General features: G+C 60.7%; 34 protein-coding genes and 7 pseudogenes (1 of these 41 cut by a window edge). 26 read left to right on the top strand and 15 right to left on the bottom strand.

Annotated features, from left to right (window positions below):
* On the bottom strand, window positions 1–100 hold the 5' end (the start) of the coding sequence (locus BKA23_RS16770; RefSeq protein WP_145230648.1) for a hypothetical protein. It extends 212 nt beyond the left edge of the window; the window shows 100 of its 312 coding nt (coding positions 1–100); its start codon is at window positions 98–100; the stop codon falls past the left edge of the window.
* Window positions 101–158: 58 nt separating this feature from the next.
* Here BKA23_RS16770 and BKA23_RS16775 point away from each other — a divergent pair, with 58 nt between their 5' ends.
* Window positions 159–581, top strand: coding sequence for an N-acetyltransferase (locus tag BKA23_RS16775; RefSeq protein WP_145230650.1), 423 nt, complete (start codon window positions 159–161; stop codon window positions 579–581).
* A 923-nt stretch (window positions 582–1,504) separates the two neighbouring features.
* Here BKA23_RS16775 and glf read toward each other — a convergent pair.
* Window positions 1,505–2,788 carry a UDP-galactopyranose mutase gene (gene glf / locus BKA23_RS16780; RefSeq protein ID WP_425473786.1) on the bottom strand — a complete coding sequence of 428 codons (1,284 nt, stop codon included), beginning with the start codon at window positions 2,786–2,788 and terminating at the stop codon, window positions 1,505–1,507.
* Between the two features lie 262 nt (window positions 2,789–3,050).
* Window positions 3,051–3,170, bottom strand: a complete 120-nt coding sequence (locus tag BKA23_RS16785; RefSeq protein ID WP_145230655.1) for a helix-turn-helix domain-containing protein — start codon at window positions 3,168–3,170, stop codon at window positions 3,051–3,053.
* 99 nt (window positions 3,171–3,269) lie between these two features.
* Here BKA23_RS16785 and BKA23_RS16790 point away from each other — a divergent pair, with 99 nt between their 5' ends.
* The 5 genes from BKA23_RS16790 (at window position 3,270) to BKA23_RS16810 (ending at window position 8,541) form a co-directional block, all read left to right on the top strand.
* Entirely contained in the window at window positions 3,270–3,911 is a 642-nt protein-coding gene (locus tag BKA23_RS16790) for an HAD family hydrolase (RefSeq protein ID WP_145230656.1), read from the top strand.
* A gap of 633 nt (window positions 3,912–4,544) precedes the next feature.
* Window positions 4,545–5,531, top strand: coding sequence for a hypothetical protein (locus BKA23_RS16795; protein ID WP_145230658.1), 987 nt, complete (start codon window positions 4,545–4,547; stop codon window positions 5,529–5,531).
* Between the two features lie 85 nt (window positions 5,532–5,616).
* A complete protein-coding gene (locus BKA23_RS16800) occupies window positions 5,617–6,672 on the top strand; it encodes a hypothetical protein (RefSeq protein ID WP_145230660.1) in 1,056 nt (351 codons plus the stop codon).
* Window positions 6,669–6,899: an acyl carrier protein gene (locus BKA23_RS16805; RefSeq protein WP_145230662.1), complete on the top strand. Its 231-nt coding sequence runs from the start codon at window positions 6,669–6,671 to the stop codon at window positions 6,897–6,899. Before BKA23_RS16800 ends, BKA23_RS16805 begins: the two co-directional genes overlap by 4 nt.
* A gap of 106 nt (window positions 6,900–7,005) precedes the next feature.
* Window positions 7,006–8,541, top strand: a complete 1,536-nt coding sequence (locus BKA23_RS16810) for an AMP-binding protein (protein ID WP_145230664.1) — start codon at window positions 7,006–7,008, stop codon at window positions 8,539–8,541.
* A gap of 100 nt (window positions 8,542–8,641) precedes the next feature.
* On the opposite strand, the gene BKA23_RS16815 is transcribed toward BKA23_RS16810, so the two are convergent.
* Window positions 8,642–9,451, bottom strand: a complete 810-nt coding sequence (locus tag BKA23_RS16815) for a thioesterase domain-containing protein (RefSeq protein ID WP_145230666.1) — start codon at window positions 9,449–9,451, stop codon at window positions 8,642–8,644.
* A gap of 768 nt (window positions 9,452–10,219) precedes the next feature.
* Here BKA23_RS16815 and BKA23_RS16820 point away from each other — a divergent pair.
* From BKA23_RS16820 to BKA23_RS18040, 4 genes and pseudogenes are all read left to right on the top strand, one after another.
* Window positions 10,220–10,996, top strand: a complete 777-nt coding sequence (locus tag BKA23_RS16820) for a class I SAM-dependent methyltransferase (protein ID WP_145230668.1) — start codon at window positions 10,220–10,222, stop codon at window positions 10,994–10,996.
* A 155-nt stretch (window positions 10,997–11,151) separates the two neighbouring features.
* On the top strand, window positions 11,152–12,213 hold the full coding sequence (locus tag BKA23_RS16825) for a glycosyltransferase family 4 protein (protein WP_145230670.1): 1,062 nt from the start codon (window positions 11,152–11,154) through the stop codon (window positions 12,211–12,213).
* A 311-nt stretch (window positions 12,214–12,524) separates the two neighbouring features.
* Window positions 12,525–13,133, top strand: coding sequence for a D-sedoheptulose-7-phosphate isomerase (locus BKA23_RS16830; protein WP_246104714.1), 609 nt, complete (start codon window positions 12,525–12,527; stop codon window positions 13,131–13,133).
* A gap of 135 nt (window positions 13,134–13,268) precedes the next feature.
* Window positions 13,269–13,745: pseudogene (locus BKA23_RS18040) on the top strand (ISL3 family transposase); the annotation flags it as partial.
* Here BKA23_RS18040 and BKA23_RS16835 read toward each other — a convergent pair.
* Window positions 13,729–14,991 (bottom strand): MFS transporter, encoded by a 1,263-nt coding sequence (locus tag BKA23_RS16835; protein ID WP_145230675.1) that lies wholly within the window; start codon window positions 14,989–14,991, stop codon window positions 13,729–13,731. The pseudogene BKA23_RS18040 and the gene BKA23_RS16835 overlap by 17 nt on opposite strands.
* A 228-nt stretch (window positions 14,992–15,219) precedes the next feature.
* Between BKA23_RS16835 and BKA23_RS16840 the strand changes: the two genes are divergently transcribed.
* Window positions 15,220–16,797: a condensation domain-containing protein gene (locus tag BKA23_RS16840; protein ID WP_170226665.1), complete on the top strand. Its 1,578-nt coding sequence runs from the start codon at window positions 15,220–15,222 to the stop codon at window positions 16,795–16,797.
* Window positions 16,798–17,487: 690 nt separating this feature from the next.
* On the opposite strand, the pseudogene BKA23_RS16845 reads toward BKA23_RS16840, so the two are convergent.
* Window positions 17,488–17,618: pseudogene (locus BKA23_RS16845) on the bottom strand (IS256 family transposase); the annotation flags it as partial.
* Between the two features lie 59 nt (window positions 17,619–17,677).
* Window positions 17,678–18,541: a sugar phosphate isomerase/epimerase family protein gene (locus BKA23_RS16850; protein ID WP_145230679.1), complete on the bottom strand. Its 864-nt coding sequence runs from the start codon at window positions 18,539–18,541 to the stop codon at window positions 17,678–17,680.
* Between the two features lie 604 nt (window positions 18,542–19,145).
* Here BKA23_RS16850 and BKA23_RS16855 point away from each other — a divergent pair.
* The 5 genes and pseudogenes from BKA23_RS16855 to BKA23_RS16880 all read left to right on the top strand — a co-directional run.
* Window positions 19,146–19,440, top strand: a pseudogene (locus BKA23_RS16855) (transposase); the annotation flags it as partial.
* A gap of 241 nt (window positions 19,441–19,681) precedes the next feature.
* Window positions 19,682–20,908, top strand: a complete 1,227-nt coding sequence (locus BKA23_RS16860) for an IS110 family RNA-guided transposase (RefSeq protein WP_145225232.1) — start codon at window positions 19,682–19,684, stop codon at window positions 20,906–20,908.
* Window positions 20,839–21,345 (top strand): annotated as a pseudogene (locus BKA23_RS18275) (transposase). Before BKA23_RS16860 ends, BKA23_RS18275 begins: the two are co-directional and overlap by 70 nt.
* Window positions 21,346–21,724: 379 nt before the next feature.
* The gene (locus BKA23_RS16875) at window positions 21,725–22,531 is read left to right on the top strand and encodes a TylF/MycF/NovP-related O-methyltransferase (protein WP_145230685.1); all 807 of its coding nucleotides are present in this window, start codon (window positions 21,725–21,727) and stop codon (window positions 22,529–22,531) included.
* A 183-nt stretch (window positions 22,532–22,714) separates the two neighbouring features.
* Window positions 22,715–23,767 (top strand): phosphotransferase, encoded by a 1,053-nt coding sequence (locus BKA23_RS16880; RefSeq protein ID WP_211841780.1) that lies wholly within the window; start codon window positions 22,715–22,717, stop codon window positions 23,765–23,767.
* Between the two features lie 73 nt (window positions 23,768–23,840).
* On the opposite strand, the pseudogene BKA23_RS16885 reads toward BKA23_RS16880, so the two are convergent.
* The 3 genes and pseudogenes from BKA23_RS16885 to BKA23_RS16895 form a co-directional block, all read right to left on the bottom strand.
* A pseudogene (locus BKA23_RS16885) lies at window positions 23,841–24,703 on the bottom strand (transposase).
* Between the two features lie 170 nt (window positions 24,704–24,873).
* Window positions 24,874–26,268 (bottom strand): glycosyltransferase family 9 protein, encoded by a 1,395-nt coding sequence (locus BKA23_RS16890; RefSeq protein WP_170226667.1) that lies wholly within the window; start codon window positions 26,266–26,268, stop codon window positions 24,874–24,876.
* A 29-nt stretch (window positions 26,269–26,297) separates the two neighbouring features.
* The gene (locus BKA23_RS16895; protein ID WP_170226678.1) at window positions 26,298–27,062 is read right to left on the bottom strand and encodes a phosphotransferase; all 765 of its coding nucleotides are present in this window, start codon (window positions 27,060–27,062) and stop codon (window positions 26,298–26,300) included.
* Window positions 27,063–27,250: 188 nt separating this feature from the next.
* On the opposite strand from BKA23_RS16895, the pseudogene BKA23_RS16900 reads away from it, so the two are divergent.
* The 5 genes and pseudogenes from BKA23_RS16900 to BKA23_RS16920 all read left to right on the top strand — a co-directional run.
* Window positions 27,251–27,642: pseudogene (locus BKA23_RS16900) on the top strand (transposase); the annotation flags it as partial.
* Between the two features lie 516 nt (window positions 27,643–28,158).
* Window positions 28,159–29,337 (top strand): FAD-dependent oxidoreductase, encoded by a 1,179-nt coding sequence (locus BKA23_RS16905; RefSeq protein ID WP_145230691.1) that lies wholly within the window; start codon window positions 28,159–28,161, stop codon window positions 29,335–29,337.
* Complete coding sequence (locus tag BKA23_RS16910) at window positions 29,319–30,080, top strand: aldo/keto reductase (RefSeq protein WP_170226680.1); 762 nt, start codon at window positions 29,319–29,321, stop codon at window positions 30,078–30,080. The genes BKA23_RS16905 and BKA23_RS16910 overlap by 19 nt, the downstream gene beginning before the upstream one ends.
* Window positions 30,080–31,540: a D-glycero-beta-D-manno-heptose-7-phosphate kinase gene (rfaE1, locus tag BKA23_RS16915; protein ID WP_145230695.1), complete on the top strand. Its 1,461-nt coding sequence runs from the start codon at window positions 30,080–30,082 to the stop codon at window positions 31,538–31,540. Before BKA23_RS16910 ends, rfaE1 begins: the two co-directional genes overlap by 1 nt.
* Before the next feature lie 106 nt (window positions 31,541–31,646).
* The gene (locus BKA23_RS16920; protein WP_170226683.1) at window positions 31,647–32,837 is read left to right on the top strand and encodes a 3-dehydroquinate synthase family protein; all 1,191 of its coding nucleotides are present in this window, start codon (window positions 31,647–31,649) and stop codon (window positions 32,835–32,837) included.
* Between the two features lie 164 nt (window positions 32,838–33,001).
* On the opposite strand, the gene BKA23_RS18280 is transcribed toward BKA23_RS16920, so the two are convergent.
* Entirely contained in the window at window positions 33,002–34,057 is a 1,056-nt protein-coding gene (locus tag BKA23_RS18280; RefSeq protein WP_145230699.1) for a Gfo/Idh/MocA family protein, read from the bottom strand.
* Between the two features lie 210 nt (window positions 34,058–34,267).
* On the bottom strand, window positions 34,268–35,281 hold the full coding sequence (locus tag BKA23_RS16930) for a Gfo/Idh/MocA family oxidoreductase (protein WP_145230701.1): 1,014 nt from the start codon (window positions 35,279–35,281) through the stop codon (window positions 34,268–34,270).
* Between the two features lie 444 nt (window positions 35,282–35,725).
* Between BKA23_RS16930 and BKA23_RS16935 the strand changes: the two are divergent.
* The 3 genes and pseudogenes from BKA23_RS16935 to BKA23_RS16945 form a co-directional block, all read left to right on the top strand.
* Window positions 35,726–36,154 (top strand): annotated as a pseudogene (locus tag BKA23_RS16935) (ISL3 family transposase); the annotation flags it as partial.
* An 80-nt stretch (window positions 36,155–36,234) separates the two neighbouring features.
* A complete protein-coding gene (locus BKA23_RS16940) occupies window positions 36,235–38,919 on the top strand; it encodes an ATP-binding protein (protein WP_145230703.1) in 2,685 nt (894 codons plus the stop codon).
* A complete protein-coding gene (locus tag BKA23_RS16945) occupies window positions 38,919–40,076 on the top strand; it encodes a TRM11 family methyltransferase (RefSeq protein WP_145230705.1) in 1,158 nt (385 codons plus the stop codon). Before BKA23_RS16940 ends, BKA23_RS16945 begins: the two co-directional genes overlap by 1 nt.
* 104 nt (window positions 40,077–40,180) lie before the next feature.
* On the opposite strand, the gene BKA23_RS16950 is transcribed toward BKA23_RS16945, so the two are convergent.
* The 3 genes from BKA23_RS16950 to BKA23_RS16960 are packed head-to-tail and all read right to left on the bottom strand — an operon-like array spanning window position 40,181 to window position 44,167.
* Window positions 40,181–41,197, bottom strand: coding sequence for a hypothetical protein (locus tag BKA23_RS16950; protein ID WP_145230707.1), 1,017 nt, complete (start codon window positions 41,195–41,197; stop codon window positions 40,181–40,183).
* Window positions 41,198–41,231: 34 nt separating this feature from the next.
* The gene (locus tag BKA23_RS16955; protein WP_145230709.1) at window positions 41,232–42,446 is read right to left on the bottom strand and encodes a site-specific integrase; all 1,215 of its coding nucleotides are present in this window, start codon (window positions 42,444–42,446) and stop codon (window positions 41,232–41,234) included.
* A 50-nt stretch (window positions 42,447–42,496) separates the two neighbouring features.
* Entirely contained in the window at window positions 42,497–44,167 is a 1,671-nt protein-coding gene (locus BKA23_RS16960; RefSeq protein WP_145230711.1) for an AAA family ATPase, read from the bottom strand.
* A 684-nt stretch (window positions 44,168–44,851) separates the two neighbouring features.
* Here BKA23_RS16960 and BKA23_RS16965 point away from each other — a divergent pair.
* The gene (locus BKA23_RS16965; protein ID WP_145230714.1) at window positions 44,852–45,427 is read left to right on the top strand and encodes a hypothetical protein; all 576 of its coding nucleotides are present in this window, start codon (window positions 44,852–44,854) and stop codon (window positions 45,425–45,427) included.
* A gap of 273 nt (window positions 45,428–45,700) precedes the next feature.
* Window positions 45,701–45,979, top strand: a complete 279-nt coding sequence (locus BKA23_RS16970; protein WP_145230716.1) for a hypothetical protein — start codon at window positions 45,701–45,703, stop codon at window positions 45,977–45,979.
* Window positions 45,980–46,218 lie beyond the last annotated feature (239 nt).

Genomic DNA, 46,218 nt, shown 5'->3' on the forward strand with positions numbered 1-46,218 from the left:
CGCTGCCGAGGTGGTGCTGGTCAGCCTCCAGGACGGTCTCGCGGCGGCGTTCTTGGAGGCCGACGGGATCGACGGTGACCTCGCCACTCCCCTGGAGCACCTACGCCACCGAGGCGACGACACCACCCTGGCCAGGGAACTCCCCTGGGATGAGCCACGTGCTGATCCTCGACCAGATCGTGGTGCCCGAGCAGCTCCGCGGCCGCGGCTACGGCACAACCATGATCCGCCAGATCGCCGCACACTTCGACTACCTCCTGCCGGCCGCCGTCGTGCTGGCATGGCCCTCCCCCACCAACCTCAACGACCTAGACCCCTTCACCACCCGAGCAGCTATGAGGCGGACGGAAACCGTGCTGAACAACGTGGGAATGCAGCGGCTGGACGATTCCCCCATCTGGTGCGCCACCCTGAGCGCCGCCGGCGGCGGCACGACCCGCACCCTAGGTGTCGATGCCGCGGCGCAGACGTTCCAGCGCTGTACGCGCGTCGTCTTCGCCCATGGTCGTCCCAACGGTGGTGGGTGGTCGATCCCCACCAATCTCATCAAGAACCTCGGGTTGCTCCACAAGTTCCGATAGGACGGGCTGCATCCGCTGGTTGCGCCGGTCGACCGCCTCGACCAACCGCCGGTAGGCATCCGTAGTAGCGGGTGTGAGGTTGCCGGTCATCGCGTCCAGGACATCGCCGTCGATATGCTGGCTTTGATGTGGCAGATCCTGTCCGCAGGTGCCCCACCGCACACTGACCCCGGCCGCGGTGACCTAGTGGTAGGCGTTGACGATGGCAGCAGTGTCGTTCAGTTCGTACATCCACAAGTCGACGGGAACGGCGGCAGCTCATCGACGTGCTCCCTCGGTGCGGGTTGTGGCGCGCAGGAGGCTGACGATGGCCTATGGACGTCGCCGACTGCACCGCGGGTGGTGGAGCTCCAGGTCGGGTCGTCCTGGTCGGCAGACCCGACGTAGAGTTCGGCCAGGGTCAGCGGTCGAACGCTGGTCGGGCGAGTAACAGCAGGGTCCGGCAGCGACTGCCCATTCGCCGTTGGGGCGGGTGCCTACGTAGGCGCATCCTTCTCCGACGCTCGTGTGAAAGGTGTCAGCCCTGGTGAGGATGCCGGGTCGCCGTCGAATCCGGCTCCTTCGCCGATGTATTCGCGCACGATCCGCCCTTGGGCGTCACGGTCCATGCTCCAGGCCAGCTAGGTTCCGGTGGTGGGGTGACAGGGGGGGGTGATTTGGCCGGTGTAGGTGAGGCCGGTGGGTTGGTTCAGTTCGTTAGTGACGGTGGTGGCGGTGATTTTGCCGGGCAAGTTCTGGGTGACCAGGGCTCCTGCTTCGTCGTAGGCGCCGGTGTACACCAGGTTTCCACCGGTCCCGGGACCGGTGACGGTGGTGACCAGGCCACGGCGTTGGGTGTTCCCGTCGGCGGCGGTGGCGTCACCGACTGGAGCGGATCGAGAGCGATCAACGCGGCGCCGATCCGGACCCGGCCGGCCTCGGTGTTATTCCTGCGCCAGCAGCGCTGGGATCCGGTCGCGGGCGCGGATGGCGCGCTGCATGATGTTGGCGGCGTCCAGCGCGTCGGCGATCGTGACGTCCATATCCAGGTAGCGGTACGTGCCCAGCCGTCCCGCAAACGTCACCCGGGGCTCCTGCCCGGCGGCGTCGAGGTACGTCTGGAGAAGTGACTTGTCCTGCGCCAGCCGGACCGGGTAATAGGGAATGTCGTCCTCGCCTGCCAGCCGGGAGAACTCCCGGAATGCCACGGTCTTGTCGTGCTGCTCCCATGGCGCGAAGTGTTTGTGCTCGGAGATCCGGGTGAACGGCACGTCGAGGTCGCCGTAATTCATGACCGCGCAGCCCTGCAGGTCGCCCTCCGCGCGAATCTCCTCGAAATCCAAGGTGCGGTAGCCGAGCCTGCCGAAGCGGTGCCCGAACCACGCGTCCAGCGGACCGGTCCAGATCGTGTGGTCGAACCGGTCATGCTGGTCCGGGTCGAACGGACTGCTCAGGTGCACCTCGATGCGGGGGTCATCCAGCATGCGCTCGACGATCGCGGTGTAACCCTCCCGTGGAATCGCCTGGTAGGGGTGAGCGAAGTATGAGTCCTCGTACGTGAAGCGCAGCGGCAGCCGCCGCAGCACCGAAGCCGGGATCTGCGTGGGCTCCAATCCCCACTGCTTGCGCGTGTATCCGAGGAAGAACGTCTCGTACAGTGGGCGGCCCATCATCGACAGCGCCTGCTCCTCGAAGTTGCGCGGGTCGGTGATCGAGGAGTCCGACTGCTCGCTGATAAAGTCTCTCGCCTGCTCCGGATCGAGGGTTCGCCCGAAGAGCTGGTTGATGGTCAGCAGGTTGACCGGCAGCGAGTAAACCTTCCCGCCGATGGTGCTGAATACCCGGTGGTTGTAGGGCTGCATCGTGCCGAAGTCATTGATGTACTTCCAGACACGTTCATTGCCGGTGTGGAAGATGTGTGGCCCGTACCGGTGCACCATGATGCCCGTGTCTGGGTCGCGCTCGGTGTGGCAGTTGCCTCCGACGTGGCCGCGGGACTCGTGCACGGTCACCTGATGCCCCGCCTGCGCAAGTTCTCGTGCCATAACGGCTCCGCTGAAGCCTGCTCCTGCGATACCGAACTGCATTCTCGCGCCGCTCCTCGTCGTCTGTGGATCTGCCACGCGATCCCGCGGTGGGTCGACCCCATCCGGTGGATATCGGATTGAGCGTACGGGGTCCAGACAGATCCCGAGTTCCCTCAGTTTCTCGCGGGGCATGGCATACATATAGGAGTACACAGCTTCGTGAGACACCACCCGAGCGTTCCCGCACCGGGACTGGGCGCCACACCCAACGGGTCATCCTGGCGGGCTTTGGCAGCGGGTCGGCCCGCGGATCTGCTGCGTTTCGGGTCCGTCAGCACCCGCTCTGTCAGGATCTCATCACCGGCGATCTTGCTGACCTGCGAGCGTGCCCGACGGCGCTCGGAGCGCACGTCCGCGGTGACCATCCGTAGCCCAACGTTCGGGTCGAGTTCCTGCGTATCTCTCAGTTGATCACCGACGGCGAACGACGCAGATGGCCCGCGATCGCCCGAATCGGCCACTCCGCCTTCAACCCCGTCGTGATCTCGATCCGATCGCCCGCCGTCACCATCCGCCGCTGCACCAGCCCATCCTGATCAACCCAGATCAGCCGCTGCCGACCAGCGCTATTGCGACAACGCAATGACTCCGCCACGCAACACAAGCCTGATATAACTGCGGCGTGCGTCAACTGGCCATGTTTGATCTGGATGACACCTTGGTGGATCACACCGGTGCAATCGATCGTGTGTTCATTGCTCTAGCAGAGGAGCGCTCGTGGGGGGCGGAGGGCCTGGCCTTCCTCAGGGCGGAGCAGGCGCGACCAGTCGACAACATCGAGTCCTTAAATCTCATCATCGAGAAGTACGGGACGGGCGAGACCCCTGACCAGCTTGCGGATCTATTGAACGATCGGGTACTTGACGCCTCGATAATGTTTGACGGCGTACTCACGGCTCTAGCTCGTCTCCGTGACGCAGGTTGGGCTCTGGCATTGGTTACCAACGGATACGAGGTGTCGCAACGGCGAAAGCTTCGGGACGGTCTGCTCGAACTGTTCGACACTCTGTGCTTCTCAGGGACGCAGGGCGTATGGAAACCCGATCCTAGGATCTTTGTCGCCGCGGCTGCAAACGCGGGCTTCCCTCCTGAGAGTGCTTGGGTAGTAGGCGATTCATGGGGGAACGACGTGGCTGGCGCGGCCGCGGTCGGGGCACGGTCGATCTGGGTTTCTCATGGACGGACGCCACCTACTAGCCCCTTCGCGGCCGACGTTATCGTTCCAACAGCTGTTGATGCCTGTGACTACCTCTGGAGCCTTTAGGCCGCTCCAACCACACAGTCTCGCTCGAAAGAAGTCTCTCTCGACCTGGCCGACAGCGCGCCACCTCGCGCACCGCCGGTTGAGTCCACTGCCAGACAAACTTCAGGCCGTCACCCGGCGCCACGGTTTCCTTCTCGTGTCGCCAGCGCTCGCTCCTTCCGCTGCGTCGTTCGAACCCTGCTCTCCCTATGCCCATACCCCCTGACTCTCGACCGCCGGCAGGCGGTCCTTTCACAAATTCAGGTGTGGAACAACCCACATCCGGCCCACCGAAACCGAGCTTCCTTGGGACGGTCATGAACTTCCTATGTACGTTCCGAGAACCCGCCCAAACGAGACCCGCACCCCCACAGTTGCGAGCCCTAGTCCTGGCGATTCACGAGCGTGGCGGATGTCGGCTCGATCCGGGCTAGTCGCCACTGGTCGCGCCGACGAGAGGCAGTGCGCGACGGGATTGACCCGCTCTGTCCGCGAGAGGGCTTGACAGCGCGACTGGCAGAAGTTGATGGGGATCTCGCACTCGAGGCGACGTCGTCACGGCGTGCTGATACGGGCGGCGCCATCAACGCTTGGAACACCAGTTCCGCGGAAGTGAAACCTAGCCCGATAAGCCCGGATACATATACTACGTAAGTGACCGCAGAGATCTTGACGACTGACTCGGCATCTGCGACAGACTCTCTGACACTTGCCGATGAAGAAGCGGTGTGTTCGCTCGACTCGAGGAATCAGTTCTCCACAATCCAGGTCGATGGTTCACTGGCGATAGTCACATCAAATAGGATCGAGGCGTTCAGCCCGAGCTACCGAACGCTCCTTGGCATTCCGGGCGAGTCAGGCAGACGCCTCTTCATCGGTGGGGGTTTCGCGCGGATGCGCCCTGCCCATCAGTTCGGCAGTCTCAGCGCCGCCAACCGCAGGAGCGCTCTCTCAAAGATGGTGAGACTCGCATTAGAACGGGCGCGAGACGAGGATCGCGTCGCGGTCGCCCCGTTCATCGCCACGGACGACCTTCCAGCATTTGTTGCTGCAGCAGACGGTCTCGACCTCGGCCTTGATGTCGTCAAGAGGGAGAGCTGGTGCTACCTGGAACTCACCGAGGCTTGTGACATGGAATCATTTGTCGCGTCCCGGGACCGTAAGGTGCGACAGACGTGGAACAGAGACATCAGGGACGCCGCAGAGCTCGGGTTCGAGTACGAGGTCGTCCCGTTCGATGAAGACGTGACCCACGAAGCCGCCCCCTTCATTTCCGAGGTGGTGTCGAATAACGGCTTCACAGAAACCCCTTCATTAACCGAGTGGAGAATGAATTCATATCGTAGGCGTCCTGGGGGCCACTTCTATCTCCGAATCTCGATCGATGGCACGCCTGTCGCATACACGGCATGTCGAAAGTGGTCTAATGTACTCGACGTACATACGGTTGGTGTCAAAAATGACTTACCGAGTCGGCGGGCTGCCTATCATTACGCTGGCTACGTTGCGCCGACCCTTATAGCTATCTCGATTGGTTCTGCGCGAGTGGATTTCGGGTACGCACACTCGGCACCGAAAATAGCGAGGGGATGTCAGCAGATTGAGCTGAACATGGTCCGGTTGGAGGGAATATTAAGCTGAATCCCATCGTCGCCGCCTTCCGCGTCGAGGGCCCTCGACCTGAGGGATTTAGCTCGTATCCGACACTTGCGTAACCGGAGGAAACGTGAATCTCAACTTCTCGCTAGCCAACTCGGTCGAAGATTTCAGTCGGAACAGTTTCGAATCGCTTGGCGGGACCGCGGCGGTAACGGACTGCTACGGACGACTGAAACAGATCGAGAAGGATCCGAGATGGCGCGTCGCCTATCTGGAGGGAAGTGCTAGCGGAGAGTTGGTATGTGCGACACCGCTCTTCGCCTGTCAAACCAGCCGCTGGCCGAACCCAGACTTATTCGAGGGGTCGAACCCGATCGCCACGGATACCTTAGTGGTGGGCAGTACGGCCGCGCACCGGACAACCCTCTACGTCGACCCCGAGCGCACCGATCCCCGCGCATACGCGCACCAGGTCTTTTCGTTCGTTAGAGATACTGATCGGACGACTGTTGCCTTCCCGTTTCAGGAGAGCGCCGCGGCCAGTTGGTTGAATTTCGCGTTCGAGTCCCGCATTACCTGGGTCGAGACAGAACCGACCGCGATGTACGAATCTCTCGACGCTCCGAATACGAAGCAGGTACGCAAGTACCTGCGCAGAGACAGCAGACTCCTTGACGACATGTCAATCGAGTACAGCGTCAATGACTGGCAGGACGTGGCGAGGCGGGCGAGCACGATGATCGCAGGACACGCTCGCGCTAAAGGGGGACGTGACGTCCCTGAGCTGGCTGAGTGGCGCTTCGATCAGTGGGCAAAATGCGAGGGAGTCCGTGTCGTTGTCTTCCAAAGCAAGAGTTTGGCAGCGGAGGCTGTGTCGGTCGGCCTCATCCACGGCTCGGCCCTCACTCTCTCCGAAGTCGGTCTCCCCGACCCCTCTGAGTGCGGTGAGGGCGAACGCCTTGCGCTATACGTAGCCGTCGTATCACAGGCGCCACAGGAGTTTGCTCGGCAGAACAGTTTGATCTCCATTGATGTCGGCCGCGGGGCGATTGATTTCAAAAAGCGTAGGGGAGCGACAGTCACGAGAACGTGGACAGGAATCGTGAGTCTGCCGGGCCTGACGACGCTCGAGTCTAACGACCAACGCACGACACAAAAGAAGGACGAGGTGAGAACTCGATGAGTTCGGGGAATGAAACGAACGACATCATCAGAGAAAAATGGTGTTCGATACTAGGTGTTGATTCGGCCGGGCCAGAGCAGAACTTCTTCGAGCAGGGTGGCGATTCGCTCTCAGCTGTAGAGTTTGTAAGCAGCCTCGCCGGAAGGTGTGGAATCGAGATTCCGTTAGATGTCATGTTCACCGACGGCACCCTCCAAGGAGTCCTGGATGCCGCCGCGACGAACTGACACCGACTCTGCTGCTGTCTGCCATGCATGTCTGTGAACGCAGCTACGTAGCCCGTTCCTCCCACACGGCAGCACCTGTGATCACGAGCCGAAGGAGTAGCAAAACATGTCAGGGTCAGAGGACTTGTGGGATATCTTCGAATCTAGCGTCGGCGCGTTCGGGGACGTCACGGCTTTAGATGCGGGCAATCGCACATGGAGTTACGGAACTCTGCACGACCAAGCCATTGCGGTCAGACAGCGGCTATGCGGATCGATCGGACTCCCGGCGGTGCTTGTCGTCTGGGGTCAGAATGGTGCGGACGCGATCGTCGCGTACTTGGTTGGGACGTCTATGGGCAGCACGATTGTCCCTATCGACGGTCAACTGCCGGTCGAGCGGGTCATGAGCATGTTGAGTGCACTCGGGGGCGGCGTAATCCTCACGGACCGCGAAAACGAACTGCGTGACCGAATCGATGGCCGATGGTCTATAGGCACCCTCGACGGGCGAATCGACCGGCTCGGTGCGAAGTCCCGCGCCGGCGAGGAACCTGACGCTGCCTACATATTATTTACCTCAGGCACTACTGGAGAACCGAAAGGTGTCCCGATCCTCGGCGAATCCGTACGTGCTTACGTAGACCACGTGCGCCCCATAGTCGGCATGATACCCGGCGATAGACATTCGCAAAATTTCTCTCTATCTTTCGACCTGTCGGTCCACGACATGTTTATCACGTGGGCCAGTGGTGCAACACTCGTTTTGCGCGAGGACCGATCCCATCTGCTGATCGACGTGTACATCCGCGATCGTCAGCTAACTCACTGGTTCTCGGTGCCATCGGCTTTAACATTCACAACGCATCGTGAACACGAGCCGCTGGACACGAACCTTCGCTGGGCGGGCTTCTGTGGCGAGGCGCTCACCTATGATCAAGTAGCCAGTGTGCGAGCCTGGTTTCCCAACAGTGAGATCGTCAACTTATACGGCCCGACGGAACTCACGATCGCATGCTCCGCTTACAAACTTCCTCCGCGGGTCGCGGATGAAGTTGCAACATCCAACGGAACCGTCCCCATCGGAAGGGTATTTCCACACCTCGAGTGGCGGACGGCGAAGGCAGAGCATGGCGACATGGACTTCCAAGAACTACTGCTTCGTGGTGTGCAGCGGTTCAAGGGATATGTTCAGCAGGAATCGAACGTGAAGGCTTTCCGTGCCGGAGACGATCGTACTCTGCTGGGACATGTGCGCGACGAAGATTGGTATAGGACCGGTGATGTCGTCGAGATCGCTGAGGGTGAGATGTTGATCCATCACGGTCGGTTGGACGATCAGGTAAAAGTGGCTGGGCACCGAATCGAGATTGCGGATGTGGAAGAGAACCTTCGGCGCATCGACGTCCTGGGAGGCGTCGCGGTCGTAGTGCTCAGAAGTCCTGAGGCGCGACTAGAGGGTATGGCGACGTTGTGCGCCTTCTACACTGCGCCGGACGTAGATGTCCGAATCGCGCGGCAGAGCTTGCAAGAGAGATTGCCTGCTTACATGATCCCCCATGATTTCAGACACGTGAAGTCGATCCCGCTAAACGCAAACGGTAAAATAGATCGAGCAGCTCTGGTCGCTGTGTGTGCCGAACCTGGGCATTCTGGCAATTGACTGTCGTGGCAGACGTCGAATTCGGCATCGGATTTAGTGCGTCCGCTCTGACTCTGCTTTTCCAGTGTACGTCAGGGTCCCGAGCGGACGCAATCTGCCATCAAACGGATGCTAGCTCGTTTTGCAGTGCCACGCGGAACGACTTAGTTCGATAGAGGAGCCCTGCCGCTCCCGGGAGAATTCGCACAGTCGCCCGGTCGTTATCCGTCAGACCCCATGTCTCCCGCAACGCAGTGGTCTGCAATTCGACCGACATGTTGCGTTGCTTAGAGCTGATCACACAGACGGGCATAGTGCTTGAGGTCGGAGGGGTATACACATTACCAGCGAGGGTCAGGTGAGCCCACCTCACAAAGTGGCCCTCAATTTCGTCCCGAGTGAGCGACCCCTCAATCGAGTCCGTCAGGCGAAGATAATCGGTCATTTCCACGAGTCCAGTACCGCGACCTAGGAGCTCGACTCGGTAGTCGATCTCGGCCAAGCGTTGAGTTGCGAGCTCGTCAGTCGAAGGGGCGTCAGCGCTAGTCTTCAACGGAAGTACATCTAAAAGACCAACAAATTCTACTTTATGGCCCGCGTCCTGAAGGATTGTTGCAAGCTCTAATGCGATCGCGGCACCTGCGCAATACCCGGCGATACGGTAGGGGCCGGCCGGCCGGCCAGACAGAACAAGATCGGCGTAACGAAGTGCGAGCTCGTTTGCGGTCGTGTCGGGTTCGACGACGTGCGCAGCTTGGATGCCCCAGATCGCGAACTCCTCGGGCTGCTCACAGTAACGACGCAGGAATGCCAGGTTGCCATGTGCAGAATGCACGCAGATGAGCGGTCTATCAGCTTCGTGTCGTTTCCCGCCTGCGATCTGGTAAATCGCAGCGCCCGTCGCCTCTTGCCTAAGCGGGTGTGCTTCCATGCTGGTATTCTAAGGGCTCCAGCACACTGGCCCCTCGTCGTACGTGCTCTTCCGCCGTAGCGGAGTCATTGCGTTGTCGCAATAGCGCTGGTCGGCAGCGGCTGATCTGGGTTGATCAGGATGGGCTGGTGCAGCGGCGGATGGTGACGGCGGGCGATCGGATCGAGATCACGACGGGGTTGAAGGCGGGGTGGCCGATTCGGGCGATCACCGCCCACCAGCCCTTCCTCGACGCCATCGCCGACGAGATCAACAAACTGCCCCTGGAACGCCTAGGCTGGCTCACATCTTGCAAGAATACAAACACTTCCTCGCTGGCAAGCCGCTCCCTGTTACTTCCACGCCTTGACACCGCTAAGCCACCTGCAAGTCTTCGCCACGTCGAATTCGCCGTCCCCATAATCAGAACCTGCTGCTGATCGGCGAGCGAGCGCTAGGCAGGGGCTAGTGGAGTCGGCGGCCGAACAATCGGTGCGCCTGTCGATCGGAACGCACACGCGCTCGTTGTCCAGCCGTCGACCGCAGCAAATTCCTACTCCGGCAGTCGCCTGAGCAGGAATCGGGCGCCAGTTGCGTGCATGATGGGCTCGACCCCCGGTATCGTCGCTACACGCACGGCAGGGAAGGAGCCGGACCCGACAGAATGTCGACGACATGAGGTACGGCACGAAGGTGAGCAACTATCCGAAACAAGCTATCCCATGATGTGCAATCGTGAGTCCTTTATCGACAGACCTCACCCGCAGCAGTTGAGAACGAAAGGCATTCGTGACACCTACCAATTCATCTTCGCGAAGAGCGGGTCGCAAAAGATCCATCGCCTACCGTATTCGGCGCTATCTACGTGCCAAGCTGCGACGGCGCGTCGGCGCACCCGACCTATATGACCTCTTGGGCGCCTCCGGACGACGTCTCGCCGAACCCGAAGACTTCGTCCGACGTCTCGCCAATGCGGCCATTCCCGAAGAGGTCATTTCAGAGTTTGCCGACCTGAAGAAAGAGTTCGAGGATCGACGCAAATCCACATCCGTCCCCTACGAGCTCTTTCACGACATTGAGTCAGCTTCCATGCTGCTGTGCTACGCACTTACTCGCACTCTGAAGCCAGAGATAATTGTGGAAACGGGCGTCGGAAACGGCGCCTCGACGTTCTTCTTCCTGCGGGCGCTGGCGAAGAATAACCGCGGCACACTGCACAGTTTCGACATTAGCGACGATGTCGGAGTTTACCTATCAGGGGAGAACCAGAGGTCGTGGGTCCTCCACGTACTCGATGCACGATCGCCCCTCGAAGACCTGAAGCGTGAAATCAAGACACTGCCCCCGATCGATGTTTTCATTCACGATAGTCATCACAGATATAAATACATGACCGCAGAACTAAAAATCGCAGAGACCCATCTCAGCAGTCGTGGAGTAATTCTTTGCGACGACGCCGAGAGCACATTCGCGTTCGAAGAGTTCTGTCGTGTACGTAATATGGATCCGATATACGTCTTTGATCGGACCAAATTCTTCGGCGGGACCTCGCTCGCACAAGCATGAATACTGCACTCAAATGCAAATTTGACGATGAGTTGAGAAAAAGCTTTTCCCGCGCAGCACACTTTCCGAAAAACGTCAGCAGCCTTGATATACCTTGAGTTTTCTCCGTTCTCTTCGAACGTAGACGACTTTCACGACCAGGAGGACCCATTCCGATGAATGCCAGCAACAAGCTTAAGTCATTACGAATTGCCCAGATCGCTCCGCCTTGGCTTCGTGTACCACCCGACGGATACGGAGGGGTTGAGCGCATGGTGGGCAATCTCAGCGAAGGACTGGTGAACCGCGGCCACGATGTGACGCTCTTCGCGCCGACTGGCTCTCGAACCAAGGGCCGCCTGATCAGTCCCCTAGAACAGACGCCGGTGCACAAGGGTCCCGGTGCTGCCGACGCCGACATGATCCACATGGTCACACCCTATTTGATGGCTGACGAATTCGATGTCATCCACGACCACACCACTTCTCGCATCGGCCCAGCGCTGGGAGCCATGCTGGGTGGGCGTCCGCCGGTGGTGCACACCCTTCACATGCCCTGGACTGATGTCAGGAGGAGGTTCTTCAGCCGCGTCGACAACCGCATCCACCTCGTCGCGAGCAGCCCTTCCCAAGCCGCATTGAACCCAGAAATCTCCTACACGGCGACGATATACGCGGGAATCGATCTCGAAATGCACCCACTCGGTAATCAAAAGGAGGACTATCTAGCGTTCGTCGGCAGGTGTTGCTCAGAAAAGGGAACTGACATCGCTCTCGACATCTCGCGGGCCGTCGACAAGCCTTTGGTGATGATCTTGAAGCACGACGATTCCTCAGAACGCGAGTTTTTCGACGAAGTTGTACGGCCCAAGATGCGCAACTGTGACCAAGTGTTCGAGCAACCGCCGCATGCCGAGAAAATCCAGTTGATGCAGGCGGCTTCCGCAACGCTGTTCCCTATTCGTTGGGATGAGCCTTTCGGGCAAGTGATGGCCGAATCGTTGGCCTGCGGGACCCCGGTGATTGCAATGCGCAGAGGCGCGGCGAAAGACCTGATCGTTGATGGTGAAACCGGATTTCTCTGCGATTCCGTTGAGGGTATGATCGATGCCGTCGGGAGGGTAGGTGACCTTGCGCCGCAGGTTTGCCGGCAACGAGTGGTCGACCATTTCTCGGCCGAGGCGATGATCGACGGGTACGAGAACCTCTATCGTTCGCTACTTGAGCAGTCTGCCTAAATACGGTGTAAGTTTCCCCTCCCCGAGTCGATATAACTGTGTTTGCGAGGATCGGGCGATCTAGATGTGCGGTTCTGAATCTGCCCCCAATTTTGTTCTCCGGCCGGGCGGAAATCTGGTCGACCTGTGCCTGTAACCGGAGCTCCAGAATTCGACTTCCGCTGAAGATGGCAGCAATATGGTCTCTATCGTCCTATCGGCTGCGAGTGTCTGACACTTACTGACAATGCCCTCCACGATTTTTCAGCGGTCGCTCCGCGCAGAACAAGAGCGAGGTGCGATGCAACGAGACGAGCATGATAGGGAATGCGATGCATAACGCAACCACAGAACAATGCAGTTCGGCTATAAGTAATCGTCGTCAAAAATCACTCTCCGAATGGGCGCTACTATCGGTTGCCCTCGCCGAGCCCAAACTCGTGGCGCAGGTGGACGCTGCAGGCATGGAACTGCTCGGCTGCCTAGCGGGTGGCGGCACCCTACTCGTCGCCGGGAACGGCGGGTCGGCAGCGATCGCTAGCCACGTCGCCGCTGAGTTGGTCGGGAAGTGCATTTTCGACCGCTCTCCCCTCCCTGCGATCAACCTCGGGGAGTCACTGAGCGCAGTCACTGCGGTCGCCAATGACTACGGATACGAAGAAATTTTCGCACGTGGTGTTAGGGCGCACGGACGCACGGGGGACGTCCTGCTGGCAATGAGTACCAGCGGCTCTAGCCGGAACATCCTACGCGCACTCGACGTCGCTCACGCGCGCAATCTGCTGACAATCGCCTTGACAGGTGAACGCGGCCGCGACCTGGCGGAGCGCGCCGACCACCTGCTGGTCGCCCCCTCGCAAGAGACGCCACGCATCCAGGAAGTCCACATGTTATGGGCACACATGTGGTGCGAAGCCGTCGACTCGGTATGTGCATCCTGATGACCAGTTTTTCTCACAACGCACACTGATAACAGGCTCTACACAGTTGCCGGTGTAGTCGGGGCGGCTGCGGGATAGGGATCGAGGTCTCCCGAAGATAGCAACTCTCACACTGACCATCTGGAAGACCTCGACATGCCTGACGCTACCTGCCCGGTTGCCCTAACCACGTTCGCCCGCCTGGATGGGCTTGGTGTGGTCGTGACCGGTCAACGGCTGGACCCGGACCGGGCGGTGCTGGCGTGCCGGGTTGTGCATCCGGATGAGTGGTGTCGCCCCCCCCTGCGGGTCCGCAGGGTTCCCCCGCGGCACACATTACGCGCCGGTTGGCGTATGAATCGTTGGAGTGGCGCCCACGATGTTGTTGGTCACGGTGCCCCGCTACCGGTGCACCGGGTGCGGCATGTGTGGCGTCAAGACACCACCGCGGCGGTGGAGCCGAAAGCGAAGCCGTCTCGGGGTGGCCTGCCGGTGGGTCCTGGAAGGGATCTTGGTCCAGCACGTGAGCGTAGCCAGGGTCACCGAGGGACTGGGGTGGCGTGGAACACCGCTCACGACGCGATCCCGGCCGAAGGGCGGCGCGGTCGCGCGCAGGTCATCTTGCCTGATCCCCGAGTTCGGATATCAGAGGTATGTGGCGAATATGCTTGTTTGCAGTAAGTAGCACTGGACCAATCGCCAAAATTAGGACGAGGACAAGCATTGTTCGTCCGGCGCCGAGATACTCTAAACCGGTACCGCCTAGAAATGCTGCAAATGGCATGAGGATCATTACCATGAAACCGCCAGCATTCTGCACGCGCCCCTGAAATGCATCAGGAGTAACCAGCATCGTGTAGGAGTTCAGGCCAGCATTCAGTGCAGGCACCATGAATAATGCAATGAAGACCAAGAAAATCTGCGCATACAGCGACTCCCGCAGCAAGGCCATGATCGAGTAAGTCGTCAGCAGTACCCATCCCAAGAAAATCGAGATCTTTCCTGTCGGAATGCGTTTGATGACCCTCGGAGCGACAGCGGCCCCGAGAAATACTCCCGCACCCGCGGACGCGCTGATGAAACCGATCTCTGCGGCAGTTTCGCCCCGGATTTTCAGATTCAGAATGATTGTGAGGTCGATCGCTGTGATCCCGAAGTTCAGTATGGCGGAGACAATGAAGATATCACGCATCGCGGGCCTCGACCAGACGAAGCGTAGCCCCGCCGCGATACTAGCAACTATAGAGGTCGGTTTCGCGTCCTCCGTTTGCTCCGCCTTGCCTAAGGGGTACCGGATGGTGCAAACCCCAATCAAGGAGGCAACGAACGAAAGTGCGTTGAAAAAGAACGGAAACATAATGTTCAGACCGAACAACAGGCCCCCGAGCGGACCACCGATCAAGCTCGCAGCGGCCTGACGTCCTTCATTTACTGCCATCGCCGTCGGCAACTGCTCAGGGGTTACTACTTTGCGGACCGATGCACCTTCGGCCGGGCTGAAGAACGTCTCCGCTACGTTCGACAGGAATGCGGCCACGATGAGATATGTCAGGGTCAGATCATGTAGAAGTCCCGCGACTCCGATCGCTGCCCAAATAGCCGCGCGGACGGCGCTGCTGATGAGCATGACACGTCTGCGGTGCCACCGATCGACGAGGGCCCCCGCGGGCAGAATGAAAAGTACCGTCCCGAGAGTGGCAGCACCTCCGACCACCCCAGCTTGAGCTGCGGAGCCAGTCAGTGCGACCGTCACCAGCGGTAGGACGAACACTGACATTGACGATCCGAGCTGGCTTATGCTCTCGCCAACGGTCAACCGGACGAAGTCGCCGTTGCCCCGCAGGCGACGGCCCTCATTGTGCGCAGTGGTTGCTGTCACGCCCCGAGTGAATCACAGACGAGCCGGAAGGACCGACCACCGGCCCAGGCGCGGGGCCAACCCCGTACGGGACCCGCGACGCGGCGTTGCGGTCTCCGTTCGCGAGACGACTCGGACGTAGGAAAGGCGTCGACCTCGTTCGCTTGTGTACCAGCAACATGCCGAGTCCCTGTGCTAACGTTTCCCTTAATTTGTGATTCCGCACTCTAATTGTGAAAGCTAAAAATGTTGCCCGATGCGGATAATCTTAACCAAGACTCCACCTCTTCATCGGCGAGCTCGGTACTTCTGGCCGCGCTCACTCTGCTCCTCGACGGCACCGACGTTTCAGCGATAGACAATTTCTATGAGATCGGGGGCGATTCGCTCGTCGCAGTCGAACTCTTGGGTCGATTGCAGAGCGAAGGGTGGCACGTCGCTGTTAGAGATGTATTTGATGCCCCATCCCTAGCCGACACGATCGCCAAGATGCGACGGATAGAACAGATAGATTTTGCAGAAAATAAAATCCCCGCATTCTCGCGCTTCCCCCTATCCCCTCCACAGCGTGACGCTTTCGAGTCAGTTACTTTCAATCCGGACAGATTCAATCTGGCGGCTATCGTCCACGTCCCAGAAGAAGCCAACCCCGAGCTAATCGAGAATGCGATCAGCGCGGTGCTCGAAACACATGAGATGCTGCGAGTCCGATTCGACAAGGACGAGACGGGCGTGAATCAACAGGTGGTTCCGACAGCGGCTCTAATGGACGCCGTGGCAGTCGAAGCTGTGGGCCACGATGACCGAGACGGAATTCACAAGGTCGCAGACCGTGCCCATTCGCGAATAGCGCTCGACCAGGGTCATGTTTGTTCCTTCACTACACTCACGAACGATGCTGGCGCATGGGGCGTCATGGTGATCGCTAACCATATGGTGACCGATGCCATCGGATGGAAGGTGCTGATGGAGGACTTGACTTCGACCATCGATGCTGCAGCACGGGGAGAAAATTTTTCGCCGGTTAAGACTTCATCGTTTAGGAGTTGGGTCGAGTACCTGCACGGGTTGGCACTGAGCGCGGACGCACGGCGCGCAGTGGATGGTCTAATTGACGTACTTTCCATCGACCCGCAGCACGAACAAAACCCTCTTCGTCAACATCTCGACTCAGTCCGCCGTGCCGACACCACCAGGGTCCAGCGCCTCTATGAGGTCGCGCAGGCGGAGTCATTTCAGAAGTTGTGTGCACAACACGGGGCTGACGTGCTTGCGCTGTCGTGCCTTCACTACGCGCTGCGCGGGCTGGCAGTCGGAGGTTCCGTCCCAGTCAGCATGTTCACCAGCGGGCGTCACCTGGGCCCGTCGTCGTTGGAGTTCTCCAGAACGGTTGGTTGGTTCGCAGACAAGTACCCCGTCATCCTTGACCTGGGCAGTTCGTCGTCACCTGAGGGTCTCCTTCAGGAGTCCGCGGCCGCCGTCTCGGCGGCCCTTGGACTTCAACTCACCTATGGAGCGGTGCGTTACCTGCATCCCGATGCGGAGCTCCGAGATTTCGTAGCGCAGGTCACGTCAGCGAAGGTGGCACTTAACTATCGGGGGACGGTCGCGACGAGCGAGACCATCCCGTATACGGATCACGATTTGGGGGATATGCATGACGAACTGGAGTTCTTCGGTTACAACATCTCCCTTGCGTGCGACCTCGAACCGACCGGTTTCGCGGTAAGTTGGCGATTCCCTTCGCAACTGGAGAGACTGGTCGTGCCGGCCGTAGATAGCTTCGGCATCGGGTTGGCTGCCATTGTCGCGGCGGCCTCGGACTGAAGCGGAAAACGCGGCGCAGCAGGTAGCGCGTGCAGAAGCCTTTTGTGGCGGGCTCGTGCACCGTGGTCGCCAAATACCCTCACCGTGATGAGACAGCATCGACGGCCGCATCCGGCTTCGTGAGTCGCGTCATGGGAGGTGTCGTTTGAGCACACGAAGTGCTTCCATGCCGCCATCGCCGTTGTTCTTGCGTCGCTGGAGTAGTTCTCGGGCTCCGGGGTGGCAACGGGCCTGAGCCAGCGCGATGCGGTGTAGCGCCGTGTTCAGCTGACATACGCCGACGGTCCTCGATCGCCCACAGCAACGGGCTCTTGGCCTGCTGGTTCGCGGCCCCAAGCCAGCAAACTCAGGTGTTGGTCGGTAATCGTGCCCACCGTCTTGGTACCTACTTGCCTCATCGGCCAACACGGCAGTGTGCGTCCGCTTGTGTGCGTCGATCCGATCACCATCATGGTCTGTGTCCTTCAGCAACGGATTGGCACAGGCCGGCTGGTCGGCACATCGCAATCAGGGGCGATGCCACGGTCCTCTCAAGCCAGATCGGTCGGCCTGCAAGGGTCGACGAAGCCGCACTACGGACAATGGCCACCAACGGCAAAACGGTGGAGCGAACCCCGTCGACCTTCATCAAAACGTGACACTGGGCTTTTCGGTGTTTCTGGTTCTGTGGATTAGTATTTCGGCGGTGGGCTAGAGGCCTTCGGAAGTGGTCGCGAACACGTTGACTGCTGGTTTCCATCGCGTGGTCCATCGTGCCTGCCCGCGGCCGGTGGGGTCCAGGGACCTGGTACCAGGTAGAGACATTTCAGCGCGGCGTGCTCGCCCGCGGAAGCCGCACGATCGGCACGGCGCACCAGGCAGCCATTAATGTCGCGATCTTCTAGGCGAGCGATCGCCGTGCCGTCTGATAGGCCCTAGTAAGCGCCACCGATACCTCTGCGTGGCGGTGCTCGTGTGAGAGAATCTCCACGCCCCAGGGGCCGCGCCAGCCGGTCGTGCGGATCGCGTCGATGAACGACTTAAGGTCGAAGTCACCGTCACCGCAATAGCGGCGGTCGTTGATTGTGTCCGAGTAGAGATCACCGAGCGGTTGGGCGGCGGCATCGTTGAGTTCGACGCCGCTGATCAGACTCAGCGGGAGTTCTAACAATTCTAGGGTAGAGCTTCGTGATCGCTCCATATGCCACACGTCGATGACAAGGCCAGCATTGGGATGACAAGCCGCCTTGACGAGGTGCACGCCACTACGCAAGTTGTGGATATTCGACCAAGGGAGGAATTCGAGTCCTACACGTGCCTGAACGTCCCCCGCTAGGTCCGCGAACGCAGCGAGTCGTGCAGCCCAGAGTTCTGAGTCCCAAGCGCGGTTCTGATGGTCGGGGTTGAGCTTGATGTGACGTGCGCCGATCGCACCCGCAGCGTCCAATATGCTGCGTGCTTCGTAGTTATTCCTTGGTTCGTCCATCCACCAGGCGTCGATGCCTTCGACTTCCACATCAACGATGCCATGGCCATCGAGCAGTGACCGCACATGCGAGACGCCGTGGCGTCGGATTGAGTCCATTAGGTCGACCGCATGTATCCCGAAGCCTTGGAACCCAGCCGAAGCCACAAACTCGATGCGGTGCTGCAATTCGACTTGACTCCGGATGTCCGCGTGGTCCGGGGCGGCACTTCCAGCGCTCGTCCAACACGTCGCCAGGAGTCTTTCGGTCGACCGACTAGGTGCGGTTGCATTGGTCATACCGTCCTCATCATATCGTCCGCGGATCTAATATCAACATGTGGCCCCACCTCCAAGAACGCTCGATAGGCTCAGGGTGTTCGCTGTACAGGGCATCCTCCCGCCATCTTGCACGCTGCATGTACTTAGGCCGACCCGAAGCCATAGCTGCCTCAGTCGTGAATCGCGCCGCACTAGTTGCAAACCCGATGCCGTACTAGTCAACAGCCGCGGTTTCCGAGTACGGTGCCCGGCCAGTTGCGGTCTCGGCTTTGACCCACCTGCCCCGGGATGTGCTGGCGCCGCAGAACGCGGCTATTCAGGTTGTCGGCTCCATCGACGGGCACGGTGTGTTCCGGCACCCCCGCTGGCTACCGAACCCGCCGCGTTTCACCGCAGTTTCCGACGGTCCTGTCAGTCGATCCGATCCGGCCGCCTGCGCAGGTGCTTCGGCTGGCGAGGGACTATCGCAGTTTAGGTGTTCCCCTGGTCCGTGACACGCCCACTGCTGTGGACGCGATCGGAGTAGGCACGCATGACACTGCAGGACATGAACCAGGAACAGTCCGGCCCGGACGAGGACCACTCGCGGCGTAAGGCGCCGCGGAACCGGCGGCCGAAGAAGTACTCGGAGATCTTCGTGGACGCGATCGTGGTCAAGGTCCGCGATGGTCAGGTCGCGAACCGGCCGTCTTACGCAGCGGTCGGTGTCAGCGTCGACGGCGTAAAGACGTGCTTGGGTTGTGGGCCGGCACCCCGGGCCAGGGTCAGAGAGCGAAGTACTGGCTCACAGTCCTGACCGACCTACGCAACCGGGGCATCACCGACACGACGTTCGTGGTCTGTGACGACTTGAAGGGCTGCCTGATGTCGTCGAATTGGTGTGGCCGGACGCGATCGTGCAAACCTCATCTATGCACCATGGGTGTGGCGGGATAGTCCCGCTGGTTGTCTGCGCCGTCGCGGGTAGGACCGATTCAAACGAGTTGCCCTCGAGGTCCACACGCAGACCCGTCCGCCCGTGGCGGGGCAGGCTCGACATGATTGGCCAGCGGGAGCAGCGCCTACCCGTTCCGGGTTGAGCGCCGAGATGAGGTTCCGAACAGTCGAGCCCGCCGCGCATACGGCATCAGGCGACCCGAAGTTCCCGGAAGGAGCAGCATGGTCACCACCGAAGCAGAACATCCGCACGCGATGTTCGCCGGCATCGATTGGGGCGGCACCCACCACCAGATCTGCGTCGTCGACCACACGGGCACGATCCAGGTCCAACGAAGAATCGAACACACGGTAACCGGGTTCACCGAAATCGACCGGCTTCTGGACGCTTTCGCATCTCGAGGAGTCCTACGGGTATCCATCGAACGGGCCGAGGGAATCCTGGTCGAGCACCTCCTTGACCGTGGTGAGAGCGTGTTTTGCATCTCGCCGAAGATCTCCGCTCGGGCCCGGGAACGATACCGGGTTGCCAACACCAAATCCGACGCCTTCGACGCGTTCGTCCTGGCCGACACCCTGCGCCATGAACACGTGCACTGGCGGCCCCTGAGCCGGCCATCCGCGCTGACCGCTCAGATCGCAGCGTTGTCCCGGGACCGAGAACGAGTCATCGTGATGCAACGCGCCGTGGAGTCACGGCTCCGCGCCGCGTTGGAGGCCTACCACCCCGCGCCGTTGCACCTGTTCTCTTCCCTGGACCGCGACATCACCCTGGCGTTCATCCGCGACTACCCCACCCCCGCGGCAGCCGCCCGGGTCACCGAAGACCGGATGCGACGATTCTGCGCCCGACACGGCTACACCGGCCGCGTCGAGCCAGCAGCCCTGTGCGACCGGTTACGTCCGCACCTACTCACCGCAACTGACGGCACGATCACGGGAAAGCACACGGCAGCCTTGATGCTGGTCGATCAACTCGAACTGCTCAACACCAACATCCGCACGTACAACGCGATGTTGACCCCGCTGGTCAGCGCACACCCTGACGGGCCAGTCTTCACCAGCTTCCCCGGCATCGCCACCGTGATCGCCGCGACCATGATCGGGGAAATGGGCGACGACAGAGCCCGATTCCCCACCGCCGCAACCCTGCTGGCCGAAGCAGGCCTGGCCCCGGTCACCCGCGCATCCGGACGCACCCGCCAAGTCCGCTTCCGGTACGCCGCGAACAAACGACTACGGCATAGCATCGACTGGTGGATGACCGTCGCCGCCCGCGAAGACCCCTGGTCAGGCGACGTCTATGAACACGCCCGCAACGCAGGCCAGGGCCGCTACCGCGCCTACCGCGGCCTGGGCGCACGCTGGACCCGGATCCTGTGGCGCGCTTGGACCGACCACGAACCGTTCGACCCCACCCGCGTCCACCACCAAGCACCCGCGGCATAACCCCACCAGCACCACCAACCGGCAAGACAACCCCAGCCTCGCCGGCGCCCCCACCTGCCCACTACCCACCACCGCCACACCCACCCAGGTTGACAGCGGGAGTCTGTGTCATCCACTTAATGCGCAACAGTTTCTGCCTCACCTCACCCAAGTATTCGGGCCAGATCGCCAAGCAACTGCGCTCGGTGTACACCGCACCCAGCGCCGATGCCGCGCGAGGGCAGTTCGAGCAGGTCAGCAACCAGTGAGGCCAGCAGTACCCGGCGTTGATCCGATTGTGGGAAACGCGTGGAAGGAAATTCACCCCATTCCTGGCCTATGATGTCGAGATCCGGCAAATCTTGTTCTCCACGAACGCGATCGAGTCACTGAACGCCCGCTACCGGCGCGCGGTCCGCGCACATGGTCAACTTCCGCGGGCGAGCACGCCGCGCTGAAATGTCTCTACCTGGTACCAGGTCCCTGGACCCCACCGGCCGCGGGCAGGCACGATGGACCACGCGATGGAAACCAGCAGTCAACGTGTTCGCGACCACTTCCGAAGGCCTCTAGCCCACCGCCGAAATACTAATCCAGTGAACCAGAAACACCGATATTCGTACACTCCCGTACGCCCAATTCCGCCTATTTTGGGCCGATCCGCAGTGCCTGACGATCCGCCGCCGACCAGGCGCCTTATACCGAGCCAGCTGCACGGCCGTCGCCCCAGAACCAGGTCAGATCTAGCGCCCTCGCTGCCGCTTACCAACGGCGCATGAAATTTCGGAGTAAACTGCTATATGCTTACGCTGAGTCGCGCTAAGGAAGGAAGTCCAAATGGACCGCCACTTTTCCGTTCGAAGGTTTGTGAGAAGTTTTGGCTACGACATTGTCCGAAGTCGCAGCCGGCATCCTCAAATCGATATTGACGGTATTCCGCCGGACATCTCTATTGATGATCGAGAGACATGGGAGATGGTTCGGGAATATACAATGACCTCTCCGGAACGTGTTTCTTCATTATGTGCTGCGGTTCGATACGTGATCAATAATAATATTTCGGGTGCAATCGTTGAGTGTGGTGTTTGGAAGGGAGGTAGTATGATGGCAGCCGCTCGGACACTTATGAATCATTCGATACTCGATCGTGACCTTTTCTTGTTCGATACGTTTACGCAGATGCCCCCACCGAACAAGAATGACATCGATTTTATGGGGCGCTCGGCTGACACTCTCATGGCTGGCGCAAAGTCGAATTCCTGGCTTTGGGCGAGGAACAGTTTCCAAGCGACGCGATCAAATTTGCTCAGCGTTGGATACCCGGAACAGCGAATACATCTTGTCCAAGGCCTAGTAGAAGAAACAATCCCACATCAGGCTCCTTCAGATATCGCCATACTGCGTCTTGACACCGATTGGTATTCATCTACGAAACACGAGCTGGAGCATCTTTTTCCTCGTGTGGCCCCGTATGGTGTCATTATCATAGATGACTACGGTCACTGGCTAGGAGCTAAACGGGCTGTCGACGAGTACTTCGAAAACCATCGAATTCAGCCACTTCTTCACCGAATCGACTACACCGGGCGAATAGCCATCAAATTACCTAATTCTAAAGACTCAGCACAATTTCTACCGAGCTAGGCACAGATCCTCACGCCGTGTCCGCTCTTGTATATTTTAGTGCGGTTATGGGGTTTCGTTACCTTGCGCGTTACGGCCGTCCTCGCAGGGCAGTAACGATGCTAGCTTGCGTCTCTAGCTCCTCGGTCGGATGGACGTACTCGACGCGATTGAAAAACTTTGAATTATTAGGGAATATCGGAGATGCTTTCGCAATTACTTTCATGGCTCGCAGCCAGCGGTCGTGAATATAATTTGCGCAGATACATAGCCTTCGAGCAACTGCCATCTCAGTCATTTTGCAAGTCGATGGGTAGAATTGAGCGTTTACTCATGAGACATTTTCTCATTGAAGACGTCCTAGCGGACATCAAAAGTGTTACAGGCCAAGATGTAGAGCTAATTGGCCCCCTAGTAGGTGGCTTCAATAGCGGTGCGATTCACGTTGGGTTAGGCCCCGATGCGCGCGACGCTGTTCTCAAAGTTGAACAGCGTACTACGGTCGACCAGCCCGCGGGGGTCCTGCGTGCAAGCAGAATTGTGCATCACATGCGCGAAATGGGCTATCCTACTCCCGCCTGGCTAGGCGTGGGTTTCTCTGAAGACTACGTCTGGCACCTTACCGAATTCGTGGACGCCGCGCCCGCGTTAGTGCTGAATGATGACCTCATCGAGCAGTTGTTAAGAATTATAGAGTTGCAATCTTGCAACGGTTCCGAGAATTATGATCATTGGAGATATTCTTGGAATTTGGCGACTGAAGCTCACCCAATTTCACGGTTGGATTTGAGCGAGACAGCCGAGCAATGTGAGCTGCGCAAATCGGTAGCTACACTTCCCCGTCATTCAACGGCAGTAGCAGCCCTTGTAGCTCGAGTTCGATCTATGTGCACCGGTACCACTCCTCCGCAATGTGCGCCGGACATGGTCCATGCAGATCTCAATCCAAGTAACGTACTGGTCAAGGATGGTAGCGTTGTGGCGGTTGTTGACATTGCAAATGCAGGACGAGGAACTCGAGCTACTGATCTTGTCACTCTTCAATGGCATTTGTTTGATCATCGATTTGATATTAAGCGCCAACAGCTGTGGGTACGAGTTCTGGACATCGTTGGATGGCAACAAACGGCTGTTCTTCTGGCAACGCAAATCCTCTTGCAGATAGAGTGGCGAGTCCGCACGGGCCGTGACGCTATGCTTCCTGCAGTCCTCGAGCGCGGACATCGGGCAGTCGACGAGCTCTATGATTTTCGTTAGTTCAAAATTATTTGGGTCGTTTATATTATCTGCTGAGAGTGTCCGATAAACGGTGGGTGAGAATCTGGCGTTTCTAGTTGCTCGAGGGGCTGATGCGCCCATCGAAGGTGATCGCGAACGCGTTGAGCGCTCCTTTCCATCGGATGACCCATCGTGCCCTGCCCCGGCCGGTGGGGTCCAGAGACCGGGTCACCAAGTAGAGACATTTCAGCGCGGCGTGTTCGTTGGGGAAGTGCCCGCGGGCACGGACCGCTCGCCGGTACCTGGCATTCAGAGACTCGATCGCATTCGTCGTGCAGCTGATCTTGCGTATCTCGACGGCGTCATCCAGGAACGGCACTACGTCGTTCTACGCGTTGCGCCACAACCGGATCGCGGCCGGGCAGGTGTCACCCCACCGGTCCGCGAACTCACCCAACCTGGCCGCGGCCTGCTCGGCGTTGACCGCGGTGTACACCGGTCTGATTTTTTTCCTTGGAGACCTTTGCGCCGTAGACCTCGGCAAAATGCGCGGCGATTTCGCCGGTCGTCAGCCCGCGCGCGTTCAGCGACAGCACGAGCTGGTCGACGCCGTCGAGGCGGCGTTGTCGTTTCCGGACGATCTTCGGTTCGAAGCTGCCATCGCGATCGCGCGGGACGTCGATCGTGACCGGCCCGACGTGTGTCATCACGGTCTTGGGTCGAGTGCCATTGCGCTCATTCGCACCAGTCGTCACGGATTTGCCGTCACGGTCGGAGTGCTCATAAGCCAGGTGCTCGGTCAACTCGCCGTCCAGTGCCGTTTCCAAGCACCCGTGTGGTCAACCCGGTCAGCAGCCCGTCCGGGCCGACCAGATCCACGCCCTCGGCCCGGGCCTGGGCGACCAGTCGCTGCGCGACCTGCTGCTCATCGTCCTGCTCATCGATTCGTCCCACGGGATCGATCGTGTCGGTCATCATGCCTGCCTCCCGCCAAGCCACTGCCCGGCGTGTCAGGCCAGACCCCACCCACCGTTATCCGAACACTCCCCTAGGAGGGTGTTGCGATGAACTCTCCAGCCTAAGCGGCATCACGGGTCAGTATTCAGACGGCATCGACATTCAGAACGACCGGTGCAGCAGAGCCGTCAACCAGCTGGGCATCTGCCCTCAGCGGTTGTGTGTAAGCGGATTGCGCGATCGGCCTCGAAGAAAGCTTGCTCAGGCGAAATGGCTACCATCTCCGCGCAATTTTGACGAAGTAGGTGCGGATTCTTTCCTAAACACCGGTAAACACCGCACATCTCGCGACACGCGCTATGCGTACCCAGGAGTGAAGTCAACGAAGCATAGCGATGTTGGTGGATGGGGTTGCGGCTCCGGAACAGACCGACCGTCGGGCGGCCCAGGGTGCCCGCGATATGCAGCGGTCCGGAGTCCGTCGTGATGACAATTGGGGCCACGTCAATGAGGGCGACAAGTTCGCTTAGCGAAAGTCGTCCGGTTGTGTTCGTCAGGTAATTGCTGGTTGCGAGGTCGGATTTATCGGCGGCGATCCACAGCGACTTCCAGCCGTGCCTGCCGTGGATGCGTTTCGCCAGTGCGTCGGAGTACTCATCTGGCCACCGTCGCGCTGGCGATCGGGCGGAGGTATGAAGAATCACGAAGCGTCCGTCGGCTACACCCCACTCCTCCAAGAGTGCATCGACGCTGAGCGCCGCAATGGAGTCGACCCATAGCTCTGGCCGGCCTGGGGTTGTGACGTCCAGACCTAAGTCGCGCAGCATCTCGGGGCTGAGCGTCGGGTCGGCGAAACGCATCTCCAGTGAGCCGCTCGGGATCGGGTGCGTGAGACAGGGCCGTAGCGCCCGCTCGACGCGGTACATAGGCGCGCGCCCGATGCGCACAGGAACTTCCGCGCGAGCTGTTAGATACATCGCCGTATCGTTTTGCGCCGCGACGGCTACGTCGTAGTTCTCAGACGCGAGGTCTTCAATCAGTGTCTTAGCTGACTTGCGCGCCCTCCTCGCCAGGAAGACCGCAGAACCCGAAGTTAACGACGGCAGCGAGATGGTTCTAGACGAGTGCACCTTCGGCATGTCGAGGCAGCGACGGACGTAGGGGAAACACGAGAACAGTTCAGGTCGATTGGTGAGCACGTCGATCTGCGCTCCAGGCCATGCTTCGTGGACTGCCGCGAGGGATCGGGTTGCCATGACGCAGTCGCCCAAGTTCCCGTCGATCACGACGAGGGCTTTGCCGGGGCTCAGTAAAGTTAGAGAGGTCGCAGGTTCTCGACCTGCGGTACGTTGCAGCGCGTAGCGCGTCGCAATGCTCGCCACCTTGAGATTGAAGAGTAGATGATGGCCAGCGGCCAGAGTGCCAAGGACCGCTGTCGGAAGTCGTCTCACTGGATGAGGAGATTCCCTGAGCGTCCGAACCGAACGCGCGACGCGGTCGCTGATGATCGTGTCAAAGTCGGCCCTCGCGCGCGATCGCCTGCTCATCACCCGACCGGCATTCGCGCCCACATGTGCACTCATGCCCCTCGTACGGCCACGCAACGTCATGCTCACCCACCCACCTGACTGAGCCATGCGGTAATCCGTTGGCTGATGTTCTGCGTTGCAGCTCTCCAGTCCTTTGCGTGGCCCTTCTTCTCGACGGCGATGTAACCGGGATGCCCTTCCCGGGCAAGCCGCTCAATCATCTCGGCGTTGATGCGGGTCCTCGTCGGGACAAGACTTAATACGTCAGCCAGCCGGACCGAATTGAGGCCCGCCCCTTCACCAAACGATCTGATGCGCCCCACCATCTCGGCATCCGTTAAGTGGAGTGCCGGTTCCACAACGAACGTGTAGAGCGCGTAGGCCGCCTCCCAATCAAAACGCCCAGGTCCCGCGAAGTCCCAGTCGATGACTGACAGTTGTTCTCCGCTCGCAATTACGTTCCACGGAGCCAGGTCATTGTGGATGATTCTCGTCGCTGCATGGGGATCGCGCGAGCCGTCCCACCATTCAGCATCGTCCGGCGGCTCAAAACTTTCCATTGATGCCGCCAGGATGGACACCAGATTGCCGGCTCGGAATAGGATTTCCGCCGAGTCGAGGGCTCCAGGAATAAAAGCAAGACAATCGCCTTCGATATACGTGAGGACCTCTCGTCCTTTGTCGTCGATTCCGAGGACTCTAGGTGCACCTTGAAATTGGCGATTTTCGAGATGCCGCAAAAGCGCGTGGACGGCTGGCGTCCACTTGCCTACGGGCCGGCGCACTGTTTGCCCGACTCGGACCACACCAGCCGAGATGTTGCCACCGGCAAGCGGAACTTCCTCCATTGTTGCAATGGTGTCAGTGTCGGCTCCCCCTTGCAATCGCAGCAGGTGGCTAAGTGGGGCCGCTCGTGCCCGACTCCAGAGTTGAGTCCCGCATACTGGTGCAGCGCGGTCGCCGTGATCGTCATGGTGGTGGGGCGGAGTCATAGCGTCGTAGCAACAGCGCTGGTCAGCAGCGGCCGGTCTGGGTTGATCAGCCCGAGGCAGCCAGCGTGCACGCTCAGTTCGACCGGCTCATGGACGACGTGGCCGAGAAGTTGCCAGACATGCACGCCCGCCTCGATGCTGATCGCGCCGACATCCTGGCGTTCACCCATTTCCTAAAGACGTGTGGACCTCAGATTTGGTCGAACAACCCGACCGAATGGCTCAACCGTGAGATCCGCTGTCGCACCGACTCGGTCGGCATCTTCCCATCCAGTGCAGCGGTCGCGCGCCTCGACGGAGCCGTGTTGGCCGAGCAACCGACGAATGGGCCGAAGGCCGCCACCACCTCAGACTCGACGTCCTGACCGATGCCGCGTCAACCTCCTCACGACCACCGAAAGCCGAGATCGGAACAGATAAACTACCCGAACTGACCGCCTGCAACCTCGCCAAGGAGAGTGCAGCCGGCTACACCACCGACAAGGACTTGACCAGCCCACCCACAGTCTCGAATGCAGGACTGCGGCTGCCTGTTTATCGCTCCGGCGCACCAGCGATTTCGGCTCATGCGCCGAGCCAACGTATGTATTGGCCGGACGTTGAGCTCGCTGGCTCGACCAACGAGGCGGCACAGGAGCTCCGCCGGACGCTCAATGATCACGTCTACTCCGGATTTCGAGCGGGGGGGCCTCGTTCGAGTTCGGCGGAGATTGCCGGATCCACTGCAGACGCTGCCGATCGACCACCTGCTGATAGGGTGATGGTACCGGCATTCGGAGAACCGACTGGGAGGCGCGTTCATGTTTCTCGGTAACCAGTCTGCATGCCTTGAATCTGCAAACATGATTTACGGGGCCAATTATCCGACAATCGCCCGCCCGGCGAGATCGGCAAGTCGGCCCTCGTGGCGTCCTGGGTGTAGCAGCGCGAATAAAAATAGCGTGCCTCCGACGTGAGCCGTCCACGCGAGATTGACGTCCTCATAATCGGCGGAGGGGTTGCCGGACTTTGGATTCTAAACGTGCTGTGCGATGCCGGTTACTGGGCTGTGCTGATTGAAAAGAGCGCCCTGGGGCAAGGCCAGACCATGTGGTCACAGGGAATCGTTCACAGTGGCGCAAAGTATGGCCTAACGACTCAACATGAAACGGCTTTGACTCGATCATTACAAGCGATGCCATCACGGTGGCGCGCATCGATCCAAGGAGAAGCGCCCCCGGATCTGCGCACAGTTTCGCTCCGATCCCGCTCTCTCCTCGCATGGGTCCCTCGCACCGAATCGCTCCGACCAGCAGGGAACGCCACCCCGATACCACTGACCGCGGGTCGTGCGCTTCCCTCGGCAGTATGGCCCAAATTGCTGCAGACTGACGCCTCTGAGGTCAGAGAGCTTGACGAGTTGGTGCTGGACATGAGCTCGCTCGTCTCGTCTCTCTACCGGCCATACCGCGCCCACGTCGTACGAGCATCGCAAGTCCAGATACGACTCGACGACGGAGTGGTTGCTGTCGATGACGAGATATTCCGTCCCAAAGGGATCGTCCTTGCCGCGGGCGCCGGAAACGGGGAACTGTTACAGGCTGCTGGTGTGCGGGCCACCAAGATGCAGACCCGGCCACTATCGATGCTGATGCTTCGCGGACCGTTGCCCGAGATTTACGGTCACTGCGTTCTGGATGGAGATCCTCATCTCACCGTCACCACGGTGCGCCTAGAGTCCGGAAGCGTAGTTTGGCAGGTCGGTGGCCGACTTGCGGAGACAACGCTGCAGGCCGATGATCCGGTCGCATTTCGCTTGTTAGCGATCGCTGCGATCCGGTGTGCCTTTCCGAGCTTGGATCTCCGTGGCGTCGAGGTCTCTACCTATCACGCAATCCGTGCAGAACCGGTGACTATCGACGGGCGTCGACCGGCCGGCGCCCATGTGGAAGTCGCTGCCGACCAGCCGCTCGTCATGGCCGTCTGGCCGACCAAGTTCGCGTTGACTCCTCTGCTGGCAGATGAAGTTCTCACCTACATGCGATCCGCCGTGCCTGGATCCAGCCATCCCGCGTTATCCGCCCATCCGGTGCCGAAGGTGGCGGTCGCCGAACCGCCGTGGAAGGAGGCGAAGTGGTTCCGCGTCGACTAGGCAACACCGGTATCCAGGTGTCCCCCATCGGCCTCGGTACAGTCAAGCTCGGCCGCAAGACTGGAGTGAAGTACCCCGCACGTTACGAGCTCCCGACCGACGATGAGGTGCAAGCCTTGCTCAGTCACGCTCTCGGATTGGGTGTGACCTTGTTCGATACCGCGCCTGCATATGGATCGAGCGAGCGTCGGATCGCCGCGTTTGTGAAGGACCATCGCGACGAACTGGTGCTGTCGACCAAGTGCGGTGAGGTGTTCGAGGGAACCACTTCGAGCTGGGACTTCAGTCGCGCCGCCCTTGAAAGGCAGATCGCTAAGAGTCTGTCGCGCATGCAGACAGATCACGTAGATGTCCTCCTGCTGCACGCCGGCGGTGTTGATGAGGACTCCCTGCTTCGGGACACGGACGCAATTCCGACTCTGTTGGATGCCCGGGAGCGAGGCCAGGCGAGATCAATCGGGATCTCGGCCAAGACGAGGGCCGGAGTCCTAGGGGTGATCGAAAGTCTCGACGTCGTCATGGCTCCACTCAATGTCTCGGATCAGTCACTTGTGCCCGCACTCAAGACGGCCCATACCGCCGGTCTAGCGGTTCTCGCCATCAAAGTCTTGCGTCAGGGCCATACCAGTGACCCATCTGCTGATCTACGCTGGGTGACGAGTCAGCCGTTCGTCGACTCAGTCATCGTCGGTACATTGAGCGCAAGCCATCTGTCCGATGCCGTTCGATTGGTCAGCTGCTGATGGCACGGCTCGCAGAGGTTCTTGACATCCTCGGCAACCCTCGGGTCCTCGTCATGGGCGATCTCATAGTCGACGAGTACCTGTGGGGTGTTGTCGATCGGGTGTCCCCTGAGGCACCTGTCCCCGTGCTCCGTGTGGAGCGCGCCGAGAACCGTCCCGGGGGAGCTGCAAACGTCGCGATGAACCTGGAAGCGCTCGGCGCCACCACGCTCTGCGCAGGCGTCGTTGGAGACGATACTGCGGGCCAGAATCTGACTGACACTCTTCGAGACCATGGCATCGACACCAGCGCGGTCGTCATCGACAACACGAAAAAGACCACCGTCAAGACACGCTGCATCGGCGGCTCGCAGCAGATGCTGCGAATTGACAATGAAAACACGCGGCCGATGCAGAACTATTGTGAACAGTTCCTTTTCGAATCGGTCATGCAGCACATCGAGACCGTCGATCTACTCATCGTCAGTGACTATCAAAAGGGTACCCTCACTCAGCGTTTGCTCAGCGCCGTCAATTCGTTGTGCCGCGAGCGGGGAGTGCCGGTGCTGATCGGCCCGAAGGGAAAGGACTACTCGAAGTACCGCGGCTGCACCGCTGTCATGCCGAACCTCCGCGAGCTTGCGCTTGCAACCTCCATGCCAGTCACCACCGACGCCGAAGTCTGCGCTGCAGGTCAGGCAATCCTGGGCCTCGTCGATTGCGACTTCGTGGTTGTGACTCGAGGTGAACTCGGGATGACTCTGATCCAGCCAAATCTTGCTCCTGTACAGATCCGAGGTCACCTTAGAGAGGTATTCGACGTGACAGGCGCTGGGGACACTGCCCTGGCGACACTCGGAGTGACGTTCGCGACCACCGGTGTACCGCTCGTCGACGCTGTCAGTCTCGCGAACGTCGCCGGAGGCTTGTCCGTCACGAGTGTCGGTGCCGCGACTGTCAGCCCTGAACGACTTCGCTACAACATCGACGGATCCTCCGAAAAGTCTCCGAAAATCGTGGGCTTGGACGAACTTGTCTTGCGTATGAGGCATCACAGCGAAATGCACGAATCAGTGGTCTTGACGAACGGGTGCTTCGACATGTTCCACGTCGGTCACCTCGAAACGATCCGATATGCGAAGTCACAGGGAGACGTGTTGGTGGTAGCCATCAACAGCGACTCGAGTACTACACGGCTCAAAGGCCCGCGGCGCCCCATCGTCAAGCAAGAAGAACGATCTGATGTCATAGCGGCACTCGAGCACGTGGACTACGTCGTGGTGTTCGACGATGACACGCCGACACGACTATTGAACGCTCTCAGGCCGGACGTACTGGTCAAGGGCGGAGACTATGAGGTCGACGACGTCGTAGGCGTAGAGGTCATGGCGAAGTGGGGAGGCCGTGTGGCCATCGCGCCGACGAGAGTGGGAGCGTCAACGACCCAACTGGTCGCCCGTATTGTCGACGACCAGACTTGAGGTGGTGTGAGTGGTCGGCCGGTCCAAACGATCGGATCGGCAAACCCGAAGACTCACAGATTGTGGCGATGCGTTCGGCAACGAGATAAACGAGACGAGCAGAAGTGTGGAAGAAGGACAAGACGTGCAAGCCCTAGCAAATGACATCGACGCGGCTCTTACCGAGAACGGCAATATTCTAGAGTTGCGCTCTTCCCGAGAGTCGTCACAGCAGATCGTCTCCACCACGGATTTATTGAGGCCCGACAACGCGCTGTTGGCTGAAGTGGTGGCCGATCGCAGGGCACTCTTCGTCGTGACCCCGACGGTCAACGCGTTGTACGGGGCACAATTGAAGCGCTATATCGAGTCCGCCCTTGAGCAGCCTGGCAGTGAGCTGCTCGTCCTTGACGTGACCGAGGCGAAGAAGGACCTGAACGGTGTGGATGTCGTGGTCACCCGCGCGACCCAGATGGGCCTTGATCGAGAATCTCCGATCGTGGCAATCGGTGGTGGTGTCTGCCTCGATATAGTCGGAGTCAGCGCTGCGCTGTTCCGCCGAGGTGTGCCCAACATCAAGGTGCCGACGACGTTAGTCGGGCTGATCGACGCAGGAGTCGGCACGAAGAACGCCGTCAATTTTGGAGGGAAGAAAAATCTACTAGGAACGTTCAGTTCGCCGGAGGCTTCGCTGCTCGACTCGAAGTTCCTATCCACGTTGCCGATCCGCTATATTCGCGCGGGGGCCGCCGAGATGTTCAAAATGGCGATTATCAGCGACCCTCACCTTTTCCACATTCTCCGCGCTCATAGCGATGAGTTTCAGCAGAGCCGCTTCCAAGCGCCGCGAACTGCAGCTGCTGAAGCGATCAAGAGATCAGTGGTCGAGATCCTTCGCGAACTGTCCCTTAACCTCTACGAGAGGTCCAAGCAACGCGTACTCGATTTCGGCCACACCTTCTCGCCGTATATCGAGTCCGAGTCCGGCTTCCGGGTGTCGCACGGTGAAGCAGTCTCCATCGACATGGCCATCTCCACGGAAATATCATATGCCTTAGGAATTGTGGACGAAGGCGTTCGCCGACAGATCCTAGATGCTCTCGCAGGCTTTTCCCTACCGCTCTCCTGGTCCGGTATCGACGCGGTGGAGATGTACAGTTCCCTACGTTCAATCAGGCAGCACCGCAATGGGGCTCTTCACCTTGTCGCCCCTTCTGCCCTTGGCCATCCGGTATTCCTGGAAGACGAGGACATTGACGAGAGCCTTATCAAGTCTTGTATAGAGAATCTGGCGGAGAGAAAAAGAGCTTACAGCTAGAACAAGTAGGTACTACAAGGCGGACTTGGCCCCAAGTGATGACGGCCACACCAACCTGTCAAGACCAAACAGGCGTCACCCGCTCGTGCCGAACCACTGCGAGACTCTTTGCGGTTCCTCATGCTGCCGGCGTCGGAAGCGGCGCAACGTTCCCGGGTGGGGTGCTACAGCTGATACATCTCCGGGACACCCGGGTACGTCACCACCTCCGACCTACCGCTCAAAGCGGCTCGAAGCGCTGCGTCAGTCACCAACGAAGCCACGTAACCGTCCCACAAGCTCGCACCTACTCTGTGTCCGACTCGCACTGCCTCACACCAAGCTCGCATCTGGTCGACGAACGCTGACTCGAACCGTGACGCGTATCCGTTAGGGATCGGCTTCGTTGAGGCATAGTCGCGACGTACAGCGATCCCATCCCCCCAGGCCAAATTCACTGACCCTAATGTGCCAGCTACCTCACACCCGATGTCGTACCCGTAACCGCAGTTCACGAAAGACTCGATAGAGAACAGAACGCCACCGGCGGTCGTTCCGGAAAGCAGCAAGGGCTCGGTCTGTTGGTCGGAATTTTCGTCGATCGTGGTTGCCGCTGCTATCGAAGCGATCCGCTCACCGAGTAGCCAGCCAATGATGTCGATGTCATGGACGGCGACCGCCGTAATCCCGTCTTGCCACGCAAATCCGGGAGAAGGTGCTGGATTTCGATGGATGCTGTGAATTATCTTGGGAACGCCTATCGCATCGTCCGCTATAAGGGTACGCATTCGCCGATACCCTGAATCGTATCGCCGCATGAAACCTACGCTGACCAGGCGTCGCCCAAGGGCTAACTCTTGCTCAAGTAGTCTCTTGGACCCTTCAGCACTCGGAGTCAGTGGCTTCTCACACAGAACCGGCTTACCCGCTTTGAGGCACAGGCTCACATACTCTTCATGAGTCATGTCCGGACTAGTCACTAGTACCGCGTCCACGTCCTCGGAAAAAACTAGATCTGCCGCCGTGTCAAACTCTTTGGCACCAAATTCGATTGCGAATGCGGACCTCGTCGTTGCACGTGCGCTGAACACACCTGAAACCTGCACGCCATCAATCCGTTGCTGGATCAACTGGGCATGAACACGCGCCACATTTCCCAGACCGATGATGCCCACATTCAACGTCTTCAACTGAGTTGCTCTCTGTAGTCCATTATTGCCCGTCAGCGTACGCCCCGACATGGCTTGAACGACAGCAACGCCGTGGCACTGCTGTCTCAGCCTTGCCAGCTGGGTCGGGCATGCGCGCAGGGTCCGCGCTGACCGACGGAGCACCACGTCCGGTCGTCCAGCCAGCACTGACGCCGCCTGCAAGGAGTGTCGGTCCCGACCCCGTAACCCACGAACTTTGTGAGTGAGTCACCGGCCCGCAACCCCGTCACACCGTCCGAGTCACGCCATACCGTCTAGGTCGACCGAGACTGCCTGACCCGTCCGGGCGGACCTGTCCGCGGCGTTAGCGAGCATCAATGCCGCCCTGCCGTCGTCGTATCCAGCGCAGCGATTGGGTTCGCCGCGCACGGCCTTGGCGAACTCGGACAGCTGCAGCAGATACGACTGCGAGTAGCGTTCCAGAAAGAAGTTCTGATACGGCTGGAGCGCTTCGACGGACGTAGCCGACCAGTGGCGTACAGAGGTGTCACTGACATTGCCTACAGTGAGCAGACCCTCGGATCCGAATGCCTCCACCCGCTGGTCGAATCCGTAAGCTGCGTGTCGCGAATTGGTGATGGATACTTGTTCGCCCGCGGCTCCGATGAGGAGCACGGAGGCAGTGTCGTAGTCATCGAGGTTTGCGATAGATCGGCTGAATAGAGTTGCGCCACGGGCGAAGACCTCGACGATCGACGGTATGAAGCTACGGGCGGTGTCGAAGTCGTGAATCGTCAGATCCTTGAAAATGCCGCCGGAAGTTGCGAGGTACTCCGTCGCGCCTGGCTTGAGGTCTCGGCTGGTGATGGATAGTTGTTCCAATGAGCCGATATCGCCGGATGCTATACGCTCGCGCAGATAGGCGAAATGAGGGTCGAAGCGTCGGTTGAATCCAATGGCAATGGGAACAGCCGCCGAGGTCGCTTGCTGACGAAATTCGTCTACTCGTGCGATGTCGAGATCGACGGGCTTCTCGCAGAGTGCAGGGACTCCGGCTTCTACCGCGAGCTGCAAGAGGTCCACGTGAGTAGGTGTGGACGACGCGATGATGATTGCATCTACGTCTGGAGCTTCGAAAACGTCACGGGGGTTAGCGGTTACTCTGCCTCCCTGCGCCCGCGACACTCTTGTTGCGCTTTCAGTGTCGCGATCACAGACCCACTGGAGCGTCGTCCCGGGAAGTGTCGCCACACACTCGGCGTGAACGCGACCGATGCGACCCGCACCGATCAATCCGATACGTAACTTGTCCACGCAAAGAGCTCCTTCGAAGTTGAGTCCGGACTTAGATGAACCGCCCTGGCGTGACCGGATACTTTGGCCTGTCCCGGGTTCCGCGTGGTCCGGTAGCGATTGATTCTCATGCCACGGTGCTGATGCGGTTGAGTTCGAACCCTATCGGCGTCCGCCATCCAAGTTGACTGTGACGCCTCTTCCTGTGTACCAGACCTCAAGGTATTCGCACATCGCGTTGGCCAAGTCGAGCCGCGTGTTCCACTTCTTCCAGTAGTCCAGGAGTTCGACCTGCATCGCCGAGAACGCGCAGTAGCTGTTCGACTTTCGCTAAAGGTTTTCCGGCTCTTCACAGATGAGGGTGTAGCTCGCGGAGTTCGGGGCGGGCGGCGCGTCGATGCTGGGTAGGGGTCGAGGTCTTCTGAGGATGGAAGTTCTCACACTGCCCATCCGGAAGACCTCGACGTGCCTGACGCTACCTTCGCTTGCCCTGATCTGAGCACGTTCTGCCGTCTCGACGCGCTAGGCCTGGTGGTGACCGGGCAGCGGCTCGAACCTGACCGAGCGGTGCTAGCGTGCTGGGTCGTCGAGCCGGACCAGTGGTGCCGCCGATGCGGCTGCGAGGGCACGGCCCGCGACACCGTGATCCGTGAGCTCGCGCACGAACCGCTGGGCTGGCGGCCCACCACGTTGCGGGTCACGGTTCGCCGGTACCGGTGCACCGGCTGCGCGTATGTGTGGCGGCAGGACACCACCGCCGCCGCCGAACCACGTGCCAGGCTGTCGCGGCGTGCCCTGGCATAGGCGCTGGGAGGGATCGTCGTGGCGCACCTGAGCGTGGCTCGGGTCGCTGAAGCCCTTGGCGTGTCGTGGAATACGGCCAACGACGCGATCCCGTGGAGAGTGCCGACCATGGCCGCTACCTCGCCCGCCCAACTGTAGGCTGTCGCGGAACGCGGAGAGGGCGGGAAAAAATGGTAAGGGGCGACGAAGCAGCAACCGTTCCGGTCGAGGGCGAAGCCGTTGAGGTCGAGGCTTTCGCCGCGGAGGGCAACAGCGTCGCCACTGTGCCAGTGCACATCTCCTACGGCATCATCGAACGGTTCTCCGAGGGCCTGTATAGCTCGCCGAACAAGACGTTCGAGGAGTTGGTGACCAACTCTTACGACGCCGGCGCGGAGCGCGTATGGGTCTACCTGCCCACTGACTTCGAGGCGCCCGAGGCCACGCTTGTCGTGATCGACGATGGCGCCAGCATGGATCTAGACGGCCTCAAGAATCTCTGGCGGATCGGCGAGTCACTCAAGCGCACGGATCAGAAGCCGGCTGGGCGTGCACGTCCCGTTGGCAAGTTCGGCATCGGGAAGCTCGCCACCTATGTCCTGGCCGAACGTCTCACGTACATCGTCCACCCGGACGATAGCTACCTCGCAGTCACGATGGACTACGGCCGAGTCGCCGAGGGTCACGAGCTCATGGCCGGCACAAACCTCGCCCTTGAAGTCGTAGAACTGACCGAGGAGCAAGCGCACCAGGCCATCCGAGACGCGATGATGAGCGCCCAGCATGACGGAGACCAGTCGTTCGCGGAGCAGGCGCTGGTGGCGCTCGGCGAGCACCACTGGACGGCCGCGATCCTCACTAACCTCAAGGATACGGCGAAGCGCATCAGCATCGGTCGACTCCGCTGGGTATTGAGCACGGCGCTACCTCTCAATCCCGGCTTCAACCTCTGGCTCAACGACATTCATGTCGCGTCCTCGAAGGCTGGCGCCGAGCCCTTGTGGACCTTCACCGTCGGCCAGGACGAGAGCACCTTGTCCGCCAACGACGACCGACCTTGGCGGCCTGGCGATAAGGTCAAGGTGACGGTTGAGGTCGAGCAGCCGGGCGATGATGGCCATGAGCCGACCCTCGTCCAGAAGGAGATTCCCGCCCTCAGATTGCCCAACGCCGGTATCGTGTACGGCGCCGCCTTCATGTACAACGAGCCGCTAGAACGTGGCAAAAGCGAGTACCTCGGCCGCAGTCACGGGTTCTTCGTTCGAGTACGCGGCCGCCTCATCAACCTCGACTCCGAAGACTTCGAGGTTGGCCCCGAGCTCCGTCACGGCACATTGACCCGCTTCCGCATGGAGATCAACGCTGACGACCTTGACGACCAGGTCGCCAGCGCAAGGGAAGCGCTTAAGGAGTCGCCCGCCCTAGAGGAGCTCAAGAACTACCTCCTTGCCGTGTTCAATAAGGCGCGTGGTGTGTCCTCCGAGCGGGACGCTGACGATGCCATCACGCGCTTGTCGAAGCAGGGCCGGTTGTCGAGCGCGCCGCCTGGCTTGAGCCAGGGCCCCCTTCGCAGAATGCTCCAGCGCGCGGCCGCCGGCGACCGCAGCGTCCAAGAAGCCCTCGGCCTAGACGATACGACGCACACTGATGCCGCGACTCAGGCACTCGCGGATGACAACGACCTCGTCGAGAGCGTCCTACTCGAGACCTCCAGTGCGGATAAACCGTTCGTTATGTACGACCCCGCCCGACGCGCGGCTGTCCTCAACCAGAGCCACCCATTCGTGGCGAACTACATCGGTACCAAGGCGACCGCCGAACCACTGAAGCTGCTCGGGCTCACCGATATCATGGTCCAGGCTTACCTCCTAGACGAGAACGTCGCCCCCGACGCCGTCGCCCGTGTGGTGAAGCGACGTGACGGATTCCTCCGGGCGCTCACCAACCGTTACCCCCGATCAGCGCACGTGATCGCGCAGGCGTTGCGCGACGCCACCAATAATGAGAACGCGCTGGAGGACGCAGTCGGCGACGCTCTCGAACTTCTCGGGTTCGAGGTCCAACGTTTCGGCGGTGCATCGCATGGGGTCGACGGCATCGCCACCGCCCGCCTCGGGTGGCGTGCGGACGGCGACTCCAGCATCAGCTACGCACTGACCTACGACGCTAAGTCGACTGCCAACGCAGAGAAGAAGCTCACCGAGGGCGAGGACGGGACCCCCATCGTTCTGGAGGCGCCAGGGAAGATACGAGCGGACACAGCGCGCACCTCAGTGCTCAAAGTGCATCGCCAGCGCGCGCTCGAGGAGCATAACCTCAAGGTCGAACCCGAGTTCACGCTGCTCGTTGCACCCGACTACCAGGGGGCTAACGACGCCCTAGGCCTCATCAACGCGGTGTGCGCTAACGACGGAATCACGGCTGTCCGCGTCTCGGACTTAGCGAAGCTCGTCGAGCTGTTCGCCCTCCAAGGATTCACGCCGGCCGACATGAGGGGCTTATTCGAGCTCCGAACGCCCGAGGAGACACACACCTGGGTCGCCGAGCGTGAACAGATGGCGCGAGTGCCGGCGCCGCCAGTCGCCATCCTCGTCCAGACCCTAGTGAAGTTCAGCGAATCGAAGCGTCCCGCCAGCCGCGATGCTCTAGGGGCCTGGCTCGACGCGGAGGGCGTCGAGCTCACGCCGTCCGAGGTCGACGCGCTGATCCGGGGACTCGCGGCCCTCGCCCCGAGGTCGGTGTTCGCCGACGACCGGATCGTCGCGCTCAACGCCTCCCCTGCCGCCCTGTACGCCGAAGTCCGCGCGTCTCTCGACGAGTTCGACCCGTCCCTGGTCGACGAGTACAAAGAGACCGTCCCAAAGGAGGACGCCTGATGGTTGGTCGAGTGTCCGTCCATCCGTTCCCGGCGCGCATGGCCCCCGAACTCGTCAGCTCACAGCTCAAGTCACTCCCGCGGGAAGCGGTGCTACTCGACCCGATGATGGGCTCAGGAAGCTTCGTCCTCGAGGCGGCACGTGATGGCTTCAACTGCATCGGAGTCGACAGCGACCCCTTGGCCCTCTTGATCTCGTCCGCTGCCGCTTCGGTGTGCCCGGCGGGGGATGCTCAAGCGGCAGGCGACGCTATTGCATCTACGCCTCTGCGCGGCATAGCCGATCTGGGGGTCGATGACGAGACGCGCGAGTTCATCGACTTCTGGTTCGACCCCAATGCGCGGGACAAACTGTCGACCCTGGCGATCGGCATCCGTGAGAGCGACCCGTCCATCCGCGACGTGCTGTGGTGTGCCTTCTCGCGCCTGATTATCACCAAGACCCTCGGCGCATCGAGAGCCCGAGACGTATCACACTCGCGGCCGCACGTAGTACGTGACAAGGCAGCAATCGACCCGACCGAACGGTTCCCGGCGTCCGTAGCCGAGGTGCTGCGGAAGCGCGCTGGACTCGACCCCCACCAGCGTGCAGCACTCACCCTGCTCCGCGGTGACGCGCGTGCGCTACCACTCGCTAATGGCGTGGTCGGCGCGATCGTCACCAGCCCGCCATATCTAACGGCAATCGACTACCTGCGTGGTCACCGGATGAGCCTAGTCTGGATGGGTCACTCGATCGCTGCCCTTAGAGACCTGCGTGGCGAGAACGTCGGGTCGGAGAGAGGCTCGGCACGCCCCGAACATCTTGACGGAGCCTTCGAGGCTGCCGTGAAGGGTCAGGTTTCACCGCGGCGGGAAGCAGTCATCAACCGCTATCTGGGCGACCTCGACGGACTCCTTCGTGAGCTGGCCCGCGTCACTGGCGATAACGGCACCATCACCTTCGTCGTGGCCAACTCGACGCATTCGGGAACGGCGGTCTACATCGACGACGCGCTCACTGAATTGGGTTCCGCCAACGGCCTGACGGAGCAGGGCCGAATTCAGCGGCTCCTTCCCGCCACCAGCCGCTATCTCCCGCCCCCGACCAGTGCTGGTGGAAAGCTCGACAACAGAATGAAGGTCGAGACCATTCTCACCTTCCGACGCTCGGCTTAACCAGAGATCGCTAGGAGGGCCGGGGACTTCACGATTCGATCATCATGGATGACGATAGGACTACAGCAGCGAAGAGCCACCGGACCCGTGTGAAATTGAGTTCGTCACCGGCGATTGGGCCCGGCGGTCTCGTCGATGGCCGCCAACGTATCGGCGTATCGCCGGATGATCGCGTCGATGGCGTTATCGAGGTCGTCGAGGATGTCGTCGATCGCGTGCGCGGTCGCGGCACGTTCGGTCATCGACGGTGGCACCACCACCGCAGCAGCACCCTCTCGGCGAATTTGTATGCCGGCAGACACTTCCAGGCGCGGGGCGGGATGTTGTCGGTCGGCGAGGATGGCTGACGCGCGCCGCCAAGGGATCACCGACCCGATGCCGACGCGGCCATGCGCATCGATCGACGGCAGAACCCAGCGAGCATGCTCCCACCCCGCGGGGACGGGGTCGCCGCATTCGTGCTGGCGGACATCAGCTGGTTGGTGTTCTACGACGGTGGTGACCAGGTCGGAGTCAGCGGCGGGGTAGGCGTGGATCGCGGACAGCACCCGCAACCATCGAGTGATCGCACAGGAGGGGCAGGTCAGCCCGTGATTGCTCATCGGCACATCAACACCGTCAATCGCGGGAACCGGCTCGAGTCGGACCTGCGCGGGGACAAGGGTGGTGATCTGCCTGCGGGACCACCCACACGCGGCGAGGATCAGCACCACGGCGTCGCGGCGTGCGGTGACTGCGTGGGGCCACCCGTGCACCGGTAGTTGGTGCAATGCCTCTCCCAGTTCCAACCAGCACGGCCCCTCCCCCACACCCTCGGCATCTCCGCCGTCGCTGTCGATGTCCTGCTCGAGCTGCTGCGGGGTGATGAGAGTGCCGGGGGTGCGCCATGGCCGCCCCTGCAGTGGGCGTGGTGGTGCGCCGATGAGTTCGGTACGGGCGTGGTCGTGGCGTGCACGGATCGCGCCCAGGCGTCGCACGACCGTGGTCGGCGCGGCCGGGACCTCGTCCAAGAACGCTTCGACTGTGTCCCAGGTGGTGGGCAGTGTGGGGTGACCGGTGGCGGTGCACCAGTCAGCGAAGACGTCCCAATCTGTCGCGGTCACAACGCTGTTCGCTTCCACATCCCGCGCACCATCACCATTTCAATGCCTCCGGTTAGAGGCCCAGTTTGGTGACGGCGTTGCCGTCGGCAGGTGAGTACCGGCGCCGGTAGACCGCGACCGATTCGTGGGTTCGGTGCCCGGTTTGTTGCTGGATCTCCAGCACGGTGCTGCCCGCCCGGTCCGCCTCGGTCACGAACCCCGCGCGTAGCGAGTGGGCCGAATAGCCGGCTGTCGGCAGGCCGACGGCACGGCGGGCGCGCAGCAGGGCGTCGGTGACGGCTTCACCGGTCAGGGAGCCGCCGATGCGGCCGGTGCGGTTCACGGCCACGAACATCCGATCCCCCGCCGCCAGTGCGGTCGGTAGCGATGCCAGTGGCACCAGCACCGGTGGTCCTCCTCGCCCCGTCCGCCAGCCGGGCGGCATCTGGCAGACGTGCTCTGTGTCGGGGATGCGGCGCTGAGCGTGCAGGAACGCCATCGCGGCAATCCGTTGCCGTCGACCAACCGCCCTCCACACAGTGCTCTGCGCCATCAGCGTTTCGTCGTGCCCGGGCGGAGTGGCGGCTGCGGCCGCCAAGGTCGACCGCAGCTGGATCCACCGAGTCAGGGCACACGCGGTGCAGGTGAGGGTGTGCCGGCCGCGTGGCAGGACCACGGTGTGCCCATGTCCTTCCTGGTCGGTTTTACTGACCGGGATCACCCAGTGGAACCCATCATGGGCGTGCCAGGAGAAGTCGGCGATCCGGGCATCGACGAGCTCGGAGCGGCGCCGACCACCGACGAACCCGGCCAACAGCAAGGCGGTGTCACGGGTGGCGATCACCCCGCGTGGCCACGTCGTCGACGCGGTCGCGGTCAGCATCAGCCGCAGGTCCGGCAACGACAACGGTTGCGCCTGACCCGGCATCGCGGTCTGCCGGGCACGAGCCTGACGACGCCGCGCACCCGACAACGCATTCCGCACCACCTCATCCGCCCCCGGCGTCGGCAACCGGTGCGCGCGGTGGACCGCGTCGATCGCCGCGACCCACCGCTGCAACGTCGCCGCCGCATGCGGCCGCGACCGACCCTCCTCCACCGTGGTCCCGTAATGAGCAATGTACTCGGCGACCTGCACCGGTTCCGCCAGCAACGACACCGTCCCCTGCTGGGCGCACCAGGCCTCCCAGCGACGCCAATCCGAGGCATACGCGCGCCGTGTCCGCTCCGAACGAGAATCGTCGACCAACCCGGTCAGACGCTCTGAGAGCACGGGCGTGTCCGGCACGGGTGATAACGGTGTTATCACCGTGCCAGGGTGCGCCGGGTTCGTCAGTCTCATGGTGTGCTGCTGTCGATCGCGATGGCTGGGCTGACTCCGTTGGCGCGGCGGATCCGATCCACGAGCCCATCAAGCGTGCCGCGCAGGTCGACACCGATGTCGACTTTGAGGATCTGGGGAGCGACGTGTCGCGCGATCGAGGTTTTGGAGTAGCTGCTCGCCTTCATCTTTCCGAACGGCTGCCTGAAGGGGTCGTCGCTCCTGGGGACCAGTGTTGTTGAACGTGTGTGTTTTTGCAGGAGCAGATTTCTGAATTTGGTTGCGGGAATGAGATTTTCGACGGTGCGAGCCCACTCGCACACGAGCACGTCGGCATACTCGTGGCTGCGTGCTTCGTCGATGAGTCGTTGGATCTGCGGATGGAGTTCAGCCTGGAGCGATTGCTTGTCGCTGTCGGCGATGACGGTGCAGCGTCGGCCCAGTTGCAAGATCTTGATGAGGTCCTCTTCGATCTGCGGGTCGTCTTCGGTGCGGACGGTGACGCTATCGATCAGCCGGCCGCCGTAGGGCATGAGCGAGTAGTGGGTGCCTTCAATCAGGTCCGGAGCTACCAGTTCCAGCCACCGCTTCCAGTAGATGCGGTCGGATGGTCCTTCAACCCAGATCGTGTAGTTGGTCTGCAACAGATCCGATGCGCGGTACCCCAGATCGTCGGCGACGTTGGCGAGGTCGCGTTGTCGTACCGGCGGGGACACCGTTGTCGATGTTCCGTCGTGGATGACGTGGAAGACGTGCGCACCCGGGGTGTCCAGGATGTGTGCTGAGTGCGTCGCGATCAGGTACTGGTTTTCGGTGTGCTCTGATAAGTAGCGCAGCAGTTTGCGTTGCAATGTCGGGTGCAGATGCGTTTCCGGTTCCTCGATCGTGATGAGCGCGTTCTCGTATCCGGTACAGGCGGCCGCGATCATCAGCACCTGTTTGATGCCATCCCCCAACTGCTCTAGCGGCAACAGGTCACCGAACTGCGACAGCGCGACCTGACCTTCCGAGGCGTTGTGAGCGATCTCGAGTCGGGCGTCCGGTTCTTCTAGGACGATCCGCATGAATTCGCAGATCCGCCGGAACCGTTCGCGTGCCTTCTGGTGGTCTTGCGTCGCGGCGCGAGGCGGGCGTTCCCATTCAGCGAGTTTCTGCAATAGCCCGAGACCGTCTTCGACGGGACTCTCCGCAGTTCGCTGCCTCTGCGGATCGGCTGGCCTGATCTGGCGAAACGCCGGGATCTGCACCAAACGCGGCGCGATCGGCTGCACCACATCCTGAGCCAGCACCTCCGGGCTACCGGAGGAAAACTGGTGAAGTCCGAGTGCTTGTGGAAGCTCCCTCGACGTCCATAGGCCATCACCCCCTCGCCACAACTCGGCACCGTGCTCCGTCCACATCTGCTGCAGACGCTGATTAATGCCACCGTAAGACGACAGCCGCAAGGACAAGCTATTTCGATCCACCCGAACGAGAGTCTCGGTGGCATCAGCAAAGAAACGACGCGTCGGCCGACCACACCATTGCCCAGCTGCACGCAGGATGGTCGACTTTCCGTGATTGTTACGTCCGACCAGCAGGTTCACCTTCGCCAGCGGCCCCACTCGGACAGGGCGGTCCGCTCCAGCAAGCGAATCCCCCACCGCAGCAAACCCGTCTAACCAGGGAACTCCCCGCTCATCTGACATGAAACAAGCATACGACCACAACCGGGATAATTATTCTTATCGAGAGTCAGCGTCGCAGGGGGTGCGGCGACTCGGCACGATCTGCTCGAGATCTCCCATCAACTGATCAAGGCGGCGATTCGGCGGGCATACCGCACCAGATCCGGCTAGCGCACGACTCTTTGCAGGCTGTGGATAACTCGTGCCGGTTGAGCGACCTTTACCGGGCATTTTTGCGGGCGGGGTATACGGGACTGCGTGTTCCGTGTCACGTGGTTGACCTGCGGTTATCCCGTAAGAGGAACCTCTTACGGGACAAGCAGAAGGTTGCTCTGCTTGAGTCGTTGGTGGACACGAAAATCGGTTTCCCACTGCTAACTCGGGTTCGTACAGTCGGACTCGAACCCGCCCAAGGCGCATCTACCCGGTAAGGGTGTGCCCTGCCCGTCGCACGGTGAGGGTGGCTGCCCGTTCAAGCCGGGCCGGGTCCGAGGGACTCACGCCTCGACGGGAGGTGTCGAGGTCCCTAACTCCCGTCGCATGTCTCGGTGGTAGTCCCAGCGGGGGTTGGGCGTGGAGCCAGGCGGCCGAGTCACGGGTATGGCTGGTGCTCTACGATCGGCGCCGCACTCATCCGGCGAAGGGGGAGCATTGCTGGCTGTAAAACGCTGGTGCAACTGCGGTCGTCCTGCCAACATCCACTGAATGGATCGAATCAACGACGCCTTTAAGCCCCTGTTCGGCCAGCCATCGTGGCCGGTCGAGCGAGGTCGGGAGTCGGCGCTGTTCTCTAATCGGCCCGCGATGGTGTTCCTTGAGTTCGGCGATCCCGTCCTCACGATCAACGAGCCGCGCAACTGGCCAGTCCACATCGAGGGGGCACCGGTAGAAACTCCGGGACGGATCACCTTTGTGCGTGGTCAGTGGCACCTCACCCTGATGACGGGATGTGCATGGGAATTGATGCTCGACAACTCACCACTTGCGACCAGCAGCTCCGATAGCAGCCTGGTCGACCGAGCACTCGACGTACTGGACGGTCAGGCCATCGTGGCAGTCGACATCGACTCGCGTGACGCCAGCACCGTCTTCACGTTCGATCTCGGATGCGTTCTCACAACACATCCGAACCTAAGCGACGATGATGGCGAGCCGATCGAGCAATGGGGCCTGGCGGTCGCAGCGACCGCTTCGTATCTATGCGTACGTAGCGATGGAAAGTACAAAATCCGCCGTAGATCTGACCGTGGATCACGTATCGAATGGATCCCCATCGCCTGACCCGGAGTGCATCGACGACGTCGCACCGACGCGGGGCCCGCGCCGTCCCGTTAGCCCATCCTTCAACGGCACACCTAACGGGGACTTGCCCGATGCCAATGGTGCAAGCGATCTGCGAGACGCACGCCCCAGCGCTTGCACATTTTGCGAAGACGTCACCCTCTCCAATCAGACACTGAAAATTCGACTTGCCAAGGTCCCTGGGTACCTAGGTAACATGTAGCTATGGCTGATTCCACACGGAAGATCGAACGTGTCCAACTCGGAGTGCGTATGGAGAAGAACCTCGTGAAAGTGCTCAAGGGCCTCGCGGAGTTCAATGACGAGACGCTGGGAGAATTGCTGGAGCGGGTGGTCTACCACTCCTTCGATCCGGTGCCTGGCGACGAGGGCGAGTCCTGCGCGAGCCCTCACAGCAAACGACAGCTCGCAGCTATCGAGACGCTGCGCAGCACGTACGGGCTTTCATCCGACGTGCATGAGCCGCGCACCTTTGAGCGCGATCTCACCGAAGACGGCGCCGACTTAACAGAAAACGACGACGAGAACTGACGCGCAAAGGCGCGTATGAAGCTGCCAAGCCGGTGTCGTCTCGACGTGCGCTAAGTCGCTCCCCGGGACGACACCGGCAAGTTCCACACGAGGATCCTCAAACGACACAGCACGAGGCGATCCGATAGCCCACAGCGACCGGAACCAACCCGGGGCGTAGAAAAGCCCATGCCCCAGGTCCTGCGACGCGCTGGCGATTGGGCGCGTGAACGCCGGCAGAGTGCCTTGACAGTGACTAC

Origin of the sequence: Rudaeicoccus suwonensis, assembly GCF_007829035.1 — a bacterium.
Classification (GTDB): Bacteria; Actinomycetota; Actinomycetes; order Actinomycetales; family Dermatophilaceae; genus Rudaeicoccus; species Rudaeicoccus suwonensis.

Coding starts and splice junctions, on each gene's coding strand:
- BKA23_RS16895 (WP_170226678.1), bottom strand. CDS start 27,062: ATGGAGGAAGTTCCGCTTGCCGGTGGCAACATCTCGGCTGGTGTGGTC.
- BKA23_RS16960 (WP_145230711.1), bottom strand. CDS start 44,167: ATGTCAGATGAGCGGGGAGTTCCCTGGTTAGACGGGTTTGCTGCGGTG.
- BKA23_RS16860 (WP_145225232.1), top strand. CDS start 19,682: ATGGTCACCACCGAAGCAGAACATCCGCACGCGATGTTCGCCGGCATC.
- BKA23_RS16805 (WP_145230662.1), top strand. CDS start 6,669: ATGAGTTCGGGGAATGAAACGAACGACATCATCAGAGAAAAATGGTGT.
- BKA23_RS16875 (WP_145230685.1), top strand. CDS start 21,725: ATGGACCGCCACTTTTCCGTTCGAAGGTTTGTGAGAAGTTTTGGCTAC.
- BKA23_RS16850 (WP_145230679.1), bottom strand. CDS start 18,541: ATGACCAATGCAACCGCACCTAGTCGGTCGACCGAAAGACTCCTGGCG.
- BKA23_RS16940 (WP_145230703.1), top strand. CDS start 36,235: ATGGTAAGGGGCGACGAAGCAGCAACCGTTCCGGTCGAGGGCGAAGCC.
- BKA23_RS16970 (WP_145230716.1), top strand. CDS start 45,701: ATGGAGAAGAACCTCGTGAAAGTGCTCAAGGGCCTCGCGGAGTTCAAT.
- BKA23_RS16965 (WP_145230714.1), top strand. CDS start 44,852: ATGGATCGAATCAACGACGCCTTTAAGCCCCTGTTCGGCCAGCCATCG.
- rfaE1 (WP_145230695.1), top strand. CDS start 30,080: ATGGCACGGCTCGCAGAGGTTCTTGACATCCTCGGCAACCCTCGGGTC.
- BKA23_RS16815 (WP_145230666.1), bottom strand. CDS start 9,451: ATGGAAGCACACCCGCTTAGGCAAGAGGCGACGGGCGCTGCGATTTAC.
- glf (WP_425473786.1), bottom strand. CDS start 2,788: ATGTATGCCATGCCCCGCGAGAAACTGAGGGAACTCGGGATCTGTCTG.
- BKA23_RS18280 (WP_145230699.1), bottom strand. CDS start 34,057: ATGTCGGGGCGTACGCTGACGGGCAATAATGGACTACAGAGAGCAACT.
- BKA23_RS16825 (WP_145230670.1), top strand. CDS start 11,152: ATGAATGCCAGCAACAAGCTTAAGTCATTACGAATTGCCCAGATCGCT.
- BKA23_RS16810 (WP_145230664.1), top strand. CDS start 7,006: ATGTCAGGGTCAGAGGACTTGTGGGATATCTTCGAATCTAGCGTCGGC.
- BKA23_RS16945 (WP_145230705.1), top strand. CDS start 38,919: ATGGTTGGTCGAGTGTCCGTCCATCCGTTCCCGGCGCGCATGGCCCCC.
- BKA23_RS16890 (WP_170226667.1), bottom strand. CDS start 26,268: ATGAGTGCACATGTGGGCGCGAATGCCGGTCGGGTGATGAGCAGGCGA.
- BKA23_RS16830 (WP_246104714.1), top strand. CDS start 12,525: ATGCATAACGCAACCACAGAACAATGCAGTTCGGCTATAAGTAATCGT.
- BKA23_RS16880 (WP_211841780.1), top strand. CDS start 22,715: ATGCTTTCGCAATTACTTTCATGGCTCGCAGCCAGCGGTCGTGAATAT.